Source organism: Streptomyces bottropensis ATCC 25435, assembly GCF_000383595.1.
In the GTDB taxonomy this organism is placed as follows: domain Bacteria; phylum Actinomycetota; class Actinomycetes; order Streptomycetales; family Streptomycetaceae; genus Streptomyces; species Streptomyces bottropensis.
In genome coordinates, this window is the sequence record NZ_KB911581.1 from 6,811,949 (window position 1) to 6,868,313 (window position 56,365).

The window sequence follows — 56,365 nt, forward strand, 5'->3', positions numbered from 1 at the left end:
GTTCGCGGCGGCGGACGCCGCGCGCGGCCGTGACGCCCTGCTGGGCGCCGTCCGCGCGGCCGACGGCGGCGAGGATCTCCTGCTCCAGGTGGGCGCGGACGCGGGGTTCGAGCCCGCCGGCCCCACCGGCGACCCCGTCGCCGTCGCCGAGGAGGGAGACGGCCTCGGGGGCGCGCATGAGGAGGTCGGGGGCGAGGCGGCCGGCGGAGAGCACCCGGGCCAGGTTCTCGGCGGCCGCCCCCTCGTCGCGCAACAGCCTGAGGTACCAGGGGGTCCGGCCGAGCGCGTCCGAGACCTTGCGGAAGTTGAGGAGCCCGGCGTCCGGGTCGGCGGAGTCCGCGAACCAGCCCAACAGGACCGGCAGCAGGGTGCGTTGGATGGCCGCCTTGCGGGAGACACCGGAGGCCAGGGCCTCCAGATGACGCAGGGCGGCCGCCGGGTCCGCGTAGCCGAGGGCGACGAGGCGTTCGCGGGCCGCGTCGGCGCGCAACCTGGTCTCGCCGGGCGCGAGTTGGGCGACGGCGTCGAGGAGCGGGCGGTAGAACAGCTTCTCGTGCAGCCGGCGGACGACGGCCGCGTGGCGCCGCCACTCGCGGTTCAGCTCGGCGACCGGATCGGTGCGCAGGCCGAGCGAACGGCCGATGCGGCGCAGGTCGTCGTCGTCCTCGGGGACGAGGTGGGTGCGGCGCAGCCGGTAGAGCTGGATGCGGTGTTCCATGGACCGCAGGAAGCGGTAGGCGTCGTCGAGCTGGGCCGCGTCCGACCGGCCCACGTACCCGCCGGCGGCCAGCGCGCCCAGCGCGTCGAGGGTGGTCCCGCTGCGCAGCGAGGTGTCGCCCCGCCCGTGCACGAGCTGGAGCAGCTGCACGGCGAACTCGACGTCCCGCAGGCCCCCCGGTCCGAGCTTGAGCTGCCGGTCGACCTCGGCGGCCGGGATGTTCTCGATGACGCGGCGGCGCATGCGCTGCACGTCGGCGACGAAGTTGTCCCGTTCCGCGGCCTTCCACACGAGCGGCTGGAGCGCGCTGACGTACGCCTCGCCCAGTTCGAGGTCTCCCGCGACCGGCCGGGCCTTCAGCAGCGCCTGGAACTCCCAGGTCTTCGCCCACCGCTGGTAGTAGGCGAGATGGCTGCTCAGCGTGCGCACGAGCGGGCCGTTGCGCCCCTCCGGCCGCAGATTGGCGTCGACGGGCCAGATGCTGCCCTCGACGGTCGTCTCCGAGCAGATCCGCATCATGTGCGAGGCGAGGCGGGTGGCCGCCCGGACGGCCTTCTGCTCGTCGGCCCCGTCCGCGGTCTCCCCCACGAAGATGACGTCGACGTCGGAGACGTAGTTCAGCTCGTGGCCGCCGCACTTGCCCATCGCGATCACCGCGAGCCGGCACAGCGCCACGTCCTCCGGAGCGGCGGCGCCGGCGATCGCGAGGGCGGCGCGCAGCGTGGCGGTGGCCAGGTCGGCGAGTTCGGCGGCGGTCTGGGCGAGGTCGGTGGTGCCGCAGACGTCACGGGCGGCGATGGAGAGCAGACAGCGGCGGTAGGCGACCCGCAGCGAGACCGGGTCGGTGGCCTCGGCGAGCCCCCGCTCGAACTCCTCGACGCCCGGATGCAGATCCTGCGCCTCGTACGTCACGAGCGCCTGCCAGTCCTGCGCGTGCCGGGCCAGGTGGTCACCGAGCGCGGTGGACGCGCCGAGCACCCCCAGCAGCCGGTCCCGCAGCGGCTTGGCCGCTATCAGTGTGTCCAGCACCGCCCGCCGCGCGGTCCGGTCCGGCTGCGCCTCCAGCAGCCGGACGAGGCCCAGCAGCGCGAGGTTCGGGTCGGCGGTCGCGCCCAGGGCGTCCAGCAGCACCGGGTCGTTGCGTACGGCGGACAGTTCCTCGCTCTCCAGCAGCCGCTCGGCGGCGCTCGGATCGGTGAAACCGTGCCGCAGCAGTCGCGTGAACGTACTGCTCCTGCGCCCCGGCGCCGTCATCCCCGGCCTCCCGTCGGATCAAGTCCGCGTCCGCTCACCCGATCACCCGACTTCATCGATCAAGGTCGTACGGGCACGAGCCTAACCGCAGTGGCGGGGGGAAGCGCCGGTCGGCCGTCGGCGGGGTCCGGTGGCCCGCTCGCCGGGCGACCAGGGACTTCGCGGACCGCTGACGGTGTGCGCGCCGGTGCCGCCGTCCCGGGAGGCCAGGTTCACCATGCGCACGGCTGATCTGCCGATGTGGTGGAGGAAGAGGACGCGCCGGGCGGCGGGGAGCGTGCGACACGACACCGGTCGCGCGGGCGGTGGTGTCCTCGGAGACGGTGGCGCACACCGTGCCGCTGGGGCTCGGCGGTGCCGCCGTCGCCGGGCTCGTCGCCCTGGTGGGGTGGCCGTTCGGGCGGCTGCCCGGGCCCGGTCTGCCGGCGCTCGGGCTGAGCATCCCCGCGTCGCGGCCCGACTCGCCGCCCGGGTCGCAGCTGTATCGCGACGCGCGACCGCCGCGCCGGCGTACCGCGTTCGCCGCCGCGCTCACCGCCTTCCTGACGCCGGCGACGGTCCCTGCTCCTGGCCACCGCCCTGAACCGGGCGCTGCCCGCCACGGCCGACCCGGGCATGGGGCTCCTGGTCGGCTACGCCCTCGCGATCCCGGTCGGCGCTGCTGTGCCGGTCCGATTGCTCGACCCGCCGGACGCCGTGTGATCGCGGTCGGCGGTCCGCACCGAGCGGCTGGGGATGAGTTTCCGGCCTCCGCGGGGTCTGCCCTGTGACGGCAGCCGGCAACCGGTACGTATCAGGTGACAGGAAGAGGCCCCCATGTCCGAGCCCCGCACCCCGCAGACCCGGCTCGACCCCCGCTACAGCGATCCCGCCGCGACCGCGATGCCCTGGCCGGAGGCCGAGGTACGGCTGTCCGGCTCCCAGATGTTCTGGATCTCGACCGTGCGGCCGGACGGACGGCCGCATGTGACGCCGTTGCCCGCCGTGTGGTCACAGGGGGCGCTGCACTTCTGCACCGGCCCGCAGGAGCGGAAGGCGAGGAACCTCGCCGAGAACCCGCACGTCGTGCTGACGACCGGCACGAACACCTGGGACGAGGGCTACGACCTGGTGGTGGAGGGCGAGGCCGTACGCGTGAGCGACGACTCGCGGCTGCGTGAGCTGGCCGCCGCGTGGGAGGCGAAGTACGGACGTTTCTGGCACTTCGAGGTGCGGGAGGGGTGTTTCCACCACGGCGCGGGACACGCCTACGTCTTCGCGGTGGCGCCCGGCACGGTTTTCGGCTTCGGTAAGGGGGAGCCGTTCAGCCAGACGCGGTGGCGGTTCGGCTGAGGAACCGGTCAACACCGGCGCACAGGCACCCCGTCAAGGGCGACTTGGAGGACCAGGGATGCAGTACACGCTCGAAGTGATTCCGCTGCCCGTCAGCGACATCGACCGGGCCCGTGACTTCTACCGGGACAAGGTCGGTTTCCATGTCGACATCGACCAGGAGGTCATGCCCGGCATGCGGATCGTGCAGCTCACTCCCCCGGGCTCCGGCTGTTCCATCGCCCTCGGCGACGCCATCTGGGACATGGCCCAGGGCGTCAAGCCGGCCCCCGGTTCCTACCAGGGCCTCCAGCTCTGTGTGGCCGACATCAAGGCCGCCCACGCCGAACTGCGCGAACGCGGCCTGGACGTCTCCGAACCCGTCGAGTACGCCCCCGACGACGGCGCCACCTTCATGTACTTCAAGGACCCGGACGGCAACGGGTGGGCGATCCAGGAGTACCGCCGCCGGGTCTCGGAACCGCTGCACCGGGTGCTCGCGGACCTGGCGGAGCGGCACTAGCGCCTACGGCCGCCCGCGTGCGGACCAGCGGGACATGACGTGGGGCCGACGGTCGATGACCGTCGGCCCCAGGTGTGGTCACCGCGGGAAACCCGCTCCGACCTGCGCCTACAGCACCGGCAGGTTCTTCCGCAGCTCGAACGCGGTCACCTCGCTGCGGTACTCCTCCCACTCCTGGCGCTTGTTGCGCAGGAAGAAATCGAAGACGTGTTCGCCGAGGGTCTCCGCCACCAGGTCGCTGCGTTCCATGAGGGACAGAGCCTCGCCCAGGTTCTGGGGGAGCGGCTCGATGCCCATCGCGCGGCGTTCCGCGTCGGAGAGGGCCCAGACGTCGTCCTCGGCGCCCGGCGGGAGCTCGTAGCCCTCCTCGATGCCCTTGAGGCCGGCGGCCAGGAGCATCGCGTAGGCCAGGTAGGGGTTCGCGCCGGAGTCCAGGGAGCGGACCTCGACCCGGGCCGAGCCCGTCTTGCCGGGCTTGTACATGGGGACGCGGACCAGGGCGGAGCGGTTGTTGTGGCCCCAGCAGATGTACGAGGGGGCCTCGCCGCCGGCGCCCGCGGTGCGCTCGGAGCCGCCCCAGATGCGCTTGTAGGAGTTGACCCACTGGTTGGTCACGGCGGCGATCTCGGCCGCGTGCTTCAGCAGGCCCGCGATGAAGGAGCGGCCGACCTTGGAGAGCTGGTACTCCGCGCCCGACTCGTAGAACGCGTTGCGGTCGCCCTCGAAGAGGGAGAGGTGCGTGTGCATGCCGGAGCCGGGGTGCTCGGAGAACGGCTTGGGCATGAAGGTCGCCTGGACGCCCTGTTCCAGCGCCACCTGCTTCATGACCAGGCGGAACGTCATGATGTTGTCCGCCGTGGACAGCGCGTCGGCGTAGCGCAGGTCGATCTCCTGCTGGCCCGGGGCGCCCTCGTGGTGGGAGAACTCCACCGAGATGCCCATGGACTCCAGCATGGTGATCGCCTGGCGGCGGAAGTCCATGCCGACGTTCTGCGGGGTGTGGTCGAAGTAGCCCGAGTTGTCGGCCGGCGTCGGGCGGGAGCCGTCCGTCGGCTTGTCCTTCAGCAGGAAGAACTCGATCTCGGGATGGGTGTAGAAGGTGAAGCCCAGGTCGGAGGTCTTGGCCAGGGCGCGCTTGAGGACGTAGCGCGGGTCGGCGAAGGACGGGGAGCCGTCGGGCATGAGGATGTCGCAGAACATCCGGGCGGTGCCGGGGGCCTCCGCGCGCCACGGCAGGACCTGGAAGGTCGACGGGTCCGGCTTGGCGATCATGTCGGACTCGTACACCCGGGCGAAGCCCTCGATGGCCGAGCCGTCGAAGCCGATGCCCTCGTCAAACGCCTGTTCCAGCTCGGCGGGGGCCACGGCGACGGACTTCAGGAAGCCCAGCACGTCCGTGAACCACAGGCGTACGAAACGGATGTCGCGCTCCTCCAACGTACGGAGCACGAACTCCTGCTGCTTGTCCATCTTCCGCTTCCACCCATTCCTTGCTGGTCAGGCCGCCTTGCTCCCGAGCGACGGGAGGCGGTCGGGCACCTGAGCATCCCACCACAACACCATTTCATGCGCGTTGCGCACCTTGATCGGCAAACCGACCTCCGGCCGAACGCCCGGTGTACGGCAGGTGTACCTCCCACTGTGCGGGAGTACCGCTCCCTGTGCCGCTCAACCGCTCTGCCGCCCATCTTGCCTGCTCGGGCCGACATCCGTAACGCCCGTGTCGTTCCGTGGGCGGTCCGCGGGGCCGGCGGGGCAGCATGGGAGGCGGGATCCCTCGTTTACGCGAGGGAGCGGATCAACTTACGATCAGCTGATCCGACCGTCCCATCCGACCCATCCCCCACTAAGGACACACCCCATGGCCGCCAAGACCAACAGCAGCGGGGACCGCAAGGCGCGCATCGAGGCGATGCGCCGTGCCGAGCGCTCCCGTGAGCGCCGGACCCGGATCCTCACGATCGGCGCCAGCGTGCTGATAGTCGCCGGCCTCGTGGTGGGCGGGACGGTCCTGATCCGCTCGCAGTCCGACGACGACAGCGGCAGCACGGCGAGCGACTCCAAGTCGTCGGGCAAGTGGAAGACCGGGTCCGACGGCGTCAGGACCTGGAGCACCAAGCTCACCCAGAACCACGTCACCAAGAGCGTGACGTACCCGATGGAGCCCCCGGTGGGCGGCGACCACAACCCGGTCTGGCAGAACTGCAACGGCGACGTCTACGACAAGGCGATCAAGAACGAGAACGCCGTGCACTCCCTGGAGCACGGCGCGGTCTGGGTCTCGTACAACAGCAAGGCCTCCGAGGCCGACGTGAAGGCGCTCGCTGAGAAGGTCAAGAAGACGCCGTACACGCTGATGAGCCCGGTCGAGGACCAGAAGGACCCGATCATGCTCAGCGCGTGGGGCCATCAGCGCACGGTGACCAGCGCGAAGGACCCCGATGTCGACAAGTTCTTCGAGTCCTACGTCCAGGGCGAGCAGACGCCCGAGCCGGGTGCCGCCTGCACCAACGGCATCTCCTAGCGGCAGCGGGCCTGGGACAGTGGGAAGCATGAAACACATCGGTTGGATCGCCTCCGGGGCCGCGGCGGCGCTCGTCGCGGCCGGGGCGATCACCTACGCGGTCGCCGACGGTGACGGGTCCGGGCTCAAGGCCCCCGCCGCCGACTCCGCCGACGCGGGGTTCGCCCGGGACATGGCCGTCCATCACCAGCAGGCCGTCGAGATGTCGTACACCGTGCGCGACCGGACGGACGACGAGGAGGTCCGGCGGCTCGCGTACGACATCGCGCAGACGCAGGCCAACCAGCGCGGCATGATGATCGGCTGGCTCGATCTGTGGGGCCTGCCGAAGGTGTCGTCGGACGAGCCGATGGCCTGGATGGGCATGGGCGGCATGGCCTCCGGCGAGGACGGCGCACTGATGCCGGGCATGGCCACCGACGCCGAGATGGACGAGCTCGGCAAGCTCAACGGCAAGCGGGCCGAGGTCTTCTTCCTCCAGCTGATGATCGACCACCACAAGGGTGGCGTCCACATGGCGCAGGGCTGTGTCTCCAAGTGCACGGTCGGCGTGGAGAAGAAGCTCGCGCAGGGCATGGTCAACGCCCAGGAGTCCGAGATCTCGTTGATGACGGGGATGCTCAAGGACCGGGGGGCCGCGCCCCGGTAGCCCCAGCCCGGCGCGCGGGGGCGCGGGGGCGCGCCGAACGTGGGGCGCCCCACACCCCATAGCGTCGCTCTGACGATTACACTGGGCCCGTGCCTCAACTTCGTCTCGCCTTGAATCAGATCGACTCGACGGTCGGCGACATCGCCCAGAACGCCGAGGCGGTGGTCCGCTGGACCCGGCACTCCGCCGAACAGGGAGCGCATCTGGTCGCGTTCCCCGAGATGGTGCTGACCGGGTATCCCGTCGAGGACCTGGCGCTGCGCCAGTCCTTCGTGGAGGCCTCCCGCTCCGCGCTGCGGGCGCTCGCGGCGCGGCTCGCCGACGAGGGCTTCGGGGAGCTGCCGGTGGTGCTCGGCTACCTCGACCGTTCCGAGTCCGCCGCCCCGAAGTACGGCCAGCCCGCGGGGGCTCCGCGCAACGCGGGGGCGGTGCTGTACCGGGGCGAGGTGGCCCTCACCTACGCCAAGCACCACCTGCCCAACTACGGCGTGTTCGACGAGTTCCGCTACTTCGTGCCCGGCGACACCATGCCCGTCGTGCGGCTGCACGGCGTCGACATCGCCCTCGCCATCTGCGAGGACCTGTGGCAGGACGGCGGCCGCGTCCCGGCGGCCCGGTCCGCCGGGGCCGGGCTGCTGCTCTCCATCAACGCCTCGCCGTACGAGCGCGACAAGGACGACACCCGCCTGGAACTGGTCCGCAAGCGCGCGCAGGAGGCCGGCTGCACCACCGCCTACCTGGCGATGATCGGCGGCCAGGACGAGCTGGTCTTCGACGGCGACTCCATCGTGGTGGACCGCCACGGCGAGGTGGTCGCGCGGGCGCCGCAGTTCTCCGAGGGATGTGTCGTCCTCGACCTGGAGCTGCCGGCGGGCGCCGCCGAACCGGTCACCGGGGTCGTCGACGACGGCCTGCGCGTCGACCGCCTCGTCATCTCCGAGGAGCCGCTGCCCGCGTACGAGCCGGAGCTGACCGGCGGGTACGCGGAGCGCCTCGACGACGACGAGGAGGTGTACTCGGCGCTGGTGGTCGGCCTGCGGGCGTACGCGGCGAAGAACGGCTTCCGGTCCGTCCTGATCGGCCTCTCCGGCGGCATCGACTCGGCGCTCGTCGCGGCGCTCGCGTGCGACGCGCTGGGCGCGCAGAACGTGTACGGCGTGTCCATGCCCTCGAAGTACTCCTCGGACCACTCCAAGGGCGACGCGGCGGAGCTGGCGCGCCGGACGGGGCTCAACTTCCGCACGATCCCGATCGCCCCGATGTTCGACGCGTACATGGCGTCGACGCAGCTGACGGATCTGGCCGAGGAGAACCTCCAGTCCCGGCTGCGCGGCACCCTGCTGATGGCGATCTCCAACCAGGAGGGCCACATCGTGCTGGCCCCCGGCAACAAGTCGGAGCTGGCGGTCGGGTACTCGACGCTGTACGGCGACTCGGTGGGCGCCTACGGCCCCATCAAGGACGTGTACAAGACGTCGATCTTCCGGCTGGCGGAGTGGCGCAACCGGGCGGCGGCGGAGCGGGGGCAGACCCCGCCGATCCCGGAGAACTCCATCTCCAAGCCGCCGAGCGCCGAGCTGCGTCCCGGCCAGGTCGACACGGACTCCCTGCCGGACTACCCGGTCCTGGACGCGATCCTGGAGCTGTACGTCGACCGCGACCAGGGCGCCGACGCGATCGTGGCCGCCGGGTTCGACCGGGAGCTGGTGTCGAAGACCCTCCGCATGGTCGACACCGCCGAGTACAAGCGGCGGCAGTACCCGCCGGGCACGAAGATCTCCCCGAAGGGGTTCGGCAAGGACCGCCGGCTGCCGATCACCAACCGATGGCGGGAGCAGGCGTAGGGACCGGCCGGGGCCCGAGGGCGTCGCCTCAGGGCCGGCGCCCTCGAAGCCGCGCGTGCCGTGGTAGTGGGGCCCCTCCAGGAAGACCAGCGGCACACCCTGGCCGTCGGCCGCCGCGGGGGGCGTGGGCGATGAGCCGTGCGCCGATGCCCTGGCCCTGGAACTCCGGAAGCACGCCGAGCGGCGACAGGGTCAGGACGTCCACGATCCGGCGCGGGGCGTCCAGGCGCGCCGCGCTCAGCAGGACGTGCCCGGCGACCCGGTCCTCGACGGTGGCGACGAGGGACAGACGAGGGACCGGGGCGCCGTCGCGGCCTCCGTGACGCGCAGGGGCTCCACGAGGGCGGGGACCCGCTCGCCGTCGCCGAAGGCGCGGGGTGTGCACCTCGCGCACCGCCCGGTGATCGTCGGCGGTCTCCCACCGGATCACCGGGTTCGTTCCTGCGGGTGCGATCCGTGCGCCCTCGGTCGCTTCGTGTGCCGTCATGGCCGCGAGGCCAGGCCGGGGGCGGCTCGTGCGCGAGGCGATTTCGGTGGGCGCCGCGCGTCTCGGACGCGCGGCGTCTCATGGCCGCGCCCTCTCGGACGCGCGCCGGATCAGACGCGTACCGTCTCCGACTCCCCCGGCACGTGGGAGGCCACCACGCGGCCGCGCTGCGGCGGGGCGACGGCCGCTCGGCGGTGGTCCACGGTGTAGGCCACGCCGGCGACCGCCAGGCCGACCAGCGCGAGAACCGCGCCCACCGTCGCCGGGGCCGTGGCGCCGAGACCGGCGGAGAGGGCCAGGCCGCCGGTCCAGGCGCCGCCGGCGTTGGCGAGGTTGAAGGCGGCCTGGTTGGCGGAGGAGGCGAGGGAGGGGGCCGTGGCGGCCTTCTCCATGACCATCAGCTGCAGGGGCGAGCCGGTGGTGAAGGCGGCGACGCCGAGGAGGAGGACGGCCAGCGCGGCGCTCCACTGGGCCGACATCAGGACCGGGAACAGCGCGAGGACCGCGATCAGCGACGCCAGGCCGCCGAAGAGGGTGCCCCGCAGGGAGTGGTCGGCGAGACGGCCGCCGGCCAGGTTCCCGATGGTCGCGCCGACGCCGAACAGCGCGAGGAGCAGGGTCACGCTGGTCTCGGCGTACCCGGCGGAGTCCGTGAGCATGGGCGTGATGTAGCTGTAGGCGGAGAAGAGCGCGCCGAAGCCGGCGACGGTCGTGCCGAGGGCGAGCCAGACGGGCAGCGAGCGCAGGGCGCCCAGTTCGCCGCGCAGGCCGGCCAAGGGGCGGGCCTCCGCCCGGTCGTCCGGCAGCAGGAGCGCCAGGGAGGCGATCGCCGCGAGGCCGATCACGCCGACCCCGACGAAGGTGATCCGCCAGCCGAAGTGCTGGCCCACGAGGGTCGCGGCGGGGACGCCCGCGACGTTGGCGATCGTCAGGCCGAGGAACATCAGGGAGACCGAGCGGGCCTTGCGCTCCGGCGCCACGAGGCCGGTCGCGACGACCGCGCCGACGCCGAAGAAGGCGCCGTGCGGCAGACCGCTGAGGAAGCGGGCGGCGAGCAGCCAGTGCTCGTCGGGGGCGAGTGCGGAGAGCACGTTGCCGACGACGAAGAGGACCATCAGCCCGATCAGGACCTTGCGGCGGGGCAGCCGGGCCGTGACGGCGGCGAGCAGCGGGGCGCCGATGACGACACCCAGCGCGTACGCGGAGACGAGGTGGCCGGCGGCGGGGATCGAGATGCCGAGGTCGGCCGCGACCTCCGGGAGGAGGCCCATGATGACGAACTCGGTCGTGCCGATTCCGAAGGCGCCTACGGCGAGAGCGAGCAGGGCCAAGGGCATGGCGGGACCTTTCAGGAAGAGCGGGGGATGTCGGGGTTCCGTCCATCGTATGTTCCCTTGCGGAACAAACTCGAACCGGGCCTTGTTCCCCCGTCTCCCGCGACCGCCCCACCTGCGCGGTCAGCTCCCGGACGTGTCGATCGTCACCCGCGCCGCCACCGGCAGATGGTCACTGCCCGTCTCCGGCAGGGTCCAGGACGCCGTGGGCTCCATGCCCCGGACCATGATCTGGTCGATGCGGGCCAGCGGGAACGACGCGGGCCAGCTGAAGCCGAAGCCGCTGCCCGCCGCGCCCTGGGTGGAGCGCATCTGGGCGGTGACGGCGTTCAGGGCGCGGTCGTTCATGGTGCCGTTGAGGTCGCCGAGGAGCGCGACCTGCTGGATCGGCTCGTCGGCGATGGCCTCGCCGAGGGCGTTGGCGCTCTTGTCGCGCTGGCGGGCGGTGAACCCGGCCTCCAGCTTGACCCGCACCGAGGGCAGATGGGCGACGTACACGGCGACCGGCCCGTCCGGCGTCGCCACGGTGGCGCGCATCGCGCGCTCCCAGCCGAGCTTGATGTCGACGGGCTCGGTGTCGCTCATCCGGTACCGGCTCCACAGGCCGACGGTGCCGACGACCTCGTGGTACGGGTACGTCGCCGCCAGCGCCTTCTCGTACACCGGCACCGCGTTCTCGGTCAGTTCCTCCAGGGCCACCACGTCCGCGCCGGAGCCGGCGATCTCGCGGGCCGTGCCGGAGGTGTCGGCGTTGTCCGCGTTGACGTTGTGGGTGACGACGGTGAAGTCGCCGCCGCCGCCGGTCTTGCTGGTGACGAGTCCGCCGAAGATGTTCAGCCAGACGACCGTGGGCACCAGCAGCGCGATGAGCGCGGTCGCGGACCTGCGGACCAGCGCGAGCACGAGCAGCACCGGGATCGCGAGGCCCAGCCACGGCAGGAACGTCTCGGTCAGACTGCCGAGGTTGCCGACGGCGTTGGGGACCTGGGCGTGCAGCACCATCACCAGTGCGACGAGGACGGCGAGGACCGCGAGGACGATGCCCCGGCGCCAGATCCGCCGATCCCCTCTCCAGCCGCCGAAGAGGCGGCCCAGCAGGCGCCGGAACCGGGATTGTTCGCGGCCCTGACCGGTGCCGCCGCCGCCCGTCTCCGTCATGTACGCCTGCGCCATACCGTCGCCTCACTGCCTGCCGTGCATTTTCCCCGCGCCTAAAGACCCTAGGGGATGATCGCCGTCGTTCCCGCCGCCTTACGGCGGGCGTTCGGGGACGAGGACGTACAACCCGCTGTTCGGAGTTCCGAACCGGTGGACAGGCCCCGACGTCTGTAACGAAACGCGCACATCACTGTGACTCACTTCGCAGAAGGGCGAAGCCCTTCGAGCACCGTGTCGACGATGTTCTCCGCGAGATCCTCGGGCAGGGAGGCGTCCGGGCGCATGACGGTGCGCACGAGCATGGGGCCGAAGACCAGGTCGCCGACGAGGTCGAGGTCGATGTCGGCCCGGAGTTCGCCGTTGTCCCGGCCCCGGCGCAGGACCTCGGCGAGGGCCCGGCGGCGGGGGGCGACGACGTCCGTGTGGTAGGCGTCCCAGATCTTGGGGCTGCTCTTCATCTGGGCGATGACGTTGTGCAGGATCGCCGACGGCCGGTTGAGCAGCCCGCGCCTGCGTGCCGCCTCCAGGAAGACGACGAGGTCGTCGCGCATCGAGGTACCGGGCAGCACGGGGTCCGGGGGCTCGGCCGCGCGCAGTACGTCGACGAAGAGCGCCTCCTTGCCGCTCCAGCGGCGGTAGATGGTCGCCTTGCCGACGCCCGCCGTCCGGGCGACCCGTTCGATCGACAACTCCGAGAGCGGCACGCCCTCTTCGAGGAGTTTCATCACGCCTTCGACGATGGACCGCTCCACGGCCTCGCTGCGGGGCCGCCCGCGGACGGGGCCCGTGCCCCGGGCGCGTCCGTCTCCGGCGTGGCTCTCGGCGAGGCTCAAGGTCGACTCCGTCTCTGTGCGTCGTGGGACCGGACCGATTCTCCGGTCAGTGGTCGACGGCCGCCAACTCGGGCTCCTCCTTGCCCTCCTGACCGCCCTTCGGTCGTCCCGGCAGGAACACCGCCATGGCCACGGCACCGATCAGGGCGATACCGGCCCCGCACAGAGCGGTCACGTGCATGGCGTGCAGGAAGGCGTCGTGGGCCGGGCCGACCAGGGCCTCGCCCCGTTCGCCGAGACGCGCGGCGAGGCCGAGGGTGGCCTCGATGGACTCGGCGGCGGCGTGCGGGGCGCCGGCGGGCAACTGGTGCTCGATGTCGCTCCGGTAGGCGGTGGACAGCACCGAGCCGAGGACGGCGATGCCGAGGGCGCCGCCGACCTGGCGGAAGGTGTTGCTGAGCGCGGACGCGGAGCCGGCCTTCTCGCGGGGCAGCGCCTGCATGATGACGACGCTGAGCGGGGTCATCACATGGGCCATGCCGACGCCCATGAGGAAGAAGATGACTTCGAGGAGCCAGATCGGCGTGTCCCCGTCCAGCACGGCGAACGCGGCGAGCATCCCGGCGATCAGCGTCATGCCGGCCGTGCACACCGCGCTGTTGCCGAAGCGGTCCACGACGAGCCGGGCGCGCGGCGCGAAGACGAGCTGCGCGACGGCCAGCGGCAGCATCAACAGGCCGGTCTGGAGCGGCGAGTAGCCGCGCACGGTCTGGGTGTAGAAGACGGAGAAGAAGGTCACGCCCATCAGCGCGAAGAAAACCAGGCCGATGACGCCGATGGACGCCGAGAAGACCTTGTTCCGGAAGAACGACATGTCGATGGACGGGTGGTCGCTGCGCTTCTCGAAGATCACGAAGGCGGCGAGGACCGCGAGTCCGGCCCCGATGGGGCTGAGGACCGTGACATCGGTGAAGTCGGCGAGCTGACCGCCGCGGATGATGCCGTAGACGAGGAGCACGAGGCCGATGACGGAGAGCACCACGCCGACGGGGTCGATGCGGCCGGGGGCGGGGTCGCGCGAGTCGGGCACCAGCCAGATCATCAGGCCGAGCGCGAGGAGGACGATCGGCACGTTGATCAGGAAGACCGAGCCCCACCAGAAGTGGTCGAGCAGGAGACCTCCGGTGATCGGGCCGATGGCGATGGCGAGGCCGACGCCGCCCGCCCAGATGCCGATGGCCTTGGGCTGCTCGTCGCGCTCGAAGACGTTCATCAGGACGGCGAGGGTGGCGGGCATGACGAAGGCGGCGCCGAGGCCCATCACCGCGCGGAAGACGATCAGCTGGGCCGGGGAGCCCGACATCGCGGCCAGCGCCGAGCCGAGGCCGAAGACGACGAGTCCGCCGAGCAGCACCTTCTTGCGGCCGAGGCGGTCGCCGAGCAGGCCCGCGGAGAACAGCAGTCCCGCGAAGACCAGCGTGTAGGCGTTGATCGCCCACTCCAGCTCGCTCTGGGTGGCGCCCAGGCCGGTGGGCTCGGGGGTGGAGATCGTCTTGATGGCGACGTTGAGGATCGAGTTGTCGAGCACCACGATCAGCAGGCTCAGCATCAGCACACCGAGAATCACCCAGCGGCGCCGGTGCACCGCCGCCGGTACGCGGGAGTCAGGGACTGCGGTAGTCATGGCGTCGAGCCTAGACCTATTTTCGATACGGGACCGTCTCGTATCGAATATCTTTTACCCTGTTCTTACATGCCGCATGCCGAAACGGTCACACGCGCCTGCCCTAGCCCTCCCTCTCGGGAGGTGCCACCATGGAAGCGGTCCGGGGACGCCGTCAGGGTGCCTCGAGATGACATGAAGGAGCTGGAGCGATGACGCAGCTTTCGGCTGCCCAGACGAAGCCCTCCGACGGCAGCAAGGCGCTGTACGGGGGCAAGGGCACACGCCGTATCACCGTCCGGGACATCGCCCTCGCCAAGGAACGCGGCGAGAAGTGGCCCATGCTCACCGCCTACGACGCGATGACCGCCTCCGTCTTCGACGAGGCCGGCATCCCGGTCATGCTCGTCGGCGACTCCGCGGGCAACTGTCACCTCGGCTACGAGTCGACCGTGCCCGTCACCCTCGACGAGATGACCATGCTCTCCGCCGCCGTCGTACGGGGCACCAGCCGCGCCCTGATCGTCGGCGACCTGCCCTTCGGCTCCTACCAGGAGGGCCCGGTGCAGGCGCTGCGCTCGGCGACCCGGATGGTCAAGGAGGCCGGGGTCGGCGCGGTCAAGCTGGAGGGCGGCGAGCGCTCGCACCGCCAGATCGAGCTGCTGGTCGAGTCCGGCATCCCCGTCATGGCCCACATCGGCCTCACCCCGCAGTCCGTCAACGCGATGGGCTACCGCGTGCAGGGGCGGGGCGAGGAGGCCGCGCAGCAGCTGCTGCGCGACGCCAAGGCGGTCCAGGACGCGGGCGCGTTCGCGGTCGTCCTGGAGCTGGTTCCGGCGGAGCTGGCGGCGGAGGTCACCCGGGTGCTCCACATCCCGACCGTCGGGATCGGGGCCGGGGCCGAGACCGACGCACAGGTCCTCGTGTGGACCGACATGCTCGGGCTGACCGGGGGGCGGATGCCGAAGTTCGTGAAGCAGTACGCGAACCTCCGGGCGGTCATGGGTGACGCGGCGAAGGCGTTCGCGGAGGACGTCGTGGGCGGGACGTTCCCGCAGGAGGAGCACTCGGTCCACTAGGCCTCACCCGCGCCCCCTGCTTCTCAGGGGGCGCGGGGAACGGCGCGAGCGGCCCCCACCCGGCGGCGCCCGCCGACGAGACCCGCACCCCCGGGTCGGCAGACGTGTCGGCGGGGCATCGGCCGTGTAGGTGGGCTGTCGGTGGTTTGTCGGTGGGGGCTGGGAGTGTCGTCCCCATGACACGAATCGACATGAACGCCGGCGGCGCGAAGGGCGCTGTGACCGTGCGGGGGCTGGTCAAGCACTACGGGGAGACCAGGGCGCTGGACGGTGTCGACCTCGACGTGCGCGAGGGCACGGTGATGGGCGTGCTCGGCCCGAACGGCGCGGGCAAGACGACGCTCGTGCGCTGCCTGTCCACCCTGATCACCCCCGACGCGGGCCACGCGACCGTGGCCGGCTACGACGTCGTACGGCAGCCGCGGCAGCTGCGCCGCGTGATCGGGTTGACGGGGCAGTACGCCTCCGTGGACGAGAAGCTGTCCGGCTTCGAGAACCTGTACATGATCGGCCGGCTGCTCGACCTGCCCCGCAAGGAGGCGAAGAGCCGCGCCACCGGTCTGCTGGAGCGGTTCTCGCTGACCGAGGCCGCCGGGCGCCCGGCGGCGACGTACTCCGGCGGTATGCGGCGGCGGCTCGACCTGGCCGCGTCCATGATCGGGAGCCCGGCCGTGCTGTACCTGGACGAGCCGACGACCGGCCTCGACCCGCGGACGCGCAACGAGGTGTGGACCGAGGTGAAGCGCATGGTCGGCGACGGTGTCACCGTGCTGCTGACCACCCAGTACATGGAGGAGGCCGAGCAGCTGGCCTCCGAGCTGACCGTGATCGACAAGGGCAAGGTGATCGCGGGCGGCCGTATCGAGGAGCTGAAGGCCCAGGTCGGCGGTCGCACGCTGCGGGTCCGGCCGGCCGATCCGGTGCACCTGCGGCCGCTGGCCTCGGAGCTGGACGGCCTGGGCATCACCGGGCTCGCCACGACCACCGTGGACACCGGGACCGGCACCCTCCTCGTGCCGATCCTCAGCGACGAGCAGCTGACCGCCGTCGTCGGCGCGATCACCGCGCGCGGGGTGACCATCGCCTCGATCAGCACCGAACTGCCCAGCCTGGACGAGGTGTTCCTGTCGCTCACCGGCCACAGGACCGGTGCGACGCAGGACGCGCCCCCCTCCCCCGCCTACGAAGAGGTCGCCGTATGAGCGCCGTCACCACCGTCTCCACGACCGGTGGGGCCGCCGAGGCCGTTCAGGCCGACGGCCGCATCGGGCTCCGGGCGCACGCCCGGCACACCGGCGCGCTCGTCCGGCGGAACCTGCTGTGGATCCGCCAGGACCCCGAATCGATGTTCGACGCGGTCCTGATGCCGATCGTGTTCACCCTGCTCTTCGTGTACGTCTTCGGCGGCTCCATCGGGCAGGCGCTGGGCGGCGGCCAGGAGCAGTACGTGCAGTACGTGGTGCCGGGGCTGATGGCGATGATGGGCATGAACATCGCCATGGGCGTCGGCACGGGCTTCAACGAGGACTTCCAGAAGGGCGTCATGGACCGCTTCCGGTCCCTGCCGATCGGCCGGTCCTCGGTCCTGCTCGCGAAGATCTCCGTCGAGCTGCTGCGCATGCTGGTCGCCACGACCATCCTGCTGACCGTCGGGGTCCTCATCGGCTTCGACATCACCAGCTGGCCGGGACTGTTCGGCGCGGTCGGCCTGGCCGTCGTCTTCGGATCGTCCCTGATGTGGATCTTCCTGGTGCTGGGCGTGACGATGAAGAACGCCCAGTCCGTGCAGGCCATGGGCTTCCTGGTGCTGTTCCCGCTGCAGTTCGGGTCGTCGATCTTCGCGCCGACCCAGTCGATGCCGGGCTGGCTGCAGGTCTTCACCGACTACAACCCGCTGTCGTCCCTGGCGGACGCGGCGCGCGGGCTGATGACCGGCGGCCCCATCGCGCACGACCTGCTGGTCACGCTCGGCTGGTCGGTGGGCCTGACGGCGGTGATGGCGCCGATCGCGATCCACAAGTTCAAGACGAAGAGCTGACCCACCGGGGCCGCGGGCCCCGCGGCGACGACGGAAGGCTTGCACGAGGGTCAGACGAGGGCGGCGGCCTCCCGCGGGGTGAGGGCGCCGCCCTCGGCGTACGCCCGCTCGTACGCGGCGTCGCCCAGCGCCGCCCGCGTCACGGCCTCGGCCCTGGCGCGGGACTCGGCCTCCATCGGGCTGGAGAAGTGGCCGGGCGGCAGCAGCGCGTCGGCCGCGCCGAGGAGCCGGGCCGCGTCGAGGGCGCGGGCACCGCCGTCGACGCCCGTCAGGGATATGGCCGCGGTCACGAGATGGATGGCGGGCATATGGGGCGCGACCATCTGGGACAGCCGGTCCAGACTCCGGTCCAGCGCCTCGCGCATCAGCCGCAGCGCCTCCTCGTACTGTCCGTCCATCGTCTCCAGCCAGCCCTCGACGCCGATGACGAACCCGGCGAAGAGCACGAAGTCCGCGGCGTGGAAGTCTTCGCGCAGCAGGGCGAGCTGCTCGCGGGCCTCGACCGTGCGCCCGCTGCGGCCGAGCCGGATCGCGAGGAAGAGCCGGGCGGCGGGCACCGCCCCGCCGGCGGCCCGGCGCCCGGCCTCCAACACGTCGAACAGCAATTTCTCGCCGCGCTCCGCGTCGCCGCTCTCGATGTACACGCTGCCGAGCCGGACGCCGAGCATGCCCAACTGGGCGTTGGCGCCGAGTCGTTCGGCATACTCGATGGCCCGCTCGAAGTCCGCGGCGGCGAGCTCGAACTCGCCCTTGCGCTCCAGGAACTCGCCGCGCGCCGAGAGCGCCTCGGCGGCGCCCCAGGCGTCCCCGAGCCGGTCGAAGATCTCCAGCGACTCCTCGGCGTCCGCGGGGGCGTCGCCCGCCCAGTCGGTACGGTTGGCGAGGATGTTGGCCCGCATCTGCAGGGTCTGGCCCAGTTCCCAGGTGAAGCCGAGGGCGCGGCAGGTGTCGATGTTGGCGTCGAGGATGGCGCGCAGCCGGTCCATGTCGCCGGTCAGCAGGACGGCGTAGAACCACATGAAGCCGGGGAAGCGGCAGGTCTGGGGCTGGCCCGGGCGGTAGGTCGCGCTGATGACCCGGAGTTTCTCCTGGCTCTCGGGGGTCTCCCACACTGGCAGTTCCATGTCCATGCAGGCCAGATGGACGAGATGCACCCCGCGCCGGGCCTCGTCCAGGACGGCGGGACTCATCGGCGGCGGGCGTTCGACCATGCGCTCCCGCAGGTCCGGGACGGGGCGGGCGGGTGCGGTGAAGGGGTCCGGGCCGAGTTCCTTGACCTGGGCGGACCAGTGCCGGGCCTCGGTCTTCAGGTCACGCATCTGCCAGTACCAGCACAGCGAGAGCGTCAGACAGAGCGCCTCCTGCTCGTCCCGCTCGGCGACGGCGTGTCTGAGGGCGGTGCGGATGTTCTCGTACTCCAGTTCCAGCAGCTCGATCGCGGCACGCTGGCCGGAGCCGCGCAGCAACGGGTCGGTGGTGCGGACGAGTTCGCGGTAGTACGTGAGGTGCGCCCGTGCGGCTGCCGGGCGGGTGCCGGTCTCGTCGAGCCGTTCGCCCGCGTACTCGACGACGGTCTCCAGGAGCCGGTAGCGCATCTCGCCGGCCGCGGGAACCGCCGAAGGGGCCGCCACGACGAGGGACTTGTCCACGAGCGAGCCGAGCGCCTCCAGCGCGGCGGGTCCGCAGACGGCCTCGGCGGCGGCCAGGTCGCAGCCGCCGGCGAACACCGACAGCCGCCGCAGGACGTACCGTTCGTCCTCGTCGAGCAGCTCCCAGGACCAGTCGACGACCGCGCGTAGGGTCTGCTGCCGGGGCAGGACGGTACGGCTGCCCGAGGTGAGCAGCCGGAAGCGGTCGTCGAGGCGGTCGGCGATCTGGCGGGGCGTCAGCATGCGCAGCCGGGCCGCCGCCAGCTCGATGGCGAGGGGCAGTCCGTCGAGGCGGCGGCAGATCTCGGCGGCCGCCTCCGGGTCGGCGGCGACGGTGAAACCGGGCCGGGCGGCCGCCCCCCGGTCGGCCAGCAGGCGCAGCGCGTGGGGCTCCGTCAGCGGCTCCACCGGGCGCAGCAACTCCCCCGGTACGCCGAGGGGTTCGCGGCTGGTGGCGAGGACGGTCAGCGTCGGGCAGCGCTGGAGGAGCTGGTCGACGAGATGGGCGGCGGCGTCCACGACGTGTTCGCAGTTGTCGAGAATCAGCAGCATGCGGCGCCCGGCGCAGTGTTCGGCGAGGCGGGCCAGCGGGTCGTCCTTGCGGTCCGCCGCGACGCGCATCTCCTCGGCGCGGGCGCCGCGCAGGACGGTCTCGCGCGCGCCGAGGGCGGTGAGGACGGTCTCCGGAACGTTCGCGGGGTCGTCCACGGGGGCGAGTTCGGCGAGCCAGACGCCGTCCGGCATGGCCTCGGCGACCGCCTCGCCGGCCTCCTGGGAGAGGCGGGTCTTGCCCGCGCCGCCGGGGCCGAGAAGGGTGACGAGGCGGGTGCTGGTGAGGTCGTGGCGGATGGTGTCGATGTCGGTGTCCCGGCCGACGAACGAGGTGAGACGGGCGCGGAGATTGCCGGGGGCGCGGGTGGGGTGGGGGTGCGGCGCGGGCCGGTCGCGCGGTTCCCCGCGCCCCTGACGGGGCGCTGGTTCGTCCGCTCGCAGGAGTTCCGCGTGCAGTCTGCCGAGTGCCGGGCCCGGGCTCGTGCCCAGGCGGGCCGACAGGAGGCGGCGTACCTCCTCGTAGGCCGCCAGGGCCTGTGCCGTGCGGCCGGTGTCCCGCAGGGCCTGGAGGCGGAGGAACTGGAGGGGTTCGTCGAGGGGGTGGGTGTCGCAGAGGGCTGTGAGGTCCGGGAGTGCGGAGTCGGCGCGGCCGAGGGCGAGAGCGGCGGTGAGGCGGGTGCGGTGGGCGTCGAGGCGGCGGGTCTCCCAGCGGGCGGCCTCGGCGGCGCGGTCGGGGAGGTCGGCCAGCGGCGGGCCCTGCCAGAGGGCCAGCGCGTCGTCGAGGACGTCGGCGGCCTTGGCCGGATCGCCGTCGGCGAGCGCGCGGGCGCCCTCCTGCGCGAGACGTTCGAAGCGGTGCAGGTCGATGTCGTCCCGTGTCGCCGCGAGGCGGTAGCCGCCGTTCAGTGAGGCGATCGCGCCCGGGCCAAGGGCCCTGCGCAGCCGGCCGACCAGCGCCTGCAGCGCGGCCGGCGCGTCGGCGGGCGGATCGTCGGCCCACACCTCGTCGACGAGGGTGGCCGCGGGCATCGTACGGCCCTGGCGCAGCGCGAGCACGGTCAGCAGGGCGCGCAGCCGGGCGCCCCCGACGGGGACGGGGGTGCCGTCGGGCTGCAGTGCCTGGGTGGTGCCGAGGATGCGGTAGCGCACAGGGTCCATTGTCTCTGTCGGTGGTCGCTGTCAAAGCCGGGTCCGGGTGTCCGGTGCATCGAGTCGGACGCTCCCGCGCCACCGTCGACCGTGCGTCCCCACCTTCCTAGGAACCGGGAGGGGATCGCGAGACGTTTTCGGCGTGCGGCCGGTACCGTCGGGCAGGCCGTTCGAGTGATCGATTGTCCGCCGCGAGTCCTAGGAGCCCCATGACCACCGCCGCGTCCCGCCGGAGCGACCGGAGGATCAGCCCCGTCTTCATGGGGATCGTGGCCGTCATGGCGGTCACCGGATGGGCCACGTGGACCGGGTTCGCCGAGCAGCCCGGTCTGGCCGTCTTCCTGTTCGTGACCTCGGCGTGGGTCGTCTCACTGTGTCTGCACGAGTACGCGCACGCCCGTACCGCGCTGCACAGCGGTGACATCTCCATCGGCGCCAAGGGCTATCTCACCCTCAATCCGCTGAAGTACACCCATGCCCTGCTCAGCATCGTGCTGCCGGTGGTCTTCGTGATCATGGGTGGGATCGGTCTGCCCGGTGGCGCGGTGTTCATCGAGCGGGGCCGTATCCAGGGCCGTTGGAAGCACAGTCTGATCTCGGCGGCGGGTCCGCTGACGAACGTCGCGTTCGCGGCCGTCTGCACCGCGCCCTTCTGGCTGGGGGTCACGGACGGTGTGCCGAAGGCGTTCCTCTTCGCCCTCGCCTTCCTCGCGATGCTCCAGGTCACGGCCGCGATCCTGAACTTCCTGCCGGTGCCCGGCCTGGACGGCTACGGCGTCGTCGAGCCCTGGCTGTCGTACAAGATCCGCCGCCAGGTGGAGCCGCTGGCGCCCTTCGGGCTGCTGCTGGTGTTCGCGGTCCTGTGGATCCCGGCGGTGAACGGGGTGTTCTGGGACGTCATCGACGCGTTCATGCGGGGCCTCGGGATCGAGGACCAGCTCTCCGACTGCGGCTACTGGCTCTACCGCTTCTGGCGCGCGGACAGCGACGTCTGCCTCACCGGGATGTGAGGGATGTGGGGCAGGGCCCCGAACTCAGCGGGCGGCGGACCGCTCCAGCTTCGCCTTGCGCGCGTAGTACCAGGTCATGTTGGAGGACAGGCCGGCCATCAGCACCCACACCACGCCCAGCCAGCTGCCCCGGCTGAAGGAGACCACGGCCGCGGTGATCGCGAGGAGACAGACGACGAGCGCGTAGACGGCGAGGCGGGGCATGGGGGTCGGCTCCTGACAGGGCGGTCGGTTCGGACGAGGTGGTAGCGCGTCCAGTGTCCCCCATGCCCGCCGGCGTGCGTGCCTCGCCCGCGGGCCGGCCGCGCCCCGGCTACACGTCCGTCAGGCGGATGCCCGCGTGGGCCTTGTAGCGGCGGTTCACGGAGATGAGGTTCGCGACCAGGGACTCGACCTGGTGGGCGTTGCGCAGCCGGCCCGCGAAGATGCCCCGCATGCCGGGGATTCGGCCGGCCAGCGCCTGCACGATCTCGACGTCGGCCCGCTCCTCGCCGAGGACCATCACGTCCGTGTCGATCTCCTCGATCTCCGGGTCTTCGAGGAGGACGGCGGAGAGGTGGTGGAAGGCGGCGGTGACGCGCGAGTGAGGCAGCAGGGCGGCGGCCTGCTCGGCGGCGCTGCCCTCCTCCGGCTTCAGCGCGAAGGCGCCCTTCTTGTCGAAGCCGAGCGGGTTGACGCAGTCGACGACGAGCTTGCCGGTCAGCTCCTCGCGCAGCGACGCGAGGGTCTTGCCGTGGCCGTCCCACGGTACGGCGACGATCACGATGTCGCTGCGGCGGGCGGTCTCGGCGTTGTCGGCGCCCTCGACGCCGTGTCCCAGCTCCTCGGCGACGCCCTGGGCGCGGTCGGCGGCCCGCGACCCGATGATCACCTTCTGGCCGGCCTTGGCGAGGCGGTACGCGAGGCCCTTGCCCTGCGGCCCGGTGCCGCCGAGCACGCCGACGACGAGCCCCGACACGTCCGGCAGGTCCCAGGGGTCCTTGGCCGGGGCCTTCGCGGGGACCTGCGCGGGGGGCTGCTGTGCACTGTCAGTAGAGGTCATGGGCCGACTTTACGTGCGTGTCCGTCGCGGCCGGCGGTCAGGTGAGCGCGGTCACGGGGACCCGGCGGAAGGTGATCGTCTCGTACGCGCCGAAGTCGCCCGTCTCGTAGAGCAGACCGACCGTGTCCCGGTCGACGCGTACGAGGTCGCTGTACGCGGCGGGCAGCCCGTCGACGGTGTGGACGGGGCGCCAGGTGACGCCGTGGTCGGTGCTGGCGCGGACGGTCATCAGGGCGCGGAAGCCGGGGTCGGCCGGGCCGGAGTAGAGGAGCAGGTCGGGGTCGCGGAGCTGGAGGACGCTGCCCTCGACGACCGGGCCGACGAGGCCCGCCTGCGGGCGGAAGGGCCTGACCAGGCTCTCGCCGCCGTCGGTGGAGTGGGCGTCGGCGCGGGTGCCGGGGGCCGGGGAGTCGTTGCGGGTGTTGAAGTAGACGCGGCCGTCGGGGAGTTCGGTGGCGGTGGTCTCGTTGGCGTTGACGTAGCCGTCGGTGTTGTCGTCGACGTAGCCGATGCGCCAGGTGGCGCCCGCGTCGTCGCTCAGCAGGCAGTGCCCGCCGTTGTACCTGCCCTCCGTGCCGTCGTCCGCCCCGGCGGGCGGGAGGGAGTGGTTGGCGGGGACGACGACGCGGCCGGTGGAGAGCTGGAGGGCGTGGCCGGGGGTGGTGGCGTACCAGCGCCACTCGGGCTTCTTGGTCTGCCCGGTGATCTCCCTGGGGGCGGACCAGGTCGCCCCCTCGTCGTCGCTGTGCCGCACCCACACCCTGCGCCCGTCCGCCGCGCTCACGGTGCCGCGGCGGATGGCGTCCTCGGTGGCGTGGGCGGCGTTGCGGACGTGGACCAGCAGGATCCTGCCGGTGTCGAGGACGACGGGAGCGGGGTTGCCCGCGAGGGCGTCGCCGTTCTCCGCGACGACCTTCGGCGGGCCCCAGGTCCGGCCGCCGTCCGTCGACCGCTTCACCACGATGTCGATGTTCCCGAAGTCCTCCCGCCCACCGACCCGCCCCTCGCAGAAGGCGAGCAGATCACCGGACCGGGTGCGCACGACCGCCGGGATCCGAAAACTGGCGTACCCCTCACGGCCGGCGCGGAAGGGGATGCTGCTCTCGGGCGTCGGAATCGAGGTCACGGGGACTCCTGAGGTGGAGGCGGGGGGGCGGTCGCGCCGCGCTGACGCGGCGTGTGTGCCCGGCGCGGACCAACTCGCGGTGAACTCCGGGTCACGAGTGGTCGGCCGCCGGTGGGGCGCCCGGCGGCGGGGGCCGTGACCGTCGAAAAGCGGTTGCCGCGGGAGCACGCGGTGCGGTTGCGGGAGCGGCGGGCGGCCTCACCGGCCGGCGCGCCCGCCCCTTCCCGGCCGACCGGTACCGGGTACGGGCCTCCCGCCGGAGCCTCGGTCCCGCGCGTCGCGCCGCCCCGCGAGGACGATCACCTCGTGCGACGCGGCCGCGACTCGCGTCTGCACCGGCGGCACCGCTCGCCGCACCGCTCCTGACCGCCAGGCGGTCGGGCGCGGACCAACCGCGGAGGGCACGGCGCCGTGGGCCACCGCCTGTCGCGGCTCCGGCGGCCGTCCGCGCCCGACCGCCCCCGACCGCCGAGCGGTGGGGGCTGCACGGGCGGTCCCCCGCAGGGCGTGCGGCCCGGTCGGCGGATGTCGTCGTGCTCGCCGGCCGCGCCGGTCTCCCGCCGGAGAGCCGCACCTACCGGCCGCCTGTCATGGGCGGCGGGGCCGCCCCGAGCCGCCGGGGACGGTCAGTCGGTGTTCGAGTCCGTCGCGGGGGTGTCGTGCCAGCGGGGATCGTTCTCCCACTCCGCGTTGCGTTCCTGGGCCGTCTCCATGGCCCGGGTGGCTTCCTGGCGGGAGGCGTAGGGGCCCATGCGGTCCTTGCCGGGGCAGTCGGGGCCCTCTTCGACCTTCTTGTGCTCCAGGCAGTAGAACCATTCGCCGGGCTTGCCGGCCGTACGCCGTTTGAACAGGGGCATGACCTGAGTTCCCTTCACCAGTCGTCTCCGACATGGTCCCCCACCACCGCTGGTTAAACTCGCTGGCATGTCTGGCCAGTCGCTGCTCGCACCGGGGAAGCTCTCCCCCACCCGTACCGTCCCGGGAAACATCCGCCGACCCGAGTACGTGGGCAAGCCCGCCCCGACTCCGTACACCGGGCCGGAGGTGCAGACGCCCGAGACCATCGAGGCGATGCGGATCGCCGGCCGGATCGCGGCGCGGGCGATGGCCGAGGCGGCCAAGCACATCGCCCCCGGCGTCACCACGGACGAGCTGGACCGGGTCGCGCACGAGTACATGTGCGACCACGGTGCCTACCCGTCGACGCTCGGCTACCGGGGCTTCCCGAAGTCGCTGTGCACCTCGGTCAACGAGGTCATCTGCCACGGCATCCCCGACTCGACCGTGCTGCGCGACGGCGACATCGTCAACCTGGACGTGACGGCGTACATCGGCGGCGTGCACGGCGACAACAACGCCACCTACCTGGTGGGGGACGTGGACGACGAGTCGCGTCTGCTCGTCGAGCGGACCGAGGAGTCCCTCGCCCGTGCCATCAAGGCCGTCAGGCCGGGGCGCCAGATCAACATCATCGGGCGGGTCATCGAGTCCTACGCGAAGCGGTTCGGGTACGGGGTCGTGCGGGACTTCACCGGGCACGGGATCAACTCGTCGTTCCACTCCGGCCTGATCGTCCCGCACTACGACTCCCCGCACGCCACCACGGTGATCCAGACCGGGATGACGTTCACCATCGAGCCGATGCTGACGCTCGGGTCGTACGACTACGACATGTGGGACGACGGCTGGACGGTCGTCACCAAGGACCGCAGGCGCACCGCCCAGTTCGAGCACACGCTGGTGGTGACGGAGACGGGCGCGGAGATCCTCACGCTGCCGTAGTCCCGTCGCACCGACATTCGTCCCCGCGAGACAGCCCGCCCCCGGTTCCGGCCGTGCGGCGGGCTTTTCGCTGTGCGGGTGCGCGCGCCGGACACGGGGTACGGTCTTACCGACAGGGAGTCGGGAACCTGTTGACTTAGGTGAGCCTAACCACAGAAAATGACGTCAGCTTCTCGTCTTCCCCACTTCGGCACCGGAGGCCTCCATGAACGCGTCGGTCGCATCGGACACGGCGTTCTCCACGCTCATCCGCACCGCCTCGCACGAGCAGCACACCGAGGCGGAGTCCACGACGTTCATGGGAGACATGCTGGGCGGCAAACTCGGCGTCGAGGCGTACGCGCGGTACACCGAGCAGCTGTGGTTCGTGTACGAGGCCCTGGAGAGCGCCGCGCCGGGGCTGGCCGGCGACCCGGTCGCCGGGCCGTTCGTCCAGCCCGAGCTGATGCGGCTGCCCGCGCTGGAGCGGGACCTGGAGCATCTGCGCGGCCCCGGCTGGCGCGCGACGCTCACGGCGCTGCCGGCGACCGAGGAGTACGCGGCGCGGGTCGCCGAGTGCGGGCGTTCGTGGGCCGGCGGGTATGTGGCCCACCACTACACGCGCTACCTCGGCGACCTCTCCGGCGGACAGATCATCCGGGACCGGGCCGAGAAGACCTGGGGCTTCGCCAGGAAGGGCGACGGAGTCCGGTTCTACGTCTTCGAGGAGATCACCAACCCGGCCGCGTTCAAGCGGGGGTACCGGCAGCTGCTGGACCGGGTGCGGGCCGACGACCTGGAGAAGCAGCGGATCGTGAGTGAGTGCAAGCGGGCGTTCGCGCTGAACACCGCGGTCTTTCTCGCTCTGGGCGAGGAGTTCCCCCTGAGCGCATAGGCGCCGTGCTCGCCGGGGCGGGGCGCTTCGGGGCCGCTGAGCTCGTGTGTCCGGTGCGGGTTCGTGGGGGCTGGTCGCGCAGTTCCCCGCGCCCCCGAGAAGTGCGCCCTCGCTTCCAAGGCGCTCTCACCTCTCCAGGAACACCCTGCCCCCGACCTCCACCCAGCCGTGCGGCTGCGGTGCCGTGAGGAGCTGGGAGCCCGCGCCCTGGGTGATGTTCAGGGCCCGGCCCAGCCGCGCGGTCAGCTGCAGGGCCGCCGCACCGGTGGCCTCGTCCTCGTCGATGCCGTCGTCGCGGCCGGGGAAGGCGCGGGCACGGACGCGTCCGGCCGCCTCGTCCTCCCAGGCCCAGGCGTAGATCCACTCGCCGGGCGGCGGTACGCGCAGGTCGTCGATCTCGGCGGCGGAGGCGTACTGGCGGAAGGTGCGGGGCGGGGCCCACTCCGGCAGGGCCTCGATCCAGCTGAACTCGCCGTCCAGCCGGGCGCCGACGACCCCGGCCGGGGTGACCAGTTCGGGCACGTCGAGGAGCCAGGCCGCGCCGACGCATGGGTATCCGGCGAAGGGCAGGCGCAGCGAGGGGGTGTAGATGTCGATCACCCCGCGCTCGGGGTCGTCCACGAACACGGTCTCGCTGAAGCCGAGTTTGGCGGCGAACTCCTGGCGGTCGGCGCGGTCGGGCATCACGGAGCCCTCGCGGACGACGCCCAGTTCGTTGCCGTATCCGCCGCGGGGTCCGCAGAACACCCGCAGCACGTCGAAGTCGGTCACTCCGGCATTGAAACATCAACCAGACCCCGTGTCGCACCAGGTCACCACACCGCCGGACGGCGACCGGGCGGCGCCGGCACCAGCCAGGGAGAGGACCAAGTGACCTTACCGGACAAGCCGGTTGGGCCGGAGAGGTCCGACGGGCCCGCGAGACCGGGCGGGGCACGGCCGGCCGCCCCGCACCCGCGGACCGACGATGTCCCGATCACGCCGAAACGCGGCGAAAGTCGACGCTTGGACGTGAAACCGCGTTCTTGACCGTGGAATGACTCTCTTGACCCGCTCTTGACCGGACTATGGGGGCTGTTTTGAGCCACCGTGATCCGCCCGTGCTCGTACGGCTCCGGAGAGAGGGTTTCACTGGGGGTACAGCAATGGGTGAGGTAAGCCTCAGATAACTTAGGCCCGCCTCACCTTCTCTGTGTGTCCTCTGTGTACTGCCTTGGAGCCGAAATGCGCCCCCTCAGACTGTCCGTCGTCACCGCCGCCACGACAGCGGCGGCCCTGACCGCTCTCACCGGCTGTACCGAGAAGAGCAGCGCGGGCGCGGACGGGGCCATCGCGGTGACCGCGACCGACACCACGTGCGAGGTGTCGAAGAAGGAGTTCCCGGCGGGCCACGTCGAGCTGGACATCGAGAACAAGGGCTCCAAGGTCACCGAGGTCTACCTCCTCTTCCCCGACGACCGCGTGGTCACCGAGCGCGAGAACATCGGCCCCGGCACCAAGCAGAAGGTCACCGCCGAGGTGAAGGCGGGCGACTACCGGATCGCCTGCAAGCCGGGCATGAAGGGCGACGGCATCCGGCAGGACGTCAAGGCCACCGGCGGCGGCAAGGTCGCCGCGCGCGATCCGCGGCTGGACAAGGCCGTCGCCTCCTACCGGAAGTACGCGCAGGCCCAGGCCGACGAGACGATCCCGTTGGTGAAGGTGTTCGCCGAGGCCGTCAAGGACGGCGACGTCGAGGCCGCGAAGAAGGCGTACGCGCCCTCCCGCATCGGCTGGGAGCGCACCGAGCCGGTCGCCGAGTCCTTCGGCGACATCGACCCGAAGGTCGATGTCCGCGAGGACGGGCTGGAGGAGGGCCAGGACCCGGAGAAGGACTGGACCGGCTGGCACCGCCTGGAGCGCTCGCTGTGGAAGGACGGCAAGCTCACCGCACGCGACTCCGAACTGGCCGACCAGCTGGTGACCGACCTGGAGGACTGGCAGAAGCGGGTCGGCAAGGCCGAGATCACCCCGACCTCCATGGCCAACGGCGCCAAGGAGCTCCTCGACGAGGTCGCCACCGGCAAGGTCACCGGCGAGGAGGAGCGCTACTCGCACACCGACCTCGTCGACTTCAAGGCCAACATCGAGGGCGCCGAGGAGTCGTACGCGCTGCTGAAGCCCGTCGCCACCGAGAACGCCCCGGAGCTGACGAAGGAACTCGACCAGCAGTTCGCGGCGCTGAACACGCTGCTCGACAAGTACCGCAAGGACAAGACGGGTTACGACTTCGTCTCCTACGACAAGGTCGGCAAGGCGGAGCAGAAGGAGCTGTCGGACGCGGTGAACGCGCTCGCCGAGCCCCTCTCGCAGCTCGCGGCAGCCGTGGTGAAGTGACGATGACCGCCGAGGACTCCCCCGAGCCCCGTCCCGCGTCCGAGAGCCCGCGTACTCCGTCGCGGCGTGCGCTGATCGGCTGGGGCGGTGCCGGGCTCGCGCTCGGTGCCGCCGCGGCCGGCGGCGCGGTCGCCGCGGCCCGTACCGGCGACGACGCGGCCCCCGCCGCCGGGGCTGCCGTCGCCTTCCACGGCGCCCACCAGGCCGGGATCGCCACGCCCGTGCAGGACCGCCTGCACTTCGCCGCGTTCGACGTGGAGACCGACGACCGCGACGCGTTCGTGGCCATGCTGAAGGACTGGACGGCCGCCGCGCGCCGGATGACCGCCGGGAAGGCGGTCGGCGACGGCGCGTACGGCGGTCTGGCTCAGGCCCCGCCGGACGACACCGGCGAGGCGCTGGGGCTGAAGCCGTCCCGGCTTACGCTGACCATCGGCTTCGGGCCCTCCCTGTTCGACAGGTTCGCACTGGCCGGGCGGCGGCCGGAGGCCCTCGTCGACCTGCCGCAGTTCGCCGGCGACAACCTGGACCGGGCGCGCAGCGGCGGCGACCTGTGCGTACAGGCCTGCGCCGACGACCCCCAGGTCGCGGTGCACGCCATCCGCAACCTCGCCCGCATCGGCTTCGGCAAGGTCTCGGTGCGCTGGTCCCAGCTCGGGTTCGGCAAGACCTCCTCGACCACGCCCGAGGCGCAGACCCCGCGCAACCTCATGGGATTCAAGGACGGCACCCGCAACATCGCGGGCACGGAGACGGACCGGCTGAAGAAGTTCGTCTGGGTGGGCGAGAAGGACGTCGACGCGAACTCGGCGTGGATGACCGGCGGTTCGTACCTCGTCGCCCGTCGCATCCGTATGCACATCGAGCCCTGGGACCGGACCTCGCTGCAGGAGCAGGAGGACATCTTCGGCCGCGACAAGGGCGAGGGCGCCCCGGTCGGCAAGGCGAAGGAGCGCGACGAGCCGTTCCTGAAGGCGATGCTGCCGGACGCGCACGTGCGGCTCGCGCACCCCGACTCCAACCACGGGGCCACGCTGCTGCGCCGCGGCTACTCCTTCACCGACGGCACGGACGGCCTCGGCCGCCTGGACGCGGGCCTGTTCTTCCTGGCCTACCAGCGCGATGTGCGCGAGGGCTTCATCCCGGTCCAGCGCAACCTGGCCACGGACGCGCTCAACGAGTACATCCAGCACGTGGGTTCGGCGATCTTCGCGGTACCGCCGGGCGTCCGCGACGCGGACGACTGGTGGGGCCGGGCGCTGTTCTCCTCATCGGCCACGAAGGGCTGACGCCGTGTTCGCGAACTATCTGATCGGTCTGCGGGAGGGCCTGGAGGCCAGTCTCGTCGTCTGCATCCTCATCGCCTATCTGGTGAAGACGGACCGCAGGGACGCGCTCCGGCCCATCTGGACAGGCATCGGCGTCGCCGTCGGACTCGCCCTCGCCTTCGGCTGCGTCCTCGAATTCGGCTCCCAGGAGCTGACGTTCAAGGCGCAGGAGGCGCTCGGCGGCTCCCTGTCGATCCTCGCGGTGGTCCTGGTGACCTGGATGGTCTTCTGGATGCGGCGCACCGCCCGCCACCTCAAGGCCGACCTGCACGGCAAGCTGGACGCGGCCCTGCAGATGGGCACCGGCGCGCTGGTGGCGACCGCGTTCCTCGCGGTGGGCCGGGAGGGCCTGGAGACCTCGCTGTTCGTGTGGACGTCGGTACGGGCGTCCGGCGACGGCACCGAGGGCCCCCTCGTCGGCGTCCTGCTGGGCCTGGCGACGGCGGTGGTGCTCGGCTGGCTGTTCTACCGGGGCGCGCTGCGCATCAACCTCGCCCGGTTCTTCACCTGGACCGGCGGCATGCTCGTCGTCGTGGCGGCCGGTGTCCTCGCGTACGGCTTCCACGACCTCCAGGAGGCCGATTTCCTGCCCGGCCTGACGGACAAGGCGTTCGACATCACCGGGGCGATTCCGCCGGACAGCTGGTACGGCACCCTCCTGAAGGGCGTCTTCAACTTCCAGCCCGACCCGACGGTCCTCCAAGTCACGGTCTGGCTCCTCTATCTGATCCCGACGCTCGCGCTGTTCCTCGCCCCGGTAGGGTTCGCCTCCGGGAAGGGGAAGGTGAAGATTCCTGATGAGCAGGGTTCTCGGGGTTCCGAGCCCACGAAGGCTTCGTGAGGTTCGTCCGGTGCGTACAGGCGGGCGGTTCCTCGGACTCCGCCGGTTCGGCGGGCGCGGTCCGGACACCGGAACGCGCCGGCACGACGGGCCTCTCGCGTACGGCCGTGGCGCGCTGCTGACCACGGCGGTGACCGCGCTGGCGTTGACGGCGAGCGGCTGCGTGGTGGTCCGCGGCGACCTGGAGGTCGTCCCCGCGGCGACGCCCGGGGAGGCGGCGCGGGCGCTGAAGGACTTCACCGCCGCGTACAACAGGGCGGACAAGGCGTACGACCAGTCCCAGGACGCCGCCCGGGTCACCGGCGCGCTCGCCGACATCGACGGCGGCAAGCTCCGCTCGGGCGCGAAGCTCAACCCCGGCGGCAACCCGAACCATGTGGCGCTGAAGCTGACGGACGTCACGTACACGATTCCGGAGAAGGCGGCCTGGCCGCGCTGGTTCGTGGCCGACGCGGCCGCCAACAAGGGCAACGCCTCGGACCGTTGGCTGTTCGTCTTCACCCGGGACGGGCTGACCGACCTGTGGGAGGTCTCCTTCCTCACGGTCGTCCCCCGCGCCGACCTGCCCCAGTTCAAGAAGGACGAGAACGGCCACGCCCAGGTGGTCACGCCGAACGACCCCGAACTCTCCGTCGCTCCCGCGCAGTTGCCCGACAAGTACGTCACGTATCTGAAGGAGGACAGCGCCCTCTTCGCGGACGGCCCGTACACCTCCGAGGAGCGCGCCGAGCGCCGGCGGAACGCGACGAAGCCGGGTCTCGCGCGGCAGTTCATCGACGAGGCCCTCACCAACGGCGACTACGCGCCGGTCGGCCTGCGCACCACGGACGGCGGGGCACTGGTCTTCTTCACCACCCGCCACTACCAGAAGCAGACCGCCGCGCAGGGCGTGAGCATCCCCGTCAGGGACCCGGCCGTCCGGGCGCTGATGACGGGCGAGCCCAAGCAGTCCCTGACCCTGGAGTTCGTGAACAACCAGGCGGTCCTCGATCCGGCGAAGACGAACTCGGACCAGCCGGTGAAGGTCCTGAGCCAGGTGGGCGGGCTCACGGGGGCCAAGGGCGAGTGACGCGCGGCCCGATGAGCCGGGGCGGGCGACCGCAGGGCCGGGCCGGGGTCAGTTCCGGGAGGGCCAGGCCGTGTTCGTGGGGTCCGGCTGCTCGCCCACATGGCGGGCGCAGGCGTCGGTGAGGATCTCCAGCAGGGTCAGCGGGTCCGGCAGCGGGTGCTCGGGGCCGCGCACCCAGTGCACGGCGAGGTCACCGGGCATTCGGGCCGGCGGTACGAGGACGTAGGAGCCGCGGCAGTGCCAGCGCAGCCCCGGGTGCTCGTCCATGGTCTCCGGGTGGCAGTCCAGCTCGCAGGGCCACCACTCGTCCTCGTCCTCGGGCGTGCCCCGGGTGTGGGTGAAGAACAGCAGGCGCCCCTCGCCCGACTCGGACTCGGACTCCGCGACGGGGCCCACCTCGATCCCGGCGGCGAGCAGCCGCTCCAGGGCCTCGGTCCCGGCGGCGAAGGGGACGTCCAGCACGTCGTGGACCATGCCGGTCGCGGTGATGAAGTTGGCCTCCGGCTGGTGCCGGGCCCAGCGCTCGATCTGGCCGCGGTCGGTGGTCGACTGCGTCTGCCAGGCGAAGGACACCGGGTGCCGGGCGGGGGTGGGACAGCCGACGCGGTCGCACGAACACCGGTAGCCCGAGGGATACGCGGCGGGCGCGAGCGGGAATCCGGCGGCGGCGGCGGCGAGCAGCAGTTCCTCACGCCCGGCCTCGTCGGCGGCCTCGTCGAGCGGGCGGCTGGTACGACGGGCGCGCAGCCACTCGGAGAACCTGCCCTGCCGACCGGTCCGGCCGCCGAACGTCGCGCTCATCTATCGCCTCGCCTCGCTGTGGTGCGGACAGCATCTCCCCATGGTCCCACCATCCTGCGCCGAGGGGGGCCGGAGCCCACGTCCGGGGTAGGTGGGGCGATGCCGGGGTGCGGACAGGGATGGTGGGCTATCAGGTGCTTTAGGAGGACATACGGCCCGGTCGCGGGTCCCTGGGCGGTCGCCCTTCGGTCGGATTGATCACACTCGGGCGGGGAGCCGGCCGGCGGGCAGGCGGTTGACCGGGGCGGCGGAGAGCCGACCGGCGTCAGCGCGGCACGAGGCCGTACAGGGCGTAGTCGACGAGCTTGTCCGTGTACGCGTAGGAGATGGGTCCCGTCCGCTGGAGCCAGCGCTGGGCCAGGGGCGCGACGAAGAGTTCGAGGGCGATACGCGGGTCGAGGTCGGACCTGACCTGGCCCGACTCCTGCGCGGCCGTCAACCGCCGGACGTAGAACTGGAGTTGGGGTTCGAGGAGTCGGGCCACGAACTCCTTCGAGAGGTTCTCGTCGACGACCCCGGCGGCGGCGAGGGCGCGGGAGGGGACGTCGAACTTCGGGTCCAGCAGTTCGTCCACGGTGGCCCGCAGGACGTACTTCAGGTCGGCCGCGAGGTCGCCGGTGTCCGGGATGGCGTACTCCTCGGGCTCCTGCCCCGGGGCCGCGACCTGCTCGGCTGCCTGCTCCTGCAGATCGAGGAACGCCTCCAGCAGCACCTCCGCCTTGGAGGACCACCACCGGTAGATCGTCTGCTTGCCGACGCCGGCGCGGGCCGCGATGCCCTCGATCGTCGTCTTCTGGTAGCCGACCTCGCCCACGAGGGCGAGGGCGGCGTCGTAGATGGCGCGGCGCGACTTCTCGCTGCGCCGGGTGGAGTCTGGGGCGGTCTTCTTGGCCATGGATCGAATCTAGCAGGTTGACAAGACGGTGCGTCTCGCCTCATGGTGGTGACCATGACGAGACGAACCGTTTCGTTCCATGTAGATGCAGATGCAGATGCAGTCGCACTCGCAGCGAGGAGACCGTCATGACCCGAGGTGGAGCAGGCAACATGCTGGGAGTCGGCGGTTCGCGCCGGAACCTCAGCCGCAAGGCCCTGCGCGGCGGCCCCGCGCACGGCCGCGTCGGCGGCGGCCACGACCCCCAGGCCCAGAAGCGGGAGCTGCTGCGCAAGCTCCAGGAGAAACAGCGGGAGGAAGGCCGGGAAGATCGCCAGGGAGGCCGACAGGAGGGATGAGGCCCGGCCGATCCGTCAGCCGGTCAGCTCCAGCACCCCCACCGTCTCGTCCCCGCTGGTCTCACCCGTCGTGCGGAAGCCGAGGCCGAGATAGAAGGCCTCGGGGCCGTCGGGGCCGGGATGCCAGGTGACGTAGAGCCGGCTGCCGCCCCGGCGGCGGATCTCGGCGGCCACGGACTCGACGGCGAAGCGGCCGTACCCGCGCCCCTGCTCCTCGGCGGCGATGTTCAGACGCCAGAGCCCGGAGCGGACATCGGTGCCCGAGCCGTCGCCCTTCCAGTCGATGTCGAGGAAGGCCATCAGAAAACCGACGACCCGGTCCCCGTCCCGGACGAGCCGGGGCCAGGCGACACCGGGGTGGACGTACGCCTCGGCCAGCGACTGCGCGACCGGCTCCACCAGGTGCTCCTGGTCGGGTCGGATGCGGACGGCGAACGCCTCCTTGAGGTTGGCGGGGGTGATGGGTTCCAGGCGTGGTGTCGTCGACATGATCGTTGATTCAGCCGGAAGGGGCGCGGAGCCGCAAGCGATTTACGGGGTGGGCGGGGGGCACGTCAGGCCGGGTCGGCGTCTGTGTCTGCGGCTGTGTCTGCGGCCGGGGGCCAGGCGTCGCCCCATCCCGTGTCGCGGGCCGCGCGGTAGAGGGGGCCGTGGCGCTTGGTGACGGTGGTCCGGGTGAGGGCGGGGCCGGCCTCGTCCGTCCCGGGCTCGCAGAGGTCCAGGAGGACCTGGCCCTTGCGGATCTGCGGCTTGCGGACGACCCGGGAGGGGGCCGGGGCCGGGGGAAAGCGGGTGGCGGCGACGTAGCTGAACTTCTCGTCCTCGTACGGCAGGGAGCCACCCTTGACCTGACGGTGCAGGGAGGAACGGCTGACGCGGGCGGCGAAGTGGCACCAGTCCTCGCCGGGCACGATGGGGCAGGCGGCGCTGTGCGGGCAGGGCGCGGCGATGTGGAAACCGGCGGCGACGAGACGGTCGCGGGCCTCGATGACGCGGGCGTACCCCTCGGGCGTGCCCGGTTCGATGATCACGACCGCCTCGGCGGCGGTCGCGGCGGCCCCCACCACGGCCGTGCGGTCGGCGGCGGTCAGCTCACCGAGGACGTAGGAGACCGTGACGAGATCGGTGCTCTCGATGGTGAGCGCCGCTCCGATACGAGAGCGCTGCCACTCGGCGGCCTTCAGTTCCGGGTTCGTCGCGGCGATCTCCCGGCCGAGCGCCAGCGCCGGCTCCGCCCAGTCGAGCACCGTCACCGGTCGCCCGCCCGCCCAGGTCGCGTTCACCGCCCAGGTCGCCGCGCCCGTACCCCCGCCGACGTCCACATGACTGCCGGGCACCCACCCGGGCACCGCCACCGCGAACGCCTCCAGCGCCGAGCACACCGCCTCGAACGTCGCCGGCATCCGGTACGCCGCGTACGCCACCACGTCCGACCGGTCCCTGAGCACCGGCGCGTCCGTCGGCGTCCGCCCCCGGTAGTTCGCGATCAGCCGCTCCACCGCCCGCGTGGCCGACTTGGGCGGGAGGCCGTCGAGAAGGCCGGCGAGGGCGCTGCGGAGGGTGTCGGCGGCGGAGGCGGGGGCGTTCACGTGGCGATTCTAAGGGCCTCGTCATGGGGCCTCGTCTCTCCGGGCCTCGTCTCTCCGGGGCCTCGTCTCCAGGGGGCCTCGTCTCCAGGGCCTCGGCCGCCTCCTCGGCGGCCGCGCCGGCTCACATCCCCCGCACCGCCCGCGCCACCCGGGTCCCCGCCGCCGCCCGCGCCGCGTTGACGGGCTCGCCGCGGCGGGGATGGACCGCGTTGGTGAGAAGGACGAGGAACGTGTCCGTCGCCGGGTCGAGGACCAGGGACGTGCCCGTGAACCCGGTGTGGCCGGCCGCGCCCCGGCCCGCCAACTCGCCCATGAACCAGGGCTGGTCGAGGGCGAAGCCGAGGCCCGGCGGAGTCAGCATCAGCTCGACGAAGTCGGGGCCCAGGATGCGCGCGGGGCCGTAGGAGCCGCCGGCCAGCAGGGTGCGGCAGAAGACGGCCAGGTCCCGGGCCGTCGAGAAGAGGCCCGCGTGGCCGGCCACACCGCCGAGGGACCAGGCGTTCTCGTCGTGGACCTGGCCGCGGACCATGCCCCGGTCCGCCTTCGCCCAGGGGCGGCGCTGGTCCTCCGTGGCCGCGGCGGCCGGGCAGGGGCCGAAGGTCGTCGACACCATGCCCAGCGGATGCGTGATGCCGTCGCGGATCAGGGCGTCGATGGTCCGGCCCGTCAGGCGCTCCAGGACGTGCTGGAGGAGCAGGAGGTTCAGGTCGGAGTAGCGGTGTTCCGTGCCGGGGGGCGCCGTCGGGGCCTCCGCGCGGAGCGTCGCCAGCCGGGCGGCCGGGGAGGGACAGTCGTACAGCGGGAGTTCGGGTCGCAGCCCGGAGGTGTGGGTGAGGAGGTGGCGGACGGTCAGACCGTGTTCGGCGGCGCCCGTGAAGTCCGGGAGGTACGCCCCCACCTTCGCGTCGATGCCGAGGGTGCCGCGCTCCAGCTGCTGCATCGCCGCCACGGCGGTGAACAGCTTGGTGAGGGAGGCCAGGTCGAAGGGGGTGCGCGGGGTGACCGGGACGCGGGAGTCCGGCGGGAGTTCCCGTCCCCGGTCGGCGTGTTCGTCGTAGGCCTCGTAGCGGAGCGCCCAGCCCGCCGCCTCCTCGACGGCGATGACGGGGCCGCGTCCGGCGAGGACCACGGCACCGGGAACCCGGGGGCGCTCCCCCTCCGTCAGCGCGCGCACGTCCCGTACGAGACGGCGCAGTTCCTCGGGGTCCAGTCCGGCCCGTTCCGGGGTGTCCGTGCGCAGTCTCGGCGCGCTCAGCTCTCCGCTCCCTCCACTTTCGTACGCCTGTTCCAAGGACGGCACAGTGTCACGAAGCAGGTCGCCGCCACCAGGGTCGCGGCCAGCTGGACCACGGCCATGGGCACGGCCGTGTCCTCGCCCGCGACGCCGACCAGGGGGGACGCTATCGCGCCGATCAGGAAGGACGAGGTACCCAGCAGCGCCGACGCCGAACCCGCCGCGTGGCGTACCCGCATCAGGGCGAGCGCCTGGGTGTTGGGGAGCGTGACGCCCATCGCGGACATCAGGACGAAGAGGGCCGCCGCGACGGGGACCAGGCCGACCTCGCCGAAGACGTCCAGGGACATCAGCAGCAGCGCGGTCGCCGACAGGGCGACGACCGTGAGGCCCACCGCGAACACCTTGTCCAGGCTCACCCGGCCCACCAGGATCTTGCCGTTGATCTGGCCGACGACGACGAGGCCGACGGAGTTGACGCCGAACAGCAGGCTGAACGTCTGCGGGGAGGCGCCGTAGATCTCCTGGATCACGAACGGCGAGGCGCTGATGTACGCGAAGAGAGCCGCGAAGGCGAAGCCGCCGGCGAGCGTGTAGCCCATGAAGACCCGGTCGGTGAGCAGGCCGCGCATGGCGCCCAGGGTCTCGCCGATGCCGCCGCCGTGGCGTTCGGCGGGGGCGAGCGTCTCGGGGAGCTTCGTCCAGACCACCGCGAGGAGCGCGACGCCGATGACCGTGAGCACGACGAAGACGCCCCGCCAGTCCGTGACGCGCAGGATCTGGCCGCCGATCAGCGGCGCGACGACCGGGGCCACCCCGGAGACCAGCATCAGGGTCGAGAAGAAGCGGGCCATCGCGTCGCCGTCGTACAGGTCGCGGACCACCGCTCGGGCGATCACGATCCCGGCCGAGCCGGCGAGGCCCTGCACCAGGCGCAGGGCGATGAGGGTCTCGATGGTGGGGGCGAGGGCGCAGAGGGCGGTGGCGACGATGTAGACGGCGAGACCGAGGAGCAGCGGGCGGCGGCGGCCGAAACGGTCGCTCATCGGGCCGATCAGGAGCTGGCCGAGCGCCATGCCGGCGAGGCAGGCGGTGAGGGTGAGCTGGACCGTGGTGGCGGGCGCGTGCAGGGAGTTGGTGACCTCCGGCAGGGCCGGGAGGTACATGTCCATCGCCAGGGGCGGCGTCGCGGTGAGGCCGCCGAGGATGAGGGTGACGAGGAGGCCGGTACGGCGCAGGGCGGTGGTCGCCCGCGCGGCCCCGGGGTCCGCCTTCGACGGCTGCGGCTGCGGCTGCGGCTGCGCGGACTGTGGCTGCGGCTGCGGCTGCGCGGACTGTGGCTGCGGCTGCGGCTGCGGCTGCGGCTGCGGCTGCGGCTGCGGCTGCGGCTGCGGCTGCGCGGACTGTGGCTTCGACGGCTGCGGTTTCGGCGGCCGGGGTGCCGCCGCCGCGGCGGGCCTGGGGTGCTCCCCCGCCGTCGTGGTCGGCTCGGCGGATGCCGAGCCCGGTATGTGCCCCTCGGGCATGTGCCCCTCCCTCTGTGTTCAGTCCGCCACCTATGCTCTCAGCTCGTACGACGTGGGCGGGGTCACACACCCGCCCCGGAGCCGAGGACAGCCGAGGACAGGGGTGGCGATGTCGAACGACGGACGTGTGCGGTGGGGGATCCTGGCGACCGGAGGGATCGCCGCGGCCTTCACGGCGGACCTCGTCGACCTGCCGGACGCCGAGGTCGTGGCGGTGGCCTCGCGGAGCGAGGCCTCGGCGAAGACCTTCGCGGAACGGTTCGGGATACCGAGGGCCTACGGCGACTGGCGCGCGCTCGCCGAGGACGCGGACGTGGACGTGGTGTACGTCGCCACTCCGCACGCGGCACACCGGGTCGCCGCCGGGATGTGTCTGGAGGCGGGGCGCAACGTCCTGTGCGAGAAGGCGTTCACGCTGAACACGGGCGAGGCGGAGGAACTGGTCGCGCTGGCCCGGGAGCGCGGGCGGTTCCTGATGGAGGCCATGTGGATGTACTGCAATCCGCTGGTGCGACGGCTCGCCGAGGTGGTGCGGGACGGCGCGATCGGTGACGTGCGGACCGTGCAGGCCGACTTCGGGATCTCCGGGCCGTTCCCGCCCTCGCACCGGCTGCGGGACCCGGCTCAGGGCGGGGGCGCGCTGCTCGACCTCGGGGTGTACCCGGTGTCCTTCGCGCAGCTGCTGCTCGGGGAGCCGTCGGACGTCACGGCGAGAGCGGTGCTCTCCGACGAGGGCGTCGATCTCCAGACCGGAGCAGTGCTCTCGTGGGAGAGCGGCGCCCTCGCTTCGGTGCACTGCTCCATCGTGGGCGGCACGGGCACGTCCGCGTCGGTGACCGGTTCCGAGGGCCGGATCGACATCCCGTCCGGGTTCTTCTTCCCGGAGCGGTTCGTGCTGCACCGGGACGGCCGCGAGGCGCAGGAATTCACCGCCGACCCGGCCGACGGCCCGCGCAACAGCCTCCGGCACGAGGCCATCGAGGTCATGCGGGCCCTGCGGGCCGGCGAGACCGAGTCCCCGCTCGTCCCCCTCGACGGCACCCTCGCCGTGATGCGCACGCTGGACGCGCTGCGGGAGCGGGTGGGGGTGCGCTATCCCGGCGAGGAGCGGCTGAACGAAGGTTCGTTCGCGTAGGGGGCCTGGGGTGCGGGCCGGGGGTGGAGACTGGCGAAAACGAAGGTTCGTTCGCGGCACCCCCGCCCCGCTCGCCTGCCCCGCCCCCGCCCCCTCCCTTCTCCGGCGAACACGGGCGCAAGCGGCATCTACACCGGCTGCAGCCCCGGCACCCCCGCCTCCACCGCGAAGGACGCGACCGTCGAGATGCCCGCCCCCGTCGTCGTCACGTACGGCACGGCCTTGAAGTCGGCGCGGGCGGACTCGCGGTCGAGGGTGACGGTGGTGTAGCCGCGGCGGCCGTTGTAGAACCGCATGTGGGGGTTGGCGGTCATGTAGGTGTCCCAGTTGGCGGGCTTGTCGGAGCCGTTGCCGCCGCTGCTGACGGACGAGGCGACGAGTTCCGTGCCGACGGTCCGGGACGAGCGGTCGTCGAAGTCGCGCTTGATGTCGAAGGCGTAGCCGACGTGGACGTCTCCCGTGAGGACCATGAGGTTCTCGATGCCGGCGGCCTCGGCGCCGGCGAGGAGGCGTTCGCGGGAGGCGGGATAGCCGTCCCAGGAGTCCATCGACACCTTGTAGACCTCGCCGACGGCGTTGCGGCGCTGCGAGAAGGTGACCTGCTGCGGGAGGACGTTCCAGACCGCGTCGGACCGGTCCCAGCCGTCCAGGAGCCAGCGCTCCTGCGTGGTGCCCGTCATCGTGCGCGCCGGATCGGCGGACTCCGGGCCGGGGATCTGCCAGCCGTCGCCCTGCGCCTGGTTGGAGCGGTACTGCCGGGTGTCGAGTATGTCGAACTGGGCGAGGCGGCCCCACCGGAGGCGCCGGTACAGCTTCATGTCGGGGCCGTCGGGGCGCTGGCGGCGGCGCAACGGCTGGTTCTCCCAGTACGCACGGTAGGCGGCGGCGCGGCGCAGCAGGAACTCCTCGGAGGGCTCGCCGCCGTCGGGGTTGTCGCCCGCGTAGTTGTTCTCGGTCTCGTGGTCGTCCCAGGTGACGACGAAGGGGTGGGCGGCGTGGGCGGCCCGCTGGTCGGGGTCGGTCTTGTGGAGGGCGTAGCGCAGGCGGTAGTCCTCCAGGGTGACCGTCTCGTGGTTGAAGACGTCGGGCAGGACGCGGTCGGTGTAGTTGCGGGCGCCGCCGACGGAGTTCACGGCGTACTCGTAGAGGTAGTCGCCGAGGTGGAGGACGACGTCGACGTCCTCGTCGGCGAGGTGCCGGTAGGCGGTGTAGTAGCCCTGGTCGTAGCGCTGGCAGGAGACGGCCGCGAAGGAGAGTTCGGTGGAGCCGGTCAGATGGGCGCGGCCGGGGGGGGCGGTGCGGGTGCGGCCGGTCTCGCTGATCCAGGTGCCGGTGCGGAAGCGGTAGTAGTAGACGCGGCCGGGGGCGAGGAACTCGACCTCGACATGGACGGTGTGGTGCAACTCGGGGTGGGCGGTGGCGGTGCCGCGTCTGACGACGCGTCGGAATCTGTCGTCGAGGGCCAGTTCCCATTCGACCCTGACGCGTTCGGCGGGCAGTCCGCCGTCGGGCTGGTAGGGGGCCGGGGCGAGCCGGGTCCACAGCAGTACGGAGTCGGCCAGCGGGTCGCCGGAGGCGACGCCGAGGGTGAAGGGGTCCTCGGTGATCCGGCGGGGGTCCAGCGTGGCGGCGGCCGCGGCGCCGGCCGCGGGAAGGTTGGTGGCGAAGGCGAGCGCGGCGGCGGCACCCGTGACGGTGAGGAAGCGGCGGCGGTCGAAGTGCCGGGCGGCGGCGCGCAGTTCGGGCGCATGGGACGAGCGGGGCTGTGTCGGCCCATGGGTGGGGAGTGGCATCTGGCCCTCTTCTTAAGGTAGTTGTGTTTCGTCAGTGGAGTGGCCAGGTTCGACGATCTTCTGTCACGTACACAACACCCAGATGGCGGACGAATGAGTTCCGTATGGCGGGCCCCACCTGCGCGGCCGAGCGCGGAGCCTCCCCTACGCTGCGAGCCCATGAAGGCTAAAGGAACCAAGATCGCGATCGTGACGGGCGCGGGCTCCGGAATCGGCCGTGCCGTGGCGGTGGAACTGCTGCGCGCCGGCTGGTCGGTGGCACTGGCGGGCCGCCGCGAGGAGAAGCTCGCCGAGACGGCGGCCGAAGCCGGGACCGGGACCGAAGCCGGGGCCGGCCCGACGGCGGACGCGGGCACCGGCACCGGCGCCCCGGCGGCGCTGTGCGTCCGTACGGACGTCTCACGGCCCGGCGACGTGGACGCGCTCCTCGCCGCCGTGCGCGACCGGTTCGGGCGGCTGGACCTGCTGTTCAACAACGCGGGCACGTTCGGTCCGGGCGGGGTCCCGGTGGAGGAGCTGGACTACGCGGCCTGGCGGCACGTCGTGGACACCAACCTCAACGGGGCGTTCCTGTGCGCGCAGGCGGCGTACCGGCAGATGAAGGAGCAGGACCCGCGGGGCGGCCGGATCATCAACAACGGCTCCATCTCCGCGCACACGCCCCGCCCGCACTCCGTGGCCTACACCGCGACCAAGCACGCGCTGACCGGCCTGACCAAGTCGCTCTCCCTGGACGGGCGGCCGTACGGCATCGCGGTCGGGCAGATCGACATCGGCAACGCGGCGACGGACATGACCGAACGCATGGCGAACGGTGTGCTCCAGGCCAACGGGCAGCTCCTGCCCGAGCCCGTGATGGACGTGACGGACGTGGCGCGGACGGTGCGGCACATGGCGGAGCTGCCGTTGGAGGCGAATGTGCAGTTCGCGACGGTGATGGCGACGACGATGCCGTACGTCGGACGGGGCTGAGGCGCGGACGGGCGGGCCCCGAACGCGGGCCGGGGGTCGGCGAGCCGCGCCCGTCGGCCTGCTCGACATTCGTCCAGGGCTCAACTTACACAAACGGAAGCTGTTCCTCCGGTCCATTGGGGCACGTGGCGGGCATATGCTCAGGGCTCGTCTCCACGAGAGCTTCACACTTGGAGGCGGTGGCTTCCATGGCCAACCCGAGGGGGGTGGTGGCAGCCGTTTCCAGCTCCGGAAGGGGGCGGACCTCGCGTGGGACCGCGAGGTAAGCACCGGAGCGGAACGGCTGCCCACCGACGTTTCCCTCAGGACAGGGCCACTCCCCCGCCGTGTGCGGCCCGTCGGCCGTCGTACGGGCCCTCCGCCGCCGTACGAGCCCTTCGCCGTCGTACGGGCGAGGCGGGGTTCAGCGCCCCAGGACCAGGTCGATCTCGGCCATCTGCTCCGCGGTGAGCGGTCCCTCGGCGAGGGCACCCGCGTTCTCCTCCGCCTGGGCGACCGAGCGGAACCCGGGGATGGGCACGGTCCGGGGGCTGCGGGCCCAGATCCAGGCGAGGGCGCCCTGCGCGAGCGTACGGCCCCCGCTGGTGAGGATCTCGCGCAACGCTTCGACCCGGCCCACCCACTGCGGGTCGGCGCCGCCGTCGGCGGTGAAGCCCGGCAGCCACTCGGGCGGGGTGCTGCGGATGTCGCCGGCCGCCAGCGTGCGCCCCGGGGTGTGCTTCCCGGTGAGCAGCCCCATGGCGAGGGGGCTGCGGTTGATGCTCGCCAGCCCGGACTCCTCGCACAGCGCGAGGAGTTCGGGCGCGTCCTGCAGGACGTTCAGCCGGTGCTGCACGGCCGCGCAGTGCGGCCCCTCGGCGAACACGGCGGCGCGGTCCGGGTCGTCGGTGCTCCACGCGTAGGCCCGGATCAGACCCTCGCGCACGAACTCCTCGCAGGTGTCGCGGAGTCGGGCCGCGCGCTCGGGGTCGGCGTCGGAGAGGTGGAGCTGGTAGAGGTCGACGTGGTCGGTGCCGAGGCGGTCCAGCGAGGCGGTGAGGGCGCGGCGGGCGTGAGCCGGGGTGTCGTCCTGGCCGGTGAGGGTGCGGGTGGCCGCGTCGAAGACGTTGCCCCACTTGGTGGCCACGACGACGTCCGCGCGGCGCTTGCCGAGGGCCCGGCCGAGGACGCGCTCGCTGTGCCCGGTGCCGTACGCGTCGGCCGTGTCGAAGAAGGTGACGCCGAGGTCGAGGGCGCGGTGGACCGCCCGTACGGACTCCTCGTCGTCCACCTTCCCCCAGCCGAGCGGCTGTCCGTCGGTGGCCTGCCACTCGCCGCCGATCGCCCAGCAGCCGAAGCCGAGGGCGCTGACCTGGATGCCGCTGCGGCCGAGGGTGCGGGTGTACGGGTCCGTGTGCGTGTTCGTCTCCATGACCACGGACGTTAGGAGTTGGAGCGCACACGAACGCAAGCCCCCGCTCCCCCGGCGCGGGTCCCGCGCTACGCCTGACCCGTCTCGAAGCGGCTGATGCGGCCGTCCTCCGACACCGTGAAGCGCCACGCGGTGCGCATCTCGCCCCACGTGTCGTTGCGGTAGTTGGCGACCAGGGCACGGCCGCCGGCGGACTCGCGCTGGACCTCCATGTGACCGTGGGAGGAGAAGATCTCCCGGTCGGTCCAGTCCGTGAGGTCGCGGTCGGAGCCGTCGTCCGACATGGTCGCGTCGTCCGTGAGGAGCGCGAAGAACGCGTGCTGGTCGTGGGCGTTCACCGCGGCGACGAAGGCCCGGACGGCCGGGTCGCTGAGTTTGGCGGGTGCGATCTTCATGGCGGCCAGCCTCACACCGCGGGCGGGGGCACGCCACCGGACGGCGCACGGCGGATCCGGTGCCACCCGAACGGGCGCGCGAGCGGGCCGGGCAGGTGTCATCGGTGCGACGGTGGATACGCGGGGGGACGTACGCACGTTCGCTTCGCACGTTCGCACTGTCGGGTTCTCCGCCGGTACCTCTGCTGTTCGGGAGTGGTCATGACCTCATTCGACCGACGTGATCTGGGACTGTTGCTGCTCCGGCTGGGCGCGGGCGGTGTGCTCGCCGCGCACGGCACGCAGAAGCTGTTCGGCTGGTTCGGCGGGCACGGCATCGAGGGGACCGGCGCGTTCATGGAGTCCGTCGGGTACGCGCCCGGCAAGGCGAGCGCCACCGCCGCCGGCCTGGCCGAGACGGGCGGCGGGGCGCTGCTCGCGCTGGGCCTCGCCACGCCCGCGGCCGGTGCGGCCGCGGCGGGTGCGATGGCCGGCGCGACCGCGATCCACACGCCCAACGGGTTCTTCAACGCCGAGGGCGGCTACGAGTACGCCGCGACCCTGGGCCTGGCCGCCGCCGGCCTCGCGATCACCGGCCCCGGCCGGCTCTCCCTCGACCACGCGCTGCGCCATGTCGTCGACCGGGGCTGGATGGTCCCGGTGGCGCTGGCCGGTACGGCCGCGGTCACGGCGGTGGTCGTGGGCATGCGCACCCAGCGGGTGCGCAAGGAGAAGGAGGGCGAGCAGGAGACCCTGTTCGAGGAGTGACCTTTCCGGGACGGGCCCTCGCTGTCAGCGGGGCGTGACAGGCTGCGCGCATGAGCGAGCAGCGGCACTCCCCCGACCCCTACGCGCCCGAAGCGCCCGACGGCCCCGACGACCTCTGGCGGTCCGTCTCCCGTCTGCACGCGTGGCTGGAGGCCGACCAGCCGCACGGCGGCCGGGAGGGCCTGCTGCTGCGGATGCTGAAGCTCCAGGAGGAGGTCGGCGAGGTCGCGCAGGCGGTCATCGGCGTGACGGGGCAGAACCCCCGCAAGGGCACCACCCACACCTGGCAGGACGTCCAGGCGGAACTGTGCGACGTGGTCGTCACCGCCCTGGTCGCCCTGCGCACCCTCACCCCGGACGCCCGCGCGGTCTTCGCGGCCCATCTGGCCGGGGTCACCGAACGTTCGCTGGGTTCCGGCCGTGGCTGACAGCGCGTTCTGGATCGCCGCGCTCACCGCCGGCACCGCCGTCCTCGCGAGCTGGGTGACGAGCAGGGGGACCGCGCGGGCGGCGCGCATCCAGGCGGACACCACGGCGGGCGCGCAGCGGGTGGAGCGGCTGCGGCAGGCACGGCGGACGGCCTACGCGGAGTTCATCGAGCAGGCGCAGCGGCTGAGCGATGTGCACTGGAAGGTGTCCGAGGTGGTCCGGGGCGCCGGGGGCGGGGATGCGCGGGACGGGCTCGGACCGGAGCGGGTCGAGGAGCTGCGGCGGCTGCGCGAGCGGCAGCGGGACGAGTACGCCACGCTGCGCAACCTCACCTGGGTCGTCTCGCTGGAGGGGCCCGACGAGGTCGCCGAACTCGCCAACAAGGTCCGGCGGACCACGAATCCGTTCCACAAGGCGATCGAGGCGATGATCGAGGGCGACACCGGGGCCGTCGCCCGCTTCGACTCCTGCTACGCGCCGTTCTGGGACGCGCTGAAGGAGTTCATCCAGGCCTCCCGCGACATCCTGCACACCATGTGATGGCGTACCAGTCGGGGCTGGTGCGGGTGCTGCCGCCGGAGTAGTGCGCCGGGCGCCCCGGAAAGACGCCTGCGCGCCGCCCCTCAGGGGCGGCGCGCAGCTGCTTGCGTCGGACGGCCGGGCCCGTACCCGGGAGCCGGGCTGTACCCGGCCCTGTACCCGGCCCGTATCCGGCCTACTGCTTGTAGAAGGTCGCGTCCTGCCGGTCGAGGGTCGTGCTGACCGGCTGGGTGTAGAGCAGGTTGTTGAAGTGCCGGATGTACCGGCCGGGGAAGTTGTACGACTCGTACGAGACGCCGGCCGCGGTGTCGGCGAGACCGGCCCGCTCGTTGAACGAGGCGTCGGCGTCGAACAGGGCGGTGCCGTCGTCCTTCTCCACCCACACCTCGTTGTTCTTGTGGCGGAGGTAGTAGCCGGGGAAGTTCGCCGACTCCAGCGAGACCGTGCCGCTGCCCGTCAGACCGGTGACGATCCGGAACTGCGAGTCGGCCAGGTTGGTGACGTTCGCCTCCAGCTTGCCGCGGTACTCCCAGTGCCGGATGTACTTGTCCGGGAAGTTGAACGAGGAGAGCCGGACCGGGGTCGTGCCGTCGGCGACGGGGATGCCGAAGTTGGGCGTGCCGTCGGCGTTCCAGTACAGCTTCTGGTAGCGGGTGCGACGGTTGGGATCGTTGAGCGGGTCGCCGCTGATGTCCTTGTAGTTGCGGTCGTGGTAGACGAGGATGTCGGACTTTCCGTCCTCGGACGTGGTGAAGGTGTTGTGGCCGGGGCCGTACTGGCCGGTGGCGGCGTTGCTCTTGAAGACCGGGGTGGGGGTCTTGACCCAGGAGGCCGGGTTCATCAGGTCGGCCGAGTCGGAGGCGGTCAGCAGGCCGAGGCAGTAGTTGGCGTCGGTGGCGGCGGCGGAGAAGGTCATGAAGACCTTGCCGCCCCGCTGGATGACCGCCGGGCCCTCGTTGACGGTGTGGCCGACCTTCTCCCAGGCGTTGGTGGGCCGGGAGATCATGGCCGGACTACCTTGGATCGTCCAGGGGTTGGACATCTTCGCCAGGTAGATGTTGGTGCCGTCGCCGACCGCCGGGTCGTTCTGCGCCCAGCTCAGGTAGCGGGTGCCGCCCACCGTGAAGGTCGTCGCGTCGAGCGAGAAGGTGTCGAGCGGCAGGGAGATGCGCCCCTTCTCCGTCCAGGTGCCGGTGATCGGGTTGGCGGCGCTGGTCTCCAGGACGTACGGGCGGATCTTCCAGATGTCGTTGGAGGAGCCGGCCGTGAAGTAGATGTACCACTTGCCGTCGATGAAGTGGATCTCCGGGGCCCAGATGTGGGCGCCCATCTCACCGCTGGCGTGCTTGGTCCAGATGGTGGTCTCCGCGGCCGTGGCGAGGCCCTGGAGGGTGGTGGCCCGGCGCATGACGATCTTGTCGTACGCGGGGACGGTGGCCGTGAAGTAGTAGTAGCCGTCGGTGTGCTTGAAGATGTGCGGGTCGGCCCGCTGCTCGGCTATCGGGTTGGTGAAGGTGACGGCCGGGGACGCCGGGGCGGCTGCCTGGGCGGGGGTGGTCATGGTGGTGCACACGACGAGCGCGGCCGCCGCGGCCACGACGGCCCGCCTGGTGAGGTGTCTCATGTTCTGTCTGGGCCTTTCGGGATCAGGCGGTGGTGGGGACGAGGCGCCACTGCTGGCAGTTGTTGTTCAGCCAGGACCACTGGCGTACGTCGGTGCCGTTGGCGGTGCCGCAGTCGGCGACGTCCATGACCTTGCCGGTGGCGGCGTTGACGATCCGGACGTAGTCGTTGCCGAGGTAGACCATGCGGAACTTCTGGCAGGTGTTGTTCAGCCAGGACCACTGCCGGATGTCGGTGCCGTCGGCGCTCGCGCAGTCGGTGACGTCGGCGACCTTGCCGGTGGCGACGTTCACGAGGCGGCTGGTGTCGTCGGCGCGGTCGTCGATCCGCCACTTCTGGTTGGCCCCGCCGTTGCAGGTCCACTGGGCGATGTCGGTGCCGTCGGCCGTACCCCCGCCGGTGACGTCCAGGCACTTGCCGCTGTTGCGGTTGACGATGGTGTACGCGGTCGGCGTCGTCGCGCTCTCGCCGGAGGGCCCGGCGATGGTCGCGCCGAGGGCGACCGGGGTGCCGAAGTTCGGGGTGCCGTCCGCGTTCCAGGTGAACTTCTGGGCGCGGGTCGTACGGCCGTTGTCGCAGCCGTCGCCCGCCGCGTCGTTGGCGTGGTAGACGATCCAGTTCTCGGTGCCGTCGGGCGAGGTGAAGAACCCGTTGTGGCCGGGCGCGTACACGCCGCCCGCGTCATTGCGCTGGAAGACCGGGGTCTGCTTCTTCGTCCAGGAGGAGGCGAGCAGCGGGTCGGAGCCGGTCAGCTCCAGCTGGCCGAGCTTGTAGTCGGGGCCCCAGCAGGCACTCGCGGAGTAGACGAGGAAGGTGCGCCCGTTGCGGTAGAGCGGCTCGGGCCCCTCGTTCACCTCACCGCTCTGCGTCTCCCAGCTCAGGGTCGGGCTGGAGATGACGGTGAAGGTGGAGGAGGCGAGGGTGTAGGGGTTGCTGAGCGGCGCGATGACGAGGCTCTGCTTGCTGCCGCCGGCCGACCCGCTGCCGAGCAGGTACAGCTTGCCGTCGTGCTTGAGCACGCTAGCGTCGATCAGCCAGCCGCCCGGGTTCAGGTTGGATCCGGCGAGCTGGTTCTTGAAGGTGTACGGCCCCATGGGGTCGGACCCGGCGCTCTCCAGCACGTACGTGCGCTGGTCGTCACAGCAGGCGGAGTTGCGCGGCCCGGCGGAGTAGTACAGGTACCACTTGCCGTCGAAGAAGTGGATCTCCGGGGCCCACATGTTCCAGTTGCGGGTGCTTGTGCTGTCCGACCACACCTGCACACTGGGCGCGGTGCTCAGCCCGGCCAGCGTGGGCGACTTCCGCATGGTCAGCTCACCGGTGAACGAGGTCGTCACCAGGTAGTAGTTGCCGTTGTAGTACTCCAGCCACGGGTCGGCGCCCTTCTGTGACTTGACCGGGTTGGTGTACGGCTTGCCGTCGGCCGCGGCGGCGGGGGACACCGGCTGGACGGCCAGGAGGGACGCGAGGAGGGCCAGCAGCGCGACGGCCAGCGACGGCCAGTGCCGGGGTGACCACCGCGGGGTACGCACGCGAGCGGGGGTGGGAAACACGACAAGTCCCTTCCGGGAGCGGCTCGAAACGACACTGTCCGAAATGACGAACACTGTGCGTAACTTCGGCCAGAAGGTAAAGGTGAGACGGGAGGGACGTCAATGGATGCGACAGGTTCCGTCGCCGCCGGTGCCCGCGCGAGGTCGCACCGCGATGCCCGCCCGAGGTCGAGCCGGTGGTGCCCGTGCGAGGTCCCCGGGGGTTTCCGAGGCGCTTCGCGCCGGGCGTGCGAGGCACACAGGCCGCCCGTGCGTCGTGCACGGTCCGGCCTGTGCGCACCTCACGCGGCGCCGGTGACAGACGAACGATGTCCGTGCTCCCCCGCTCTGTCATGGTGGGAGAGGAAAGCCAGGGCAACCGCTCAGGAGGGCACCTGCCCCGGGAGGCTCCCGTGGACAAGCGGTACGAGGTCTACTGCCTCACCCACCCGCACTTCTACGACGCCCCGTCCTCGCACGGGGGGACACACGGCCGGTTCCGGCAGACGCGGGCCCCGCTCCCGGGAGCGTGGCAGCGCGAGAAGGTGGGCGAGTGGCTGGCCTTGCGTCCCGTCGGCGTACAACTCCCCCCGCAGGGCTGGAAGATCCACGTCTCGGCCTGCCTGGACAACGCCCAGAGCATCCTGGACGAGGTGTGGGACTACTGCGTACCGCGCCGCATCGCGTTCAAGTTCCTGCCCGGCCTGGAGACCCTGTTCCTGGCCAACGCCAAGTACGCGCACCGCGGTTCCAGTGGGAAGTTCGTGACCGTGTACCCGACGGACGAGGCCGAGTGCGAGCGCGTCCTCACCGAACTGGGCGACATCCTCGACGGCCGCCCGGGACCGTACATACTCAGCGATCTGCGCTGGCGCGACGGCCCGCTCCACGTCAGGTACGGCGCCTTCGCGGACCGCTACTGCGTGTCGGCCGACGGGGTGGTGGAGCAGGCGGTGACGGACCCCTCGGGACGCCTGGTGCCCGACGTGCGCGGCCCCGTCTTCCGGCTGCCGGAGTGGGTGGAGCTGCCCGGCTTCCTCGAACCCCACCTCGCCGCGAGCCGCCGGACCACCGTCGCCGACCTGCCCTACCGCATCGACAGGGCACTGCACTTCTCCAACGGCGGCGGGCTGTACGCCGGGGTGGACAGGCGTAACGAGGACCGTGTCGTGCTCAAGGAGGCCAGGCCGCACGCGGGACTGACCCCGGACGGCGCGGACGCCGTCACCCGGCTGCGGCGTGAGCGGGAGGCCCTGGAACGGCTGCGCGGACTGGCCTGCGTGCCCGCGCTCCGCGACCACTTCGAACTGGGCGGTCACCACTTCGTCGTCGAGGACCTCATCGAGGGAAAGCCCCTGCACCAGCTGATCGTCGAGCGCAGCCCGCTCGCCGCGCTGGACCCGGACCCGGCCGCCTTCGCCGAGTACACCACCTGGGCGCTGGACGTGTTCGGGCGGGTGCGGGACGCCGTCGCGGCGGTCCATGAGCGGGGCATCGTCATCGGTGACGTGCACACCTTCAACGTCATGGTCCGGCCCGACGACACGGTGGTCCTGATCGACTTCGAGGGCGCGTCGGACGTCGCACACGCCCGGCACCAGGTCCTCGCGGCCCCCGGCTTCCACGCCCCGCGCACCGCCACCGGCTTCGACATCGACCGCTACGCGCTGGCCTGCCTGGAGATCTGTCTGTTCCTGCCGCTGACCGGACTGATCGAGCTGGACCGCGGCAAGGCGGGCCAGCTGGCCAGGGAGGCCGGCCGGTTGTTCCCGCTCCCCGACCGCCTCCTCGACGAGGCCGTGCGCACGATCAGCGGCGACGGTGGGACGGACGCCGGGACGCGGCCCGCGAGCATCGGCGGGACCGACGCCGACCCCCGTCTCGAACCCGACCACGCCGGCTGGCTGCGCGCTCGCGAGTCGATCACGTCCGCGATCCTCGCCTCCGCCACGCCCGAACGCGACGACCGGCTCTTCCCGGGCGACATCGAGCAGTTCACCGCGCCCGGCGGCGGCCTCGGCCTGGCCCACGGCGCGGCCGGGGTGCTGTACGCGCTGGACGTGACGGGAGCCGGACGCCACGTCGACCACGAGGAGTGGCTGATCCGGCACGCGCTCCAGCCACCGCCCGGCAGCCGCCTCGGCCTCTACGACGGCCTGCTCGGCGTCGCCTTCGTCCTGGACCGCCTCGGCCACCCCGAGGAAGCCGTCAAGATCGTCGACATGTGCCTCGGCGAACGCTGGCAGAACCTGGCCCTCGACCTCAAGGGCGGACTGTCCGGCCTGGGCCTCGGCCTGCTGCGTTTCGCGGTCGCCACCGGCGACGCCGCCTTCCGCGACGCCGCCCGGCGCGTGGCGGCGGCCGTCGCCGACCGGCTGGGACCCGCCGACGCGGTACCGCAGACCAGCGGCGGCGACCACCCGCGAGCAGGGCTGATGTACGGCTCGTCCGGGCCCGCGCTGCTGTTCCTGCGCCTGCACGAACACGACGGCGACCCGGCTCATCTGGACCTCGCCGCGACCGCCCTGCGCCAGGACCTGCGCCGCTGCGTGGTCCGCGAGGAAGGCTCGATGGAGGTGAACGAGGGGTACCGCACCATGCCCTATCTCGCCGACGGCAGCGTCGGCATCGGCATGGTCCTCGAAGACTTCCTGACCCGGCGCGCGGACGACGAGTTCGCGACCGCCGCCGACGCGATCCGCGAGGCCTCCCGGGCGTCGTTCTACGTCGAACCCGGGCTCTTCGACGGCGTCGCCGGGATGATCCTCCACCGCAGTCGCGCCCACCCGCCCGGCACAGCCGCCGCGCGGGACCCCGTGGTCGCGGCCCACATCCGCCGGCTGGCCCGCCACGCCTGCGTACTCGACGGCCGACTCGCCTTCCCGGGCGAGCAGTTGATGCGGCTGTCCATGGACCTGGCCACCGGCGGCGCGGGCGTCGTACTCGCCCTGGGCGCCGCGTGCCACTCCGCCCCCACCGGACTGCCCTTCCTGACACCGGGCCTGTCCGCGCTCGACATCACCGTCCCCCACGACGTTCGAGAAAGGAGGTGAACACGTATGTCACTCCTCGAACTGCAGGGTCTGACCATCGAGTCGGAGACCGGCCTGAAGCCGCCGCCGGGCAGCCGGGCGAGCAAGGGTTGTTTCCTCGGAGGAGGAAGCCTCTTCAGCCTCCTGTTCTGTTAGCGGCCAGGCTCCTGGCACGACGGCGGGGGCACCTCGGGTGCCCCCGCCCCTTGCCCCCTCGGCCCGGGAACCGAAAGTCCGGCCGGGGGAACCGTACGAGACGGGAGCGGCCGTGAAGCGACGCGACCAACGCGAGGACCGACGCGCGGCGGACCGTCTGCTGCTGACGGTCGTCCGGCGAGGCGGGGCCTGGGGTGCGGTCCTGGCCGCCACGTCCCTGCTGCTCTCCGGGGTGTACGTCGTCCTGCCCGCCCTCATGGGCCGCACCGTCGACGCCGTACTGGGCTCCGGTGACGTCACCCTGTGGCTGACGCTGTCGGCCGTCGCCGTCGCGCTGCTGATCGTGTGCGACGCGCTGGACGACTACGCCGGCGCCGTCGCCAACGCCCGTTCCACCGCCTGGCTGCGTCACACCCTGCTCGGGCACGTCCTCGGCATGGGCCCCCGGGCGACCCGCCGCCACACCCCCGGCGACCTGACGGCACGTCTGGTGGGCAACACGAGCCGGGCGGGCAGCGCCCCCTCGGGGCTGGTGTGGGCGGTGACCGAACTGATCCCGCCCCTCGGAGCCGTGGTGGCGCTGGCCCTGATCGACCCCTGGCTGTGCCTCACCTTCGTCGCCGGGCTCCCGCTGATCGTCCTCGTGGTCCACGCCTTCGCCCGCGACGTCTCCGACGTCAACGACCGCTACTTCGCCGCCCAGGGCCGTATCGCCACCCGGCTCGCCGACGCCCTCACCGGAATCCGCACCATCACCGCCGCCGGGACCCTGGCCCGCGAGACCGACCGCGTCCTCGCTCCCCTGCCCGAACTCCACCGCCACGGCCGGGGAATGTGGCGCGCCCTCTCCCGCGTCTCCACTCGCGACGCCATGATCGTCCCCCTCCTCGAGATCGCCGTCCTGGCGGTGGCCGGACTGGAACTCGCCCGTGGCCGCATCACCCCGGGACAGCTGCTGGCCGCGACCGAGTACGTCGTCCTGGCCACCGGCGTCAGTTCCCTGGTCGCCTCCGTCAGCAAGCTGGCCCTCGCCCGCGCGACCGCCGGGCGCGTCGCCGAGGTGATGGACTCACCCCCGCTGACCTACGGCCTCGCCCGGCTGCCCACCGGAGGCGGCGGCCGGCTGGAGTTCCGCCGCGTGACCGTACGCGCTCCCGAGGGTGCCACCGTCCTGGACGGCATCGATCTGGAGGTTCCGCCGGGCACCCTGACCGCCGTCGTGGGCCGGTCGGGCTCCGGCAAGTCCCTGCTGGCCGCACTGGCCGGCCGGCTCACCGACCCCGACGACGGCGAGATACGGCTCGACGGGGTACCGCTGCGCGACCTGACCCACGGCGACCTGCGACAGGCCGTCGCGTACGGCTTCGAGCGCCCCACACTGCTGGGCGAGACCTTCACCGAAGCGATCGCCCTCGGTCCTTCGCCACAGCGCGTGCCGGACGAGGCGGTGCGGGATGCCGCGGCCATCGCCCGCGCGGACACCTTTCTACGGACCATGCCCGACGGCTACGCGTCCGCCGTCGCCACCGCCCCGCTGTCCGGCGGGGAGACCCAACGGGTCGGCCTCGCCCGCGCCTTCGCCCAGTCCGCGCGGGTCGGCCGCCTGCTCGTCCTCGACGATGTCACCGCCAGCCTCGACACCGTCACCGAGCACGAGATCACCCAGGTCCTCACCGGCTCCGGCCCCCTCGCCACCCGCACCCGGCTCGTCGTCACCCACCGCGCCTCCACCGCCGCCCGCGCCGACCTCGTCGTCTGGCTCGACGCGGGCCGCGTCCGACGCCGGGACACCCACCGCGCGCTGTGGACCGATCCGGGCTACCGAGCCGTCTTCCGCCCGGACGGTGGGACACCGCGTCCGCACTCTTCCGGGAACGCCACGTCCCGTCCCGAACGGCCCGGTCCGCGCCCGACGGCGTCCCACGACGGCGGACGCCCCGCCTCGCAGTCCCACGGAGGCGGGCGGTGAATCCGGGGGCACGTCGTCTGCTGCGCTCCACGCTCCGCACCCGGCGCCGTCGGTTCGTCCGGCTCGCCGGCTGGTCGCTGGTCCAGGCCGTACCCGCGCTGCTGTCCGGCCTGCTGGTCGCCCGGGCCGTCGACGACGGCTTCCTCTCGGACCGCGTCCCCGAGGGCCTCGGCTGGCTCGGGCTGCTGGCCGTCGCGACCCTGGTCGGCGCCTGGGGCACGCGGCAGACCACGCTCCAGCTGGCCGAGGTGGTCGAACCGTTCCGGGACGACCTGGTCGCCCTCGTCACCACCGGCACACTGCACCGCTCCGCGCGTCTGGGCCTGCCCCCCGACACGGCGGGCGTGGCCCGGCTGACCGAACAGGTGGAGATCGCCCGGGAGTCGTACGGGGCGGTCGTGATGTTCGTGCAGACCTTCGCGGTGACGGCGGTGAGCGTGCTGTTCGGTCTGACGGCGCTCGACCCCGCCCTCCTCCTGTTCGTCGTACCGCCCCTCACGGCAGGGCTCACCCTGTTCCTCCTGGCCCTGCGCGCCCTGGCGGCCCGGCAGCGGGCGGTCGTACTCGCCGACGAGGCGATCGCCGAGCAGGTGAGCACGGTGGCCGGCGGGCTGCGGGACGTGACGGCCTGCGGCGCCGAGCATCTGGTACGCCGCCGGATCGACGCCCGCGTCGACAAGGCCGCCGAGGCGGCCCGCGCCCTGGCCCGCATCACCGCCCTGCGCACCGCCGCCCTGGGCATCGGCGGCTGGCTGCCGTTCGTCCTGATCCTGGCCGGCACCCCCTGGCTGCTCCGCGGCGGAATGACCACCGGCGCGATCCTGGGCGCCCTGACCTACCTCTCCCAGAGCCTCCAGCCAGCCCTCCAGAACTTCGTCCGCGGCGTCGGCGCCAGCGGCCTGTGGCTCCTCGTCACCACCGCCCGCATTTTGGAGACGACGTCCGCACCCACGCCGGGGGCACCTGCGCCCCCGGCGGCTTCGAAGCCGACGGCGCCCGCATCCCCGGCCGCCTCGAAGCCGGTGGCGGCCACATCCCCGGCCACTTCGGAGCCGGTGGCGCCCGCATACCCGACCGCTTCGGAGCCGGTGGCGCCCGGGTTTCCGCCCCCTTCAGAGCCGACAGTGCCCGCGCCCCCGGCCACTTCGGAGCCGGTGGTCCCCGCGTCTCCGGCGGAAGAGGGATCCGTGTGGTCCGGGCCTGGCGCCGGGGCTGCCGGAGCGACGCCCGGGACGGCGCCGGAGTCGTGGCCCGCGGACGGCGGTGTCGAACTGCGTGGGGTCACCTTCGGTTACGCCCGATCCGCCGAGCCCGTCGTCCGGGACCTCGATCTCACTCTCACGCCGGGCACCCATCTGGCGGTGGTCGGCCCCAGCGGCGCCGGCAAGTCCACGCTCGCCGCGCTCGTCGCCGGGGTGCTGAAGCCGCAGGAGGGCCTTGTGCGCCTGGGCGGCGCCCCCGTCCGCCCGCCGGACCCGGACCCTTCGTCGACAGCTCCGTACGCGCTGTCGGGAGCGCGTGTGCTGATCCCGCAGGAGGCGTACGTCTTCACCGGCACGCTGCGCGAGAACCTCTCCTACCTCCACCCCACGGCCACACCGGCCGACCTCGACTCGGCCGTCGACGCCATCGGAGCGGCCCCTCTCGCCGAACGCCTGGGCGGCTACGACGCACCCGTGGACCCGGCCCTGCTCTCCGCCGGGGAACGCCAGCTGATCGCACTGGTCCGCGCCCTGCTGCCCCCCGCCCGCCTGGTCCTGCTGGACGAGGCCACCTGCCACCTCGACCCGGCCGCCGAGGCGGTCGCCGAACGCGCTTTCGCCGAGCGCCCCGCCACCCTGATCGTCTGCGCCCACCGGATCAGCTCCGCCCTGCGCGCCGACCTGATCCTCGTCCTGGACGGCCCACGCCACCACCTGGGCACCCACGACCGCCTGATGGCCGACTGCGCCCTCTACCGCGACCTGATCGGCCACTGGGACCACGAGACGGCCGACAGGACCGATACAACGGACCGGACCGGCTGGGCCGACGCGGCGAGCGGCATCCGGTGGTGATGCACGGCTCCCGGTCACCGGTTCGTCTCGCCTACAGC

General features: G+C 72.1%; 50 protein-coding genes (2 of these 50 cut by a window edge). 25 read left to right on the top strand and 25 right to left on the bottom strand.

The features are described 5' to 3' along the window. Positions 1-1,972: the 5' portion of a bifunctional [glutamine synthetase] adenylyltransferase/[glutamine synthetase]-adenylyl-L-tyrosine phosphorylase gene (locus STRBO_RS0130345; protein WP_005478477.1), read on the bottom strand. The gene continues 1,040 nt to the left of window position 1, outside the view; the window shows 1,972 of its 3,012 coding nt (coding positions 1-1,972); its start codon is at positions 1,970-1,972; its stop codon lies off the left edge, out of view. Positions 1,973-2,788: 816 nt separating this feature from the next. Between STRBO_RS0130345 and STRBO_RS0130355 the strand changes: the two genes are divergently transcribed. Together STRBO_RS0130355 and STRBO_RS0130360 are read left to right on the top strand one after the other, a co-directional pair. Further along, positions 2,789-3,304, top strand: a complete 516-nt coding sequence (locus STRBO_RS0130355; protein ID WP_005478480.1) for a pyridoxamine 5'-phosphate oxidase family protein — start codon at positions 2,789-2,791, stop codon at positions 3,302-3,304. 58 nt (positions 3,305-3,362) lie between these two features. After that, positions 3,363-3,806, top strand: a complete 444-nt coding sequence (locus tag STRBO_RS0130360; RefSeq protein ID WP_005478481.1) for a VOC family protein — start codon at positions 3,363-3,365, stop codon at positions 3,804-3,806. Between the two features lie 108 nt (positions 3,807-3,914). Here the strand turns inward: STRBO_RS0130360 and STRBO_RS0130365 are convergent, their stop codons facing one another. Further along, positions 3,915-5,276, bottom strand: coding sequence for a glutamine synthetase family protein (locus STRBO_RS0130365; protein ID WP_005478482.1), 1,362 nt, complete (start codon positions 5,274-5,276; stop codon positions 3,915-3,917). Between the two features lie 391 nt (positions 5,277-5,667). On the opposite strand from STRBO_RS0130365, the gene STRBO_RS0130370 reads away from it, so the two are divergent. From STRBO_RS0130370 to STRBO_RS0130380, 3 genes are all read left to right on the top strand, one after another. Continuing rightward, a complete protein-coding gene (locus STRBO_RS0130370) occupies positions 5,668-6,330 on the top strand; it encodes a thioredoxin-like domain-containing protein (RefSeq protein ID WP_020115299.1) in 663 nt (220 codons plus the stop codon). Positions 6,331-6,358: 28 nt separating this feature from the next. Then, positions 6,359-6,979: a DUF305 domain-containing protein gene (locus STRBO_RS0130375; RefSeq protein WP_005478485.1), complete on the top strand. Its 621-nt coding sequence runs from the start codon at positions 6,359-6,361 to the stop codon at positions 6,977-6,979. An 89-nt stretch (positions 6,980-7,068) separates the two neighbouring features. After that, positions 7,069-8,823 (top strand): NAD+ synthase, encoded by a 1,755-nt coding sequence (locus STRBO_RS0130380; protein WP_005478487.1) that lies wholly within the window; start codon positions 7,069-7,071, stop codon positions 8,821-8,823. 28 nt (positions 8,824-8,851) lie between these two features. Here the strand turns inward: STRBO_RS0130380 and STRBO_RS42315 are convergent, their stop codons facing one another. From STRBO_RS42315 to STRBO_RS0130400, 5 genes are all read right to left on the bottom strand, one after another. Beyond that, complete coding sequence (locus tag STRBO_RS42315) at positions 8,852-9,310, bottom strand: GNAT family N-acetyltransferase (protein WP_005478488.1); 459 nt, start codon at positions 9,308-9,310, stop codon at positions 8,852-8,854. A 110-nt stretch (positions 9,311-9,420) separates the two neighbouring features. Continuing rightward, a complete protein-coding gene (locus tag STRBO_RS0130385) occupies positions 9,421-10,647 on the bottom strand; it encodes an MFS transporter (RefSeq protein WP_005478490.1) in 1,227 nt (408 codons plus the stop codon). 120 nt (positions 10,648-10,767) lie between these two features. Further along, a complete protein-coding gene (locus STRBO_RS0130390; protein ID WP_005478491.1) occupies positions 10,768-11,817 on the bottom strand; it encodes an endonuclease/exonuclease/phosphatase family protein in 1,050 nt (349 codons plus the stop codon). 182 nt (positions 11,818-11,999) lie between these two features. Further along, positions 12,000-12,635, bottom strand: coding sequence for a TetR/AcrR family transcriptional regulator (locus STRBO_RS0130395; protein ID WP_020115301.1), 636 nt, complete (start codon positions 12,633-12,635; stop codon positions 12,000-12,002). A 46-nt stretch (positions 12,636-12,681) separates the two neighbouring features. Continuing rightward, entirely contained in the window at positions 12,682-14,259 is a 1,578-nt protein-coding gene (locus STRBO_RS0130400; RefSeq protein ID WP_028796929.1) for an MFS transporter, read from the bottom strand. 191 nt (positions 14,260-14,450) lie between these two features. Here STRBO_RS0130400 and panB point away from each other — a divergent pair, with 191 nt between their 5' ends. The 3 genes from panB to STRBO_RS0130415 all read left to right on the top strand — a co-directional run bounded on the left by panB (position 14,451) and on the right by STRBO_RS0130415 (position 17,355). Continuing rightward, positions 14,451-15,317: a 3-methyl-2-oxobutanoate hydroxymethyltransferase gene (gene panB / locus STRBO_RS0130405; protein WP_005478495.1), complete on the top strand. Its 867-nt coding sequence runs from the start codon at positions 14,451-14,453 to the stop codon at positions 15,315-15,317. A gap of 176 nt (positions 15,318-15,493) precedes the next feature. Beyond that, the gene (locus tag STRBO_RS0130410) at positions 15,494-16,519 is read left to right on the top strand and encodes an ATP-binding cassette domain-containing protein (protein WP_028796930.1); all 1,026 of its coding nucleotides are present in this window, start codon (positions 15,494-15,496) and stop codon (positions 16,517-16,519) included. Then, positions 16,516-17,355, top strand: a complete 840-nt coding sequence (locus STRBO_RS0130415; RefSeq protein ID WP_005478497.1) for an ABC transporter permease — start codon at positions 16,516-16,518, stop codon at positions 17,353-17,355. The genes STRBO_RS0130410 and STRBO_RS0130415 overlap by 4 nt, the downstream gene beginning before the upstream one ends. Before the next feature lie 50 nt (positions 17,356-17,405). Here the strand turns inward: STRBO_RS0130415 and STRBO_RS0130420 are convergent, their stop codons facing one another. After that, positions 17,406-20,714 (bottom strand): AfsR/SARP family transcriptional regulator, encoded by a 3,309-nt coding sequence (locus STRBO_RS0130420; RefSeq protein ID WP_020115304.1) that lies wholly within the window; start codon positions 20,712-20,714, stop codon positions 17,406-17,408. Between the two features lie 200 nt (positions 20,715-20,914). On the opposite strand from STRBO_RS0130420, the gene STRBO_RS0130425 reads away from it, so the two are divergent. After that, positions 20,915-21,715: a site-2 protease family protein gene (locus STRBO_RS0130425; RefSeq protein ID WP_005478500.1), complete on the top strand. Its 801-nt coding sequence runs from the start codon at positions 20,915-20,917 to the stop codon at positions 21,713-21,715. Between the two features lie 24 nt (positions 21,716-21,739). Here STRBO_RS0130425 and STRBO_RS0130430 read toward each other — a convergent pair whose 3' ends face one another. The 4 genes from STRBO_RS0130430 to STRBO_RS0130445 all read right to left on the bottom strand — a co-directional run bounded on the left by STRBO_RS0130430 (position 21,740) and on the right by STRBO_RS0130445 (position 24,740). After that, the gene (locus STRBO_RS0130430; protein ID WP_005478502.1) at positions 21,740-21,919 is read right to left on the bottom strand and encodes a hypothetical protein; all 180 of its coding nucleotides are present in this window, start codon (positions 21,917-21,919) and stop codon (positions 21,740-21,742) included. A gap of 109 nt (positions 21,920-22,028) precedes the next feature. After that, positions 22,029-22,757, bottom strand: coding sequence for an NADPH-dependent F420 reductase (npdG, locus tag STRBO_RS0130435; RefSeq protein ID WP_005478505.1), 729 nt, complete (start codon positions 22,755-22,757; stop codon positions 22,029-22,031). A 37-nt stretch (positions 22,758-22,794) separates the two neighbouring features. Continuing rightward, the gene (locus STRBO_RS0130440) at positions 22,795-23,883 is read right to left on the bottom strand and encodes a sialidase family protein (RefSeq protein WP_005478507.1); all 1,089 of its coding nucleotides are present in this window, start codon (positions 23,881-23,883) and stop codon (positions 22,795-22,797) included. Between the two features lie 626 nt (positions 23,884-24,509). Then, positions 24,510-24,740, bottom strand: coding sequence for a hypothetical protein (locus tag STRBO_RS0130445; RefSeq protein ID WP_020115305.1), 231 nt, complete (start codon positions 24,738-24,740; stop codon positions 24,510-24,512). Positions 24,741-24,807: 67 nt separating this feature from the next. On the opposite strand from STRBO_RS0130445, the gene map reads away from it, so the two are divergent. Next, on the top strand, positions 24,808-25,665 hold the full coding sequence (map, locus tag STRBO_RS0130450) for a type I methionyl aminopeptidase (protein ID WP_020665634.1): 858 nt from the start codon (positions 24,808-24,810) through the stop codon (positions 25,663-25,665). A gap of 205 nt (positions 25,666-25,870) precedes the next feature. Then, positions 25,871-26,539, top strand: a complete 669-nt coding sequence (locus tag STRBO_RS0130455) for a biliverdin-producing heme oxygenase (RefSeq protein WP_005478514.1) — start codon at positions 25,871-25,873, stop codon at positions 26,537-26,539. 126 nt (positions 26,540-26,665) lie between these two features. Here the strand turns inward: STRBO_RS0130455 and STRBO_RS0130460 are convergent, their stop codons facing one another. Next, positions 26,666-27,310 (bottom strand): PhzF family phenazine biosynthesis protein, encoded by a 645-nt coding sequence (locus STRBO_RS0130460; RefSeq protein ID WP_005478516.1) that lies wholly within the window; start codon positions 27,308-27,310, stop codon positions 26,666-26,668. A 453-nt stretch (positions 27,311-27,763) separates the two neighbouring features. Between STRBO_RS0130460 and efeO the strand changes: the two genes are divergently transcribed. Genes efeO through STRBO_RS0130480 form a run of 4 tightly spaced genes read left to right on the top strand, consistent with a single transcriptional unit; the run spans position 27,764 to position 32,153 of the window. Then, positions 27,764-28,915, top strand: a complete 1,152-nt coding sequence (efeO, locus tag STRBO_RS0130465; RefSeq protein ID WP_005478517.1) for an iron uptake system protein EfeO — start codon at positions 27,764-27,766, stop codon at positions 28,913-28,915. A 2-nt stretch (positions 28,916-28,917) separates the two neighbouring features. After that, complete coding sequence (gene efeB / locus STRBO_RS0130470; RefSeq protein WP_020115306.1) at positions 28,918-30,204, top strand: iron uptake transporter deferrochelatase/peroxidase subunit; 1,287 nt, start codon at positions 28,918-28,920, stop codon at positions 30,202-30,204. A 4-nt stretch (positions 30,205-30,208) separates the two neighbouring features. Beyond that, positions 30,209-31,084: an iron uptake transporter permease EfeU gene (gene efeU / locus STRBO_RS0130475; RefSeq protein WP_005478519.1), complete on the top strand. Its 876-nt coding sequence runs from the start codon at positions 30,209-30,211 to the stop codon at positions 31,082-31,084. Further along, entirely contained in the window at positions 31,041-32,153 is a 1,113-nt protein-coding gene (locus STRBO_RS0130480; RefSeq protein WP_005478521.1) for an SCO2278 family lipoprotein, read from the top strand. Before efeU ends, STRBO_RS0130480 begins: the two co-directional genes overlap by 44 nt. A gap of 48 nt (positions 32,154-32,201) precedes the next feature. Here STRBO_RS0130480 and STRBO_RS0130485 read toward each other — a convergent pair whose 3' ends face one another. Further along, positions 32,202-32,954, bottom strand: a complete 753-nt coding sequence (locus STRBO_RS0130485; protein ID WP_005478522.1) for a bifunctional DNA primase/polymerase — start codon at positions 32,952-32,954, stop codon at positions 32,202-32,204. A 265-nt stretch (positions 32,955-33,219) separates the two neighbouring features. After that, entirely contained in the window at positions 33,220-33,849 is a 630-nt protein-coding gene (locus STRBO_RS0130490; protein ID WP_005478524.1) for a TetR/AcrR family transcriptional regulator, read from the bottom strand. Between the two features lie 128 nt (positions 33,850-33,977). Between STRBO_RS0130490 and STRBO_RS0130495 the strand changes: the two genes are divergently transcribed. Continuing rightward, on the top strand, positions 33,978-34,187 hold the full coding sequence (locus tag STRBO_RS0130495; RefSeq protein WP_202498798.1) for a DUF6243 family protein: 210 nt from the start codon (positions 33,978-33,980) through the stop codon (positions 34,185-34,187). Positions 34,188-34,202: 15 nt separating this feature from the next. Here the strand turns inward: STRBO_RS0130495 and STRBO_RS0130500 are convergent, their stop codons facing one another. From STRBO_RS0130500 to STRBO_RS0130515, 4 genes are all read right to left on the bottom strand, one after another. After that, the gene (locus STRBO_RS0130500; protein ID WP_005478527.1) at positions 34,203-34,676 is read right to left on the bottom strand and encodes a GNAT family N-acetyltransferase; all 474 of its coding nucleotides are present in this window, start codon (positions 34,674-34,676) and stop codon (positions 34,203-34,205) included. A gap of 65 nt (positions 34,677-34,741) precedes the next feature. Then, positions 34,742-35,776, bottom strand: a complete 1,035-nt coding sequence (locus tag STRBO_RS0130505; RefSeq protein ID WP_005478528.1) for a small ribosomal subunit Rsm22 family protein — start codon at positions 35,774-35,776, stop codon at positions 34,742-34,744. Between the two features lie 121 nt (positions 35,777-35,897). Next, a complete protein-coding gene (locus tag STRBO_RS0130510) occupies positions 35,898-37,076 on the bottom strand; it encodes a serine hydrolase domain-containing protein (protein WP_209442959.1) in 1,179 nt (392 codons plus the stop codon). Beyond that, a complete protein-coding gene (locus STRBO_RS0130515; protein ID WP_020115309.1) occupies positions 37,028-38,536 on the bottom strand; it encodes a multidrug effflux MFS transporter in 1,509 nt (502 codons plus the stop codon). The genes STRBO_RS0130510 and STRBO_RS0130515 overlap by 49 nt, the downstream gene beginning before the upstream one ends. A gap of 109 nt (positions 38,537-38,645) precedes the next feature. Between STRBO_RS0130515 and STRBO_RS0130520 the strand changes: the two genes are divergently transcribed. After that, positions 38,646-39,671 carry a Gfo/Idh/MocA family protein gene (locus STRBO_RS0130520; RefSeq protein ID WP_020115310.1) on the top strand — a complete coding sequence of 342 codons (1,026 nt, stop codon included), beginning with the start codon at positions 38,646-38,648 and terminating at the stop codon, positions 39,669-39,671. A 128-nt stretch (positions 39,672-39,799) separates the two neighbouring features. Here the strand turns inward: STRBO_RS0130520 and STRBO_RS0130525 are convergent, their stop codons facing one another. Continuing rightward, positions 39,800-41,464 carry an alkaline phosphatase D family protein gene (locus STRBO_RS0130525; RefSeq protein WP_005478532.1) on the bottom strand — a complete coding sequence of 555 codons (1,665 nt, stop codon included), beginning with the start codon at positions 41,462-41,464 and terminating at the stop codon, positions 39,800-39,802. Between the two features lie 159 nt (positions 41,465-41,623). Here STRBO_RS0130525 and STRBO_RS0130530 point away from each other — a divergent pair, with 159 nt between their 5' ends. After that, the gene (locus STRBO_RS0130530) at positions 41,624-42,436 is read left to right on the top strand and encodes an SDR family oxidoreductase (protein ID WP_005478533.1); all 813 of its coding nucleotides are present in this window, start codon (positions 41,624-41,626) and stop codon (positions 42,434-42,436) included. Positions 42,437-42,839: 403 nt separating this feature from the next. Here the strand turns inward: STRBO_RS0130530 and STRBO_RS0130535 are convergent, their stop codons facing one another. Both STRBO_RS0130535 and STRBO_RS0130540 read right to left on the bottom strand, forming a co-directional pair. Next, a complete protein-coding gene (locus STRBO_RS0130535; RefSeq protein WP_020115312.1) occupies positions 42,840-43,847 on the bottom strand; it encodes an aldo/keto reductase in 1,008 nt (335 codons plus the stop codon). Positions 43,848-43,915: 68 nt separating this feature from the next. Next, positions 43,916-44,242 (bottom strand): nuclear transport factor 2-like protein, encoded by a 327-nt coding sequence (locus STRBO_RS0130540; RefSeq protein WP_020115313.1) that lies wholly within the window; start codon positions 44,240-44,242, stop codon positions 43,916-43,918. Between the two features lie 201 nt (positions 44,243-44,443). Here STRBO_RS0130540 and STRBO_RS0130545 point away from each other — a divergent pair, with 201 nt between their 5' ends. Genes STRBO_RS0130545 through STRBO_RS0130555 form a run of 3 tightly spaced genes read left to right on the top strand, consistent with a single transcriptional unit; the run spans position 44,444 to position 45,958 of the window. Next, positions 44,444-44,989, top strand: coding sequence for a DoxX family membrane protein (locus STRBO_RS0130545; protein WP_020115314.1), 546 nt, complete (start codon positions 44,444-44,446; stop codon positions 44,987-44,989). Positions 44,990-45,039: 50 nt separating this feature from the next. After that, positions 45,040-45,417, top strand: a complete 378-nt coding sequence (locus tag STRBO_RS0130550; RefSeq protein ID WP_005478538.1) for a MazG-like family protein — start codon at positions 45,040-45,042, stop codon at positions 45,415-45,417. Next, a complete protein-coding gene (locus STRBO_RS0130555; protein WP_005478540.1) occupies positions 45,410-45,958 on the top strand; it encodes a hypothetical protein in 549 nt (182 codons plus the stop codon). The genes STRBO_RS0130550 and STRBO_RS0130555 overlap by 8 nt, the downstream gene beginning before the upstream one ends. A 175-nt stretch (positions 45,959-46,133) precedes the next feature. Here the strand turns inward: STRBO_RS0130555 and STRBO_RS0130560 are convergent, their stop codons facing one another. Then, positions 46,134-47,582 (bottom strand): family 43 glycosylhydrolase, encoded by a 1,449-nt coding sequence (locus tag STRBO_RS0130560; RefSeq protein WP_005478541.1) that lies wholly within the window; start codon positions 47,580-47,582, stop codon positions 46,134-46,136. A gap of 22 nt (positions 47,583-47,604) precedes the next feature. After that, on the bottom strand, positions 47,605-49,113 hold the full coding sequence (locus STRBO_RS0130565; RefSeq protein ID WP_005478543.1) for a family 43 glycosylhydrolase: 1,509 nt from the start codon (positions 49,111-49,113) through the stop codon (positions 47,605-47,607). Positions 49,114-49,526: 413 nt separating this feature from the next. On the opposite strand from STRBO_RS0130565, the gene lanKC reads away from it, so the two are divergent. The 4 genes from lanKC (at position 49,527) to STRBO_RS0130585 (ending at position 56,327) form a co-directional block, all read left to right on the top strand. After that, entirely contained in the window at positions 49,527-52,166 is a 2,640-nt protein-coding gene (lanKC, locus tag STRBO_RS0130570; RefSeq protein WP_005478545.1) for a class III lanthionine synthetase LanKC, read from the top strand. Between the two features lie 6 nt (positions 52,167-52,172). Continuing rightward, a complete protein-coding gene (locus STRBO_RS43150; RefSeq protein ID WP_005478547.1) occupies positions 52,173-52,301 on the top strand; it encodes a SapB/AmfS family lanthipeptide in 129 nt (42 codons plus the stop codon). 112 nt (positions 52,302-52,413) lie between these two features. After that, a complete protein-coding gene (locus tag STRBO_RS0130580) occupies positions 52,414-54,270 on the top strand; it encodes an ABC transporter ATP-binding protein (protein WP_005478548.1) in 1,857 nt (618 codons plus the stop codon). Continuing rightward, positions 54,267-56,327 carry an ATP-binding cassette domain-containing protein gene (locus STRBO_RS0130585; protein ID WP_005478549.1) on the top strand — a complete coding sequence of 687 codons (2,061 nt, stop codon included), beginning with the start codon at positions 54,267-54,269 and terminating at the stop codon, positions 56,325-56,327. Before STRBO_RS0130580 ends, STRBO_RS0130585 begins: the two co-directional genes overlap by 4 nt. A gap of 31 nt (positions 56,328-56,358) precedes the next feature. Here the strand turns inward: STRBO_RS0130585 and STRBO_RS0130590 are convergent, their stop codons facing one another. After that, positions 56,359-56,365 carry the end of a LuxR C-terminal-related transcriptional regulator gene (locus STRBO_RS0130590; RefSeq protein ID WP_020115316.1) on the bottom strand. Its footprint extends 605 nt past the window's final position, so only the last 7 of its 612 coding nucleotides appear in the window; its start codon lies off the right edge, out of view — the gene reads right to left on this strand; the stop codon is at positions 56,359-56,361.

Bases quoted from the DNA above. Each gene is read 5' to 3' on its own strand.
- STRBO_RS0130420 (WP_020115304.1), bottom strand. From the start codon at position 20,714: ATGGACCCTGTGCGCTACCGCATCCTCGGCACCACCCAGGCACTGCAG.
- STRBO_RS0130375 (WP_005478485.1), top strand. From the start codon at position 6,359: ATGAAACACATCGGTTGGATCGCCTCCGGGGCCGCGGCGGCGCTCGTC.
- STRBO_RS0130360 (WP_005478481.1), top strand. From the start codon at position 3,363: ATGCAGTACACGCTCGAAGTGATTCCGCTGCCCGTCAGCGACATCGAC.
- STRBO_RS0130445 (WP_020115305.1), bottom strand. From the start codon at position 24,740: ATGCCCCTGTTCAAACGGCGTACGGCCGGCAAGCCCGGCGAATGGTTC.
- STRBO_RS0130425 (WP_005478500.1), top strand. From the start codon at position 20,915: ATGACCACCGCCGCGTCCCGCCGGAGCGACCGGAGGATCAGCCCCGTC.
- map (WP_020665634.1), top strand. From the start codon at position 24,808: ATGTCTGGCCAGTCGCTGCTCGCACCGGGGAAGCTCTCCCCCACCCGT.
- STRBO_RS0130560 (WP_005478541.1), bottom strand. From the start codon at position 47,582: ATGAGACACCTCACCAGGCGGGCCGTCGTGGCCGCGGCGGCCGCGCTC.
- STRBO_RS0130480 (WP_005478521.1), top strand. From the start codon at position 31,041: ATGAGCAGGGTTCTCGGGGTTCCGAGCCCACGAAGGCTTCGTGAGGTT.
- STRBO_RS0130500 (WP_005478527.1), bottom strand. From the start codon at position 34,676: ATGTCGACGACACCACGCCTGGAACCCATCACCCCCGCCAACCTCAAG.
- STRBO_RS43150 (WP_005478547.1), top strand. From the start codon at position 52,173: ATGTCACTCCTCGAACTGCAGGGTCTGACCATCGAGTCGGAGACCGGC.
- STRBO_RS0130455 (WP_005478514.1), top strand. From the start codon at position 25,871: ATGAACGCGTCGGTCGCATCGGACACGGCGTTCTCCACGCTCATCCGC.
- STRBO_RS0130390 (WP_005478491.1), bottom strand. From the start codon at position 11,817: ATGGCGCAGGCGTACATGACGGAGACGGGCGGCGGCGGCACCGGTCAG.
- STRBO_RS0130520 (WP_020115310.1), top strand. From the start codon at position 38,646: ATGTCGAACGACGGACGTGTGCGGTGGGGGATCCTGGCGACCGGAGGG.
- STRBO_RS0130370 (WP_020115299.1), top strand. From the start codon at position 5,668: ATGGCCGCCAAGACCAACAGCAGCGGGGACCGCAAGGCGCGCATCGAG.
- STRBO_RS0130415 (WP_005478497.1), top strand. From the start codon at position 16,516: ATGAGCGCCGTCACCACCGTCTCCACGACCGGTGGGGCCGCCGAGGCC.
- STRBO_RS0130525 (WP_005478532.1), bottom strand. From the start codon at position 41,464: ATGCCACTCCCCACCCATGGGCCGACACAGCCCCGCTCGTCCCATGCG.
- STRBO_RS42315 (WP_005478488.1), bottom strand. From the start codon at position 9,310: ATGACGGCACACGAAGCGACCGAGGGCGCACGGATCGCACCCGCAGGA.
- STRBO_RS0130410 (WP_028796930.1), top strand. From the start codon at position 15,494: ATGACACGAATCGACATGAACGCCGGCGGCGCGAAGGGCGCTGTGACC.
- STRBO_RS0130495 (WP_202498798.1), top strand. From the start codon at position 33,978: ATGACCCGAGGTGGAGCAGGCAACATGCTGGGAGTCGGCGGTTCGCGC.
- STRBO_RS0130355 (WP_005478480.1), top strand. From the start codon at position 2,789: ATGTCCGAGCCCCGCACCCCGCAGACCCGGCTCGACCCCCGCTACAGC.
- STRBO_RS0130545 (WP_020115314.1), top strand. From the start codon at position 44,444: ATGACCTCATTCGACCGACGTGATCTGGGACTGTTGCTGCTCCGGCTG.
- STRBO_RS0130365 (WP_005478482.1), bottom strand. From the start codon at position 5,276: ATGGACAAGCAGCAGGAGTTCGTGCTCCGTACGTTGGAGGAGCGCGAC.
- STRBO_RS0130385 (WP_005478490.1), bottom strand. From the start codon at position 10,647: ATGCCCTTGGCCCTGCTCGCTCTCGCCGTAGGCGCCTTCGGAATCGGC.
- STRBO_RS0130535 (WP_020115312.1), bottom strand. From the start codon at position 43,847: ATGGAGACGAACACGCACACGGACCCGTACACCCGCACCCTCGGCCGC.
- STRBO_RS0130430 (WP_005478502.1), bottom strand. From the start codon at position 21,919: ATGCCCCGCCTCGCCGTCTACGCGCTCGTCGTCTGTCTCCTCGCGATC.
- efeO (WP_005478517.1), top strand. From the start codon at position 27,764: ATGCGCCCCCTCAGACTGTCCGTCGTCACCGCCGCCACGACAGCGGCG.
- panB (WP_005478495.1), top strand. From the start codon at position 14,451: ATGACGCAGCTTTCGGCTGCCCAGACGAAGCCCTCCGACGGCAGCAAG.
- STRBO_RS0130490 (WP_005478524.1), bottom strand. From the start codon at position 33,849: ATGGCCAAGAAGACCGCCCCAGACTCCACCCGGCGCAGCGAGAAGTCG.
- STRBO_RS0130550 (WP_005478538.1), top strand. From the start codon at position 45,040: ATGAGCGAGCAGCGGCACTCCCCCGACCCCTACGCGCCCGAAGCGCCC.
- STRBO_RS0130540 (WP_020115313.1), bottom strand. From the start codon at position 44,242: ATGAAGATCGCACCCGCCAAACTCAGCGACCCGGCCGTCCGGGCCTTC.
- STRBO_RS0130515 (WP_020115309.1), bottom strand. From the start codon at position 38,536: ATGCCCGAGGGGCACATACCGGGCTCGGCATCCGCCGAGCCGACCACG.
- STRBO_RS0130400 (WP_028796929.1), bottom strand. From the start codon at position 14,259: ATGACTACCGCAGTCCCTGACTCCCGCGTACCGGCGGCGGTGCACCGG.
- npdG (WP_005478505.1), bottom strand. From the start codon at position 22,757: ATGACCTCTACTGACAGTGCACAGCAGCCCCCCGCGCAGGTCCCCGCG.
- efeB (WP_020115306.1), top strand. From the start codon at position 28,918: ATGACCGCCGAGGACTCCCCCGAGCCCCGTCCCGCGTCCGAGAGCCCG.
- STRBO_RS0130530 (WP_005478533.1), top strand. From the start codon at position 41,624: ATGAAGGCTAAAGGAACCAAGATCGCGATCGTGACGGGCGCGGGCTCC.
- STRBO_RS0130485 (WP_005478522.1), bottom strand. From the start codon at position 32,954: ATGAGCGCGACGTTCGGCGGCCGGACCGGTCGGCAGGGCAGGTTCTCC.